Below are 57,671 nucleotides of genomic sequence, written 5' to 3'. Positions count from 1 at the left end.
TCAATCCAATCACGGTCAAAGTTAACCTCATCATTAAACAACTTACCATCCAGAGCTCCAAAAGATCCAAAAGCATCAGCAGAAAATAATGCCCCATTAGTTGTATCATATGTTACCATAGCTTCTGGCCAATGCACCATTGGAGCAGCTACAAACATAACGTCATGTTTTCCAAATGACATTTTATTTCCTTCTTTGACTTCTATTACTTTACCATCAATATCAAAACCAAACTGACGCATAAACATAGAAGCTTTTTCTGTGCATACAATCTTTACATCTGGATAACGAAGCATAATTTCTTCAATGCACGCTGCATGATCTGGTTCCACGTGATTGATTACCATATAATCTAAAGGCCTATCGCCTAAAACCGCTTTAATATTCTCAAGGAACTGACGACAAATTGACCAATCCACCGTATCAAAGAGTACAGTCTTCTCATCTAAAAGTAGATAAGAATTATAGGAAACACCCCGTGAAATTGGATGAATATTTTCAAAAAGAGCAAGGCGACGATCATTGCCACCGACCCAATAAAGATCTTCTGTTATTTTTCTAACACAATACATTAATTTAATCCTCCTTTACACTAAATACATTTTTTTCTGTTTACTTAATTGTGTATATTATACTTCTATAAACATATTTTTTTCTTCACCACAAGCAGGGCAAGTCCAATCTTCAGGTACATTTTCAAAAAGTGTTCCTGGAACTACTTCACCTTCAGAATCACCAACGCTAGGATCATATTCGTACCCGCATCCGTTGCAGACATAATGTTTCCAAGTTGGAACAGCTTTCTTTGGAATTGATCTCTTCATCTTTTTCATTGGAGGCGCTTCCTTCTTAGGTTCTCCATTATCTAAAGCCGCAGTAAGTAATGGCAATATTTCTTTTAAATCTCCAACAATCCCGTAATCTGCATTCTTGAAAATTTTTGCATTAGGATTAATATTTATAGCAACAATTGTCGTAGCATCTTTTATGCCTTTTAAATGTTGACCTGCGCCTGAAATACCGCAAGCAATATAAAGATTTCCCCTGAATTTTTGACCAGACATACCAACATAACGATTTAGTGGTAAATACTTAAGTGTTTCAGCTACTGGACGTGAAGAGCCTATAGCTGCACCTACTTGTGTTGATAAATCTTCTATAAGTTTCATATTTTCTTTTTCCCCTATGCCTAAGCCTGCGCTGACTACTCTTTCAGCCTTACTGATAGGAGTATCTATAGGAATTCCAACTGTAAAATCATAACCTTCTGCTTTAAGCGCTTCCACAAGGTCCTTAACTCTCTCTTCTGGAGTTCCTTTCTTGAAAATCATTTTTTTACGATAACCTGTCTCGGGTTCATGTTGATAAACTTTACCTGGACGCTCTGCCTTTGGCATTTTACCTATTATTTGAGAAGAAATAACAAGACGTTGAATTTCATTGGTTCCTTCATATATTGTACAAATCTTAGCATCTCTGTACGCACGTTCAACTTCCATACCTTTAAGATAACCACTTCCTCCAAATATTTGAAGTGCATCATTAACAATTTCAAGACAAACGTCAGAAGCGTATTGTTTAGCCATTGCTGCTTCCATAATATAGCTCTCATGATTTCCTTTCAATTCTGCTGCACTGTAAACAAGCAATCTGGCTGCTCTAAGCTTTGTAGCCATGTCCGCCAATTTAAAAGCAATAACCTGTTGCTGACAGATAGGTTTTCCAAATTGTACTCTTTCTTTTGAATACTCCAATGCATGCTCATAAGCGCCTTGTGCAATACCAAGTGCTTGAGCTGCAATACCGATACGACCACCATCCAATGTAGACATAGCAATCTTAAAGCCTTCGCCCTCTTTACCAAGCAAATTTTCTTTAGGAACTTTTACATCGTTGAAAATCAGTTCTGCAGTAGCAGAAGATCGAATACCCATTTTGTCGTAATGTTTACTAAAACTAAATCCTTCCCAGCCCTTCTCTATAATGAATGCACTGATACCGCGAATGCCTATATTAGGTGTAGTAATTGCAAAAACCACATAAATATCAGCCTTACCTGCATTAGTTATGAATATCTTTTCTCCATTTAAAATATAATAATCGCCTTCTAAGACAGCAGTAGTCTCTGTACCTCCAGCATCACTACCAGCATTTTCCTCTGTGAGACCGAAAGCACCAATTTTTTCTCCTTTAGCTAAAGGAACTAAATATTTCTTTTTTTGTTCTTCTGTCCCATAGGCAGCAATTGGATATGAACCCAAAGATGTATGAGCAGAAAGAATTACACCTGTACCACCATCCACTCTTGATAATTCCTCAACAGCAATTGCATAACTGATTACATCCAGACCTGCTCCTCCATACTTTTTCGAATATGGTATCCCCATCATTCCCATATCAGCCAACTTATGAATGGCTTCTTCTGGGAATTTATTTTCCTGATCTAACATAAATGCAATAGGTTTAACTTCTTCTTCAGCAAACTCTCTTATTTTTGTCCTCAAATTTTCATGTTGTACCATAGTCTTAAAAAACATATATTTCCCTCCTTTTAATCAATACATTATCATAAATCCTCTTCCATAAAATCTGTAAAACCACAATCTTGAGCTTCTATAAGCAAAATTTCTTAAACTCAGATAACTCATCTACTTCTTTTTTTGTTTTTACAAGCCATTAAATAATATATTGTATATTATTACATATTGTGAAATATATTTATTTAATGTATATATTTACTTTATAAATCTATTATATTACTTAAAATCATTTATTACAACCCTATTTTTATCTTTTAATAATAATTATTATTTATATTTTCTTGAGTAAATCCAAAGTATTCATCATATATATATCCACTCTTAATTTTTTTATATTAATAAATGTACTTTATAGACTGGATACTAAAAAAGCACTGCACTAAATATAAATTTAGTGCAGTGCTTGCATTGGGTAAACTTACATAAAAGAGCTAATCCTTTTGTTATTTTTCCGTTCTAGGAAGACCTCTTGTAGGTTTATGCAGTTTTTCTCCTGTTTCCATATTGCTATCTGATGATTTATTATCATTCCTATTTTTATTAAATTTATTTTTTGCCATTTTTCTCACCTCAATTTCAGTTTTTCCTTCTTATAAAATTTATATTCAACAATCTATCTTAGATTAAATTTAATGTACAATTTAAATAAAGAACAATTATAAAGTCATATATTTTACTTTAACACCATCAATATCAAGTAACTCATTTTCAAGTATTTTTATTTTATCTAAATCAGAATCAATATGTAAAATTATCAATCCTTGCTCAGAACAATAATGATTGATATATTCAATTTTATTACTTAACTATGATATAATAAATCTAACGTATTGGAGGTGTATTTTATGAATGTTTGTGATACATTCAGCTATAAATCAGCTTGCTCCTTGCAAGGACTACAACAAAGTAAGCTATGCTTTGTATGGAGCCTAAGCTGTTAATTTAGCTGAAATGCTCATATATCTTAGGTTCTGTAACACATAGCTTTTTTGTATTCTTTGCTTTAATACTATGATAAATATTAAGGAGTAAAGAAATGAAATATGCAAAAGCACACGATGTGTTACCAGAGGAAATCGTTAAAATAATACAAGAATATGTAGACGGAAAATATCTTTATGTACCTAGAAAAAATGAAAATCATAAAGCCTGGGGAGAAAAGAGTGGTATAAAGAGTAGTCTTAAGCTTAGAAATAATGAAATTTATAAAAAATACCTTAATGGGACTACTATTAATGAACTAACTCAAGAATATTATCTGTCTGAAAAAAGTATAAGAAGAATAATAGGTGAAGAAAAGCGTATTTGCTCATAATTATTACAGAATCATTTATTAGATTGAGTTCCTATTTTAAATAGTGTTATGATTTCATTGTGGCGATCCACTGAAAGTTATCATTTCTAATTTAAAATATGATTCTTAAGTAAAATTATTGTGAGTATGTAATGTATTTTAAATTTCGATGATTATTGTTACTTTTAGTGGAGTAATAATAATCATCTTTTTTATTTAAGCCAAAATAAACTTTAAAGTAATGCCTTATTTACTTAAATGAATAATAAAAATAACAGAAGAGAGGTGCTAAATTTTATGAAAGCCTTTATAAAAAGATATGAATATAATTATATAAAAAAATGTTTATTCGATTTAAATAATACTTTCAGAAATTGTGTAGATCCTAATATCGTTGAAACAAACAAAGCATATATACAGGGAAAGATATTACGTCTTTTTACAGATTTATCTGAGGAAGAAGAAAAGCTACTTGATATCAGTAAAATAACTGACCCATTATACATTGAACAGTATTCAAATAAGCTGAAAGAATATGTATATGAAATGCCAAATATAACAAATGCACAAATTAGTAAATTGTTTAGAAAAGAAAAGAAATTAAAAGTACCAGACTTAACTGAGCATGATTCAACGAGTGTTTATTTAGGTTGGGTTGATGAGTCAATTAGAAAATTATTTATAGCTTATAATATGAATGGTAAACTTATAGGTATGTCATGTAGACTTCAAAATTATGCTTCTAACAACACTCACATATGTGCCCTTTGCAATCATATAGGTCGTGAAAATGAAGTAGCTTTTGTTTCACCTATATGTAAAACAGATAACTCTAGTAAAGGTGCTTATAAATCCATAGGATTTGATATATGTTTAAATAGCGAGAAGTGTAATGAAAGAATTATATCTGTTGAAAAACTAGAGAAAATCTTAAAGACTGTTAACAATATAAAAGAATGATGACTTGTACTTACGTACATTCTGTAAAAGTGAAGAATAAAGAAATAAATTATAAACTAGACTTTTAAGCCTAAAGTACCTTAAATGATACTTTAGGCTATTTTCCAAAAATCATTTATTTCAATATTCCAATCAATGAATATAAATTAAAAATGAATATTCATTAAAAGAAAATTTCTATGCAAATTTATAAATCGTTTTATTTTTTCAATTATAAAGTCATATATTTTACTTTAACACCATCAATCTCAAGCAAATCATTTTCAAGTACTTTTATTTCCTCTAAGCTAGAATGAATATGTAAAATTATCAATCCCTGCTCAGAACAAGAATTTTTACTAACTTCATGAAGTCCAACTCTAGTTTTTATAATGCATCCATGTTTAGTTAAAATGGTTTGTACTTCTGGTGCATGAGCACTTCTAGGATCAATAGTTACTGCCATAATTATAGTTTCCATAAATTACATCTCCTTGTTTTCATGTTTTAAATTATTATATCCAATTAAATTAAATTAACACATCAAACAAGTATTTCTCCGTCTAATTCCCATACAAAACTTATAGGTAAATCAATATTTTAACTACTTGACAGGGAACAGTTAAATTCTATATTTTCGTGGGTTTAATGGTGAAGGTGAATCTCAACCTTTAAAATTTACTATCAAGCCTCAAAAGTGAAATATGATTAATTAAAAATCAAAATTATCTGGATCAGGTCCTACTCTCAAATCTTGATTTAAAGAATTTATCTTCTCTACTTCTTCATTAGTTAATTCAAAATCAAATATCTGTGAATTTTCTATTATTCTGCCTTCGTTTGTGGATTTAGGAATAGTTATCACTCCATTTTGTACATCCCAGCGTAATATAATTTGAGCAATAGATTTATTATGATTGTTGGCAATTTCCTTCAATATTTCATTATCAAACAATTTACCAACCATTAGTGGTGACCATGCTTCAACTTGAATGTCATTTTGTTTACAAAACACTCTAACCTTTTCCTGTGTTAAGCGTGGATGAAATTCTATTTGGTTTATCATTGGCTTAATCTCTGCATTCTTCATTAAATTTTCAAGATGATGTACTTGAAAGTTACTTACTCCTATTGCTTTTACACGACCTTGTTTATATAAATACTCCAATGCTCTCCAAGCATTTTTATATTTACCTTCTACAGGCCAATGTATAAGATATAAATCTAAATACTCAAGTCCAAGTTTCTTTAAACTTGTTTCATAAGCCTTTATTGTGGATTCATATCCCAAATCTGCATTCCAAACCTTAGATGTTATAAATAGATCTTCCCTTGAAATACCTGTTGCCTTTATTCCTTCAGCTACTCCCTTTCCCATACTTACTTCATTATCATAAATAGTTGCTCCATCTATGCTTCTATAACCATTTTTTATTGCATTCTTTACTGAATCAACTAATTTTGGACTATCCTCTACTCTAAAAACCCCAAGTCCTAACACTGGCATTTTTACACCATTGTTTAAAGTTACTGTATTTTTTAAATTGCTTATCATACTATCTTTCTCCTTATAATTTATTATAGTACCCTTAACTTCAAAGCTTATCTTATAAAGTTGGTAAATATTTTATCTTCTCTTTCATTTTCCTTTATATTATTTTTACCAGAATCAATAACCTTCAATAACCATGACATATTCTTTCCTAGAACACTCATAATTTGCATTCCTTCTTCATCTTGCAGAACTTCTCCAGGTTTTGTACCATGAATTACATTCCAATAATTTGATGTTGGCATTATCATCTCAGAATAATTAATATAGTTATTTAGTTGATTAAATACCGGAATACCTCCTGATCTTCTTACTGCAACAACGCTTGCCCCTATCTTATGTCTAAGCATACCCTTATTTACAGATGTAACTAAAAATGCACGATCTAAAAATGACTTCATTGTTCCTCCAATAGCTGAATAATGTACAGGAGAACCTAGAATAATTCCATCAGCGTCCTTCATCTTTTGAATCCAATCATTAACTTCATCATTCTGCATAACGCATCTTTCGTTCATGTTTCTGCTGCATCCTCCACAATCCATGCATCCACGTATTATCTTATTTCCAACATGAATAATCTCTACCTCTATACTGTCTTTCTCTAATTCAGCTGCTACAGCCTTTATTGCCTCATAAGTGTTTCCATTCTTTTTAGGACTTCCATTAAAAGCTACTACTTTCATATATATACCTCCATATAATCTCTGTTCGAACATGACCTTATTATATGCTTCAATACCTCTAGTAACAAGTACGCACTTTTTCGTTAGATTACTTACCTTTAAGTAAGATTTACTGTAATATCTACAGATAGATATAAAAATTTTTTTTATAATAATATATATTTATTTTAATCTCTGGATTTGATATTATGAAGTTACTTGGTATATGCTGTAACTCTTATGCATATATGATCAAGTTTTATTAAAAATAAAGGTAGGTAACCAAATGATAAACTATAATGATAAGCAATATGTATGTTTATTAGATTTTGCAATGGATTTTATCAGAGGTAAATGGAAGGCAGTTTTATTATGTCATTTATATGATGAACCTAGAAGATTTTTAGAGCTTCAACGAATAACTAACGGAATAAGTCAAAAGGTATTAAATGAAAAGCTTAAAGAATTAGAAAATGAAGATTTAATAAATAAGCAGGTTTACCCTGAAATTCCACCAAAGGTTGAATATTATCTTACTGAAAAAGGAAGAGATCTTACTAAAATCATTAAAGAAATTGAGTCTTGAGCTATTAAATATTATTCTCACTTAGACAGTGGATGCAAATAATCTGATGTAATATATTGGACTAAATATATTAATTCATCAACTATTAACAACATAATGTAAACATAATAAAGGTAAGCCTATCTAAATACAAGGTGGGCTTACCTTTAAATTCATCTGAATATCTTTTTGACATTTTTCTCACCTCAATTTTAGTTTTTCCTTCTTATAAAGTTTATATTCAACAACCTATCTTAGATTAAATTTTTTGTTATATTCTTATCATTTTAATTAAACAATTTAAGAAATTCTATTGAATTCCATTAAGTATATATCTTAATATTAGAAAATTTATCCTATAAAATATATAATATTACTATATTTAGTAATTTGAGGTGGAAATATGGGGTTAATAAATACTTTTGATTATAAAGAAGAACTTTTTGATAAAATAAAATCAAATAATTATGATGATAATTGGCCAGTTGTATATATTCTTAGAAATTCAAAAGAAGCATATATTGGTGAAACTACAAGAGTATACAACCGTTGTCAAGAACATTATAAAAATAGAGATAGAAGAAAGCTTACATTGATTGATATTATTTCAGACTTTGATTTTAATAAGTCTGCAACATTAGAAATTGAATCTCTTTTAATTGAATACATGGCTGCTGACGGGAAATATTCTCTTCAAAATGGTAATGGAGGTCTTACGAATCATAATTACTACAATAAAGATAATTATGAAAAAAAGTTTGAATATATATGGGAAGAATTAAAACAAAATAATGTGGTCATTAAAGGGTTATTTGAAATACGTAATAGTGATTTATTTAAGTATTCTCCTTATAAAGCACTTACTACTGAACAATATTCATTAGTAAATACAATTGTGGATAGCATAATAAATACTAAACAAAACAATCACATGATTCAAGGTGAACCTGGTACTGGTAAAACTATTGTAGCTATTTATCTAATAAAATATTTAATGGAATTAACTACAACTAAAGATCTGAAAATTGGATTGGTCATACCTATGACATCTCTTAGAAGCACATTAAAAAAAGTATTCAGAAATGTTAAAAACCTTAAAGCGAATATGGTACTTGGTCCATCTGATGTTGTGGGTAATAAATATGATATTCTTATTGTAGATGAAGCCCACCGTCTAAATAGAAGATTAAATATTACAAATATGAAATCTTTTGATGATTGCAACAAAAAACTTGGTTTAGACATAAAAGAAGGAGATCAATTAGACTGGATTAAACTTTCATGCAAACACATGATACTATGTTACGATAAAAATCAATCTATTAAACCTTCTGATGTAAGGCCTGAAAAGTTTGAAGAAATTAATTTTCAAAAGCACATACTAAAATCTCAAATGAGAGTTTTAGCTGGACAAGATTATATTAAATACATAGAAAATATTTTAAATGAAACTGAAAATTCCATAAATTCATTTGGAAATTATGAATTATTCATTTTTGACAATATAGAGGAAATGCATAAAAAGATAAAAGAACAGGATGAAAAATTCGGTTTATGCCGTATGATCGCTGGATATGCATGGCCTTGGAATTCTAAAAAAGATTCAACAAATTATGATATTATAATTAATAACTCTAAATTTAGATGGAATTCTCAAAACAAAGACTGGATTAATTCACCTAATGCATTAAATGAAATTGGCTGTATTCATACAACTCAAGGCTATGATATTAATTATGCTGGTATAATAATAGGAAATGAAATATCATATGAAAATGGTGAAATTAAAATTAATTCTAATAATTATTATGATCAGAATGGTAAAAAAACTATTAAAGATCCTAAAGAACTGAAAAAATATATTTTAAATATATACAAAACACTTTTAACTAGAGGGATTCGTGGAACTTATATTTATGTTTGTGATGATAACTTACGAAATTACTTTAAAAAATATATTAGAACTTTCAATTCTGATTTTAGTATTAATTACAAAGAAATTGATAATTCTAAATCAACTACTATAAACAAATGAACTTAATAAATTAAAAATGCTACTAGAGCTTAATTAGATTTAAGCGCTAGTAGCATTTTTCTTACTCTTTCGGATGTTTGATTAAATTTATATTAATTTAATCTATTCCACAAACTCTATTCTTTAACTTTTATCACACAATCTTTTCTATAAAATGAAATACCATACTTAATTATGTTTTCATATCCTTCTTCTTTAAGTTCTTCTTCGTAATTTTTTGCATCAATTTGTGCTAATGCTTCATCACATTTCTTAAAAATATCTTTAGGTTTATCACATACTTTAAGTTCTAATATAACGCATGGCTCAAATATTGAAAGTGATTTTATAAATATATCACTTCTGCCATCTCCAGCTTCTCTGTTAGACTTCACTAAAAAGTCATGCATATTAGCTAAAACGCCAAGAGTAAATCCATGATAGAAATTTTCATAAGCATCATTAAAACTTATAGTTTGTCTAAGTATTGCATTTAATTCTTTTTGAAAGATTTCAACATCTTTATTAAATATAGCACTATACATTGTAGATAAATCTTTTACTTTAACTTTATCATGAAACCACTTTAATATTTTATTTTTAAAGATATATTTAACTTCTTTATTAGGTATTTTAAGAGTTATATAGTGATTATCTTCTTCATCCATTCTTTCACTTACTTTTTTGAAGTAACCAGTAAAGAACATAAAATTCCACAAATTATCCATACTATCATACATTTCATTATAAGTTATATCTTCATGAACCTTTTTTTCTATAGTTTTTCCCTCAATTAATGACTCTATTTCACGTTTTGTTACACTATCAGCTCTTTCAATTAAACTTCTCACGATGCTGTTTGAACTTGTATTTGCCCAATAAGATGATGGAAATACGTTATTGTTAATTTTAAAATCTTTTATAAAACGTACAGCACTCCAAGGGTTATAAACTTTAGCCTCACCAAAAATATAACCATTGTACCAATCTTTTATAAGTATTTCTTTATCCATTAAATTGTAATCTTCAAGCATTTTATCTATTTCTTTTTGAGTAAACCCAAAATATTCATCATAAGATTTATTTAAAATTGATATTATTTCTAAATTGTTAAGTCCTGTAAATATACTTTCTCTACTAATTCTTAAACAACCTGTTATTACAGAAAACTCTAAAGAAGAATTTGTTTTTAAAGCTGATTCAAAAAGTGATCTTATAAATTTTATCATTTTATCATAAAATCCTTCAAAAAATGCATTTTCAAGAGGCACATCGTATTCATCAATAAGTATTATTACTTTTTTGTTATGATATTTTTCTAAGCATTGAGATAAAAACTTCAATGAAGTTATATAAAGTCCGTCTTCATCATCACCTTTTACAATTCTCAAATATTGCTCCTTTTCATTATTTAATTTGTCACTTTTTAAAATATATTCATGTCTTCTAAATTCGTTAGTTATTTCTTCTTTCATGCATTTAAATGCAAGTTCAAAATTAGGTTGTTTTGCAGATTTTAAAGAAAGATTAATTACAGGATACTGTCCCATATGAGAAGTATACTCTTCTCCTGCTTTTATTATATTTAGATTTTCAAAAAGATAAGCATTATCTTCTTCCCTCTTTTCAAAATAATATTGAAGCATACTCATATTTAAAGTTTTTCCGAATCTTCTTGGTCTTGTAAATAAATTTACTGATGCCTTATTATCTAATAAATCCTTTATTAATAATGTTTTATCTATATAGTAATAACCTCTAGTTATTAACATTTCAAAATTATCTACTCCTATTGGTAATGGCTTTAAATTCATAACAAACCTCCATTTTTTAACTTATACATTATAGTAATCAATTGTATTATCTCTATTATATCCAAAAGCTTCTTATTATTAAACCTAAAACCATAGAATGTGTTATGTCACAATATTAAAAAATCAAACACCTTAAATATCTCCTCTTTAAAACTGCACTAAAAATGCTAATAAAACTTAAACTTAATTAAGCTCTATTAGCATTTTTCTTAATCTATAAGTAAATTCAAACCTTATTATTGTTTCTTCTGATTTATCCCACCAAATATTATTTTCATCTAGTAAATTACACCTTGCAAATTAAAACTTTTAGTCTAAAACTATTTCTATATCTTTTAATTACATAAATGTTAATTTATACTTATTATACCAACTTATATTCCAATTTCTTTCCTTGCACAAAATTAATAATTCTTCCTCATCATTAATTCCTTTTTGGGATATTATATTATGAATTTCTTTATTCACTATTAACCCATTATCTATTTTGTCCGATATATCTTTGAAAAGAGCATAACTTCTAATATGAGAAAACTCTGATGTCTTTTCAATTAATTCTTCACCTGTTAATTCATCATTTTTTATTCTATATTTTCTAATTCTTTTCTTTTTTAATTTTTTTACATCACCTTGTAATTGATTTTGATATACAGCTCTCATATTTTGAGCAGTATCACAATCCCTTATAGCATTAAATATCATTTCTGAATATTTAAGATACTGTTTTTTAGTCCCTACTCCTGTTTCTTGTATAAACTTGTCTATTATTTTTTTTATTTCATAACCAACAACATAAATCTTTCCACCTATATTTTGCTTTGATTTATCTTCTATTTCATTAGATATAATATATTTAGCATTAGCCTTATTAGTTCTTAATATATCAGCAAGTCTAGTAGACTCTATCCAAATTACTCCATGACTATCAAAATATGTTGTTTGATTATAGGCATTTAGAATTCTAGTTACATGCGTTTTATTAGTATTAGATAATGGATCTGGTCTTTTAAAAATAATATCCTTTAAAGATTTTTCAAAAGGCACTAATGCATTTTCATTATTCATAGGCTGTCATCTCTTCATATAATTGATTCAACTTGCTTATTGCTTTATTAGCTCCTTTTACATTACATATATCAGGATGTATCTTCTTTGCAATATTATCTCTCCATTTTTTTGCTAATTTTTTATTACTATATTGTGTTTTCGTTATATTTAATGCTTTTGCTCTTTTTACTCCATCTATTTCTAAAAGGTAAAATATTAATCTCGCTTGCTCTGATTTAAAAAAAGTTTCGCTGCTTTCTTCCCTTTCATCTTTTTCTACTTTATTCACATCCATATTTAACTTTTTAATGATCTCTTTAAATATACTAATCTTATCTATAATTCCTTTCCAACTTCCACTTGTTATTCTAAACATTTCTATTACGTTTTTATCACTAGAATTATATTGTAAAAGCAACTGTCTACAATCCTTTTTTATTGCCTTTCTTAATTTATCTAATGATCCATACTTTTCTTTTAATATTTTCTCTTTTGTTTCACAGTTTAACCATTCCATAACTAATCTCCTAAATATTATTTCATTTATATATACTAATATTTATATTATTCTATAATCATTTTTCTTTTAACTTATTAATATTAAATAATAAATATGAAGATTAGTATTATATGCTATGCATAAATCAGACTTAAAATCATTATACAAAAAGCTAATTATGGTATAATATGTAATATATTATACCATAAGGGGGTATTAGTAATATGAATAATAATGAAAAAATTTATAGCTATATTGAAAATAAAATGATTGATCCTAATGATAAATCTATAAAGTTTAATCCTAAAAAGCATTCATCATTTACTGTTGGAGATTTACTTAAAAGAATTGTTGCTATTTTATGTATGATATTTGTTGTATATAATATTTTTGCTTATAAAAATAAACATACTCCTATTAATGTAACAAAAGATTTTATTAATGATACTTCAAATCTAATATCTACTTCAAATACTATTCTTAATAAAATAGTAAATGAATATAATAATAATAATTTTTCAACTTCATATAAACAAGAATTAAATAATTATCTATCTGATTTAGACAAGCTTAATATAGGTACTTACTCTGATTCTAAGTTTAATTTACTAAAATCAAACATATCTAATATTTCAAATGAAACTAAAGACTGTATACATTTAATCTTGAACTCAAATTGTGCAGATACTTACACTTCTAATTCTATAAACTCAAAGTTAAGCTCTATAAGAAATAATATAAATTTAAATAGAGAACTATTAACTAAATTTTTTGATGAAAATAACATCATTTATACTATTGATGAAAATAACCAAATACATTATCAATTACCTAGCTAAGTACCTGTCTTTACATAATAGTATATTAAAGATGTTAATAAAACTTAAACTTAATTAAGCTCTATTAGCATTTTTCTTAATTTATTAGATATTTCATTAAATTCTTAAATTATCTTTTTCAATTATTACTCTTACTTTATTTAAAATACGCTTACATTTTGAACAATAAGATTGTGGTTCATATACTTTATCTTCATATATAATACAAAAAATAAGTTTATAATATCTAATTTATCTTTTTTCTTTTACTTTTTAGTTTAATCTTTAGATTATATCCATGATCTTTAAACATATGTAATAGTCTTGCTCCATCTATTAATGTAATTGGCTTCTCTTTTGCAAATTCTATTGAATCTTTTCCAAAATAACTTGTAGTTACTAATATACCTTTATTTGCACCTTCTGCCATCATAGTTCCATATAAATCTCTAACGGCTGATGTAGGAACTACATTGTTATATCTTTTTGCTTGAATAACAAATCTTCCTCCTCTTATGACATCTGGATCAAAAGCTATTGCATCCACTCCACAGTCCCTACTTGCTTGAGTTACCTTTACTTCACAATTTTCACCTGAGAAGATTTTTTCAAATAATTCTCTCACCAAATGTTCAAAATCCTCCCAATCCATTTCTGCTAAATTTGTCCCCTCTTCTAAATTATTTAAAACTTCTATCGATGTTACAAATCTACTATCATTACGATTTAAGTCCAATATTGGTCTTATTGGAGCTAATTCACTTAAAGGTCCTGCACTTATACCTTTAAGATTTTTAAAGCATTCCTTTGGAATTACTCTCTCCAACTTCAACTTTGAAAATTCTTCTCTATTCGCTTGTAAAGACATTATACATGCATGGTAATCATTACCAGTTTTTATATCTATACCTTTTATCCATCCATTAAAAACTACTGTATTTATTTCTTTAATTTTTAAAGATTCAAAAACCTCATATATATTTCGTAAACAAATTTTATATAAAATATCTTCATAATATTGATTGAATTCTTTTTCTTTTATATTAACTATACTAATGCACTTTTTGGTTTTAATAAATTTATGTTCTAATATACTAGGAATTTGTTTTCTTTGTGGCAGTTCATAAGAAATAATTATTACTTTATTAAATGAATCATATTGAATTTCATATTCTCTTTTTATATTTGCTGAATATTTAGATTTTTTTAAAACCAACTTTAAGTATTTTTCTATTGCATACTCTTCCCTATTAAATAAATTTTCTTTAAATTTATCTATACTCTCATTAAATTGTTTAAGTTTAATCTCATGGTTCGATTTAGATTCGTTATATACTTCTTTGGCTTCCTCTAATTGTCTATTATATTCTTCTAATTTTTTATTATATATCTCTAATGCTTTATTCTCTAATTCAATTCTTTTATTCTTCCTAGAATTAAAAATTAATTCCCAAAACAAATCTTTATTTGGTACCCCTATTTCTAATCGTATATCTTCTATATTAGGTACTTCTTTATTAAATGCAAATTCATAAAATATATTTTTCTTTTTTAATGAATCAATATCAATAACATGACTTATATTTAATGATTCAATTAAAATATTTTTATATTTATTTATCTCTAAAATAGCTTTTTGGGTTCGCATCTCTGCATCTATTCTTAGTTTTTCCATTTTTTCTTGGTCAATCCACTTATTTTTTTGTTCAGTAATTTTTAAATTTAATTCCATATACGATTGTGCTAATATTTTCTTGCTTAATCCTAATTTCTTATTATATATAATTTCTGAATACGTATATTTACTTGCCATAAATACCTCCTTTACTCTCAGATAAGTAGAGAAAAATACTTTTACACTTAAATTATTTCCAAATCTTATAAAACAATTCCATTTATATTAAAATCTATTATAAATAATAAATGTATTATAAAAAAACAGTGATAACACCAAATCTATTTTGACGCTATCACCTTTAAACTATTCGGAACATTTATTATATGAATCAATCTTATAAAATCATCTTTTATACTTAATTAATTTATGATACTGATGTTTAACAAACTTCATATATCTCAAAATTTTATATTTGCAAATTTCTTATTAATAAAGTACTCTTCTGTAAGTAAATCATCTCTAACAGAATTAGTAAATCTAATATGATTTTTATAACTTTCACTTTTGTCTTTTCTTATCCAAAATATATCTAAAAAACACATTCCCTTTGCTGCTAAAAATATTTCCCATTCATCCCAATATTCTAAATTATAGTATTCTAAATAGCAATCTAAATTCATTCTATTGTATGGTATTATTCTATCAACTATAAATTCTCGTATTACTTCACTTGGAACTTTTCTAATTTTTCTAGTAAATAGTCCATAAAATTCAGCAGGATACAAGCTAAGATCCTCAATCTCTTCATTTTTCTTAAAACTATATTCATCACATACTAAATCATAAGATAGGTCTCCTAAATAATGTTCTTCATTCATTAATTCTACAGTCTCTAATTTTGATTTTGGAATAAGCATCTCTTCGCCTCCTCAATTCTATGTTTAAGTAGTTCTAATATAGAAGATTTGCTTTTTCCATCACCTCTACCTGACTTAACTAAATATTTCTGCCCATCTACAATCTTTATATATTTTGTATATACCCCAAGAGAAGAACTATTTATAAAATTTCTTATATTGCTCTCTTCCATATCGTAACTCCTTAAATTTTTATTTGATCAACCTTACAATAATCAATTATATTACCTCTATTATATCCAAAAGCTTCTTATTATTAAACCTAAAACCATAGAATGTGCTATGTCACAATATTAAAAAATCAAACACCTTAAATATCTCCTCTTTAAAACTGCACTAAAAATGCTAATAAAACTTAAAATTGATTAAGCTCTATTAACATTTTTCTTAATTTATATGAAAATTTAATCTTTATTTAATTAACCCAATAGCTACTCCAAGAATACTACATTGATCTTCTTCAAGCATAATTGGTTCATAATAATCATTTTCAGGCATTAAGAGGATTTTTCCTCCAATTGTTTTATAAGTTTTTAATGTACAATTACCCTCAATATCAACTGCAACTATCTCTCCAATATCAGCTGAATTTTGTTTATTTATAACAACATAATCTCCATCATTTATATTCTTATTTATCATTGAATCACCTTTAATCTTAAGAATATATACATCTTTAAAATTACCAAGCCATTCTGTTGGTAAATAATATTTTCCTTGTATACTATCATTAATTAATATAGGCACTCCAGCTGCTATCTCATTAAATATTGGAATAGCTCGTACATTATCTACCTTTATTTCACATCCGTTTTCCTCTATATATAATTCACCTATTGCTGAAGAATCTTTTATAAATTTATGACTTGTATCTCTTTTAAAATCTATATATTCAATAGTTTCTAATTCTAATGGAAGCATTGAAGAATCAAACTTAGGTATGTCATCAACTTCTTCTAACTCCTTATTTATTATAACTATCTCATTTCCATCAGTTGCTATTCCATATTTAGTACTTGGAGTATTCGCCATATAACTCTTTAGTTGTGATAATGCATCTTTTATACCACTTCCCCAGCTTTTTACTTCTATCAATATATATGGACCTTTAATGTTATTCCTATAAACATCAACTGCAATGTCTGCAAATTTAATTTGAGATCCTATATTTACTTTTTGCTCTATAGCAAATAAGTTTGTAGGATACCCATAAGTATCTCTCAATTCTCTAAGTACCCATTGTCTTATTTTTTCTTCTCTAGAATATATATCTGAAATTTCTTCTTTAAACAAATAGTCTTCTAAACTTATTGAAGAAATTCTTTTCATATAACAGTTGCTTTTTATTCTTAAATATTTATAATCTATATCTTTAATAAATTTAGACGGCGTACCATCTGATGTTATAAATAATTTTTCTGTAGCTCTTGTCATGCCAACATAAAGTAACTTTCTTTCTCTAGACTCTAACATGTCCATATCCTCTTCTTCATTCTTAACTGGACATAAAGGCATTACTTTAGAGTTTAAACCAGCAATTATAACAACTTTAAATTCAAGACCTTTAATAGAATGCATAGTTACAAGCTTTACACTTTCATTTGAAAAATCAAATTCATTGTTTTTATCAAATATAGAACATGGAATATTGTGCTTTTCTAAATTTTCTTTAATTACCTTTAATTGGTTTTTTACTCTTGAAATTATAACAATGTCTTTAAGGTTATACCTTTTCATTAAAGTTCTAGTTATTAAATTAGATATATATGTTACTTCTTCATTTGAATTTTTAAAGTTTCTGTATACTGGATATTCTCCCTGCTTGTCTATTAAATTCGGTTTAACAAAATTATCATCTTGAATCAAATCTTCATCACTATTAATCAAACTAAAGGCAGCTTGTGCTATCTGTGTAGTTGTCCTATAATTTTTACTTAAAGAATTAGACTTTCCTTTCATATCATATCCCAAACTTGTAAATGAACGATTTTTAACAAGCCAAGCTTGAGGATATATGCTTTGAGCTACATCTGAAATAAATGTTATACTTGAATATTCTTTTTCATTATATAATGCTTTTAAGAATTGTAATTGAACTCTTGTTAAATCTTGACTTTCATCTATTAATATATGGGTATATTTTTCAATAGGATATTTCTTAGCTTGAGCTAATGCAATCAAAGCCATATCTTGAAAATCTACTTTATTTATCTTCTTTAAATTTTTATCATATCTTAATAAGACTTCAAATATGGTATTTCGTTGCTTAGAATTTTTTCTAAGTTTTTGTGGCCCTTCATTATTAATTTTTCTAACTCTACCTATTCTATCAACAGATTGATATTCTTCAAGCTCCATATAATTGCAAGATTTTATCCACATAATTTCTTCTTTTATAAATTGAAAATACTTCTGATTAATAATTTTAATGTCCTGAAAACTCTTGCTAACAAAGTTTATTGCATCAATTAATTGATCTTGACATTCTTTTTGAAATGCAAGTTCTAAACTAACATTATTATGTTTTTTATATTGATTAAAATACTTAAACATTATTGAATCTATTGTTTTAATATATAACTTATTACTATTATCTTCATCAAATATATTAATCTGATCATTAATATCGTCTTTAACGTTATCATATATAAATGAGACATATTTTTGAAGTGATTTATTATAAGTTGCCATAAGAACTCTATCATCTTCAGAAGGACAATAGTGCCTTAATAGCAATGGCATTTTATTTACAGCAACAGTAGTTTTACCTGAACCTGCTACACCTTTTATTAAAGAATGTCCATTAGGTTTACTCTGAATTATTCTTTTCTGCTCTACATTAAGTTGCATTTCACCCTCCATTACATAATTTATCATATTTTATGCTTTTATAATAATTGTACTATATTATGTAATTATATGTAAAGTTTTGGAGTATTATGAATAGAAATTAATTTAAATAAAAAACAAGGATACCTGCGTAATTTCATACATAGTATCCTTGTTTAATTTACTCTAACTCATTTTCAAGAGATAGTATTTTTTCTTGTCTCATTTCATGCAAAGTTTTATCGCTACCTTTAATCATAGCCCAGCAATAAATTCTAATACTAGACCATCCAGTAACGTTTTGTACCCATTTATTAAATGTAAGTTTTTCACCATTGAAATCAACATATTTAGCATCAATAACTGTAGCTTCTGAGTTATCTGCATTCTTAATTACAACAATATCTCCTGCTTTAATAATTCCCCAATCAAATAACTTATCAACTAGATTGTCAGATGTTTTTGCATTTCTTCACAAGTACTCAACCTCTTTGTGAGGACATGCTTTGCTGGACTTACTTGCTAATGGTCGAAGAATTTCTCATTTTAATAAAACACAAAAAAATTACTATATCTGAGCTTGCAGATTTAATTGGAACTACTAATCAAAACTTACTCGTGATAATTTTACATACAAGAGCTACAACAAATTGCTGAAGCTCTTGTATATAAATTTAAAGGATTTTTTGTTTTTGAGGATGGGGATAAAATCTAGGATAAAAAAACTATGAGTTTATTTAAATTTAAAAACTCATAGTTTTATATTACTTATACTAAATTATTATTCAGATTTAAACTCATTCTTTGATAAATCAATTAATCCTTTTAAGCCTTCTCCTGGATTTACCCTTCTAAAAACAAATTCTTTGCATGGTTTATTTATTTTAGGAGGCGTATTATCTATAATAAATATTTGATTATTATCAGAAAGTTCAACTAAATATTTATATAATTCATTATAAGTTTCAGGGTCGATGCTATCTTTTGAATCACTATTTGTTCCTATATTATTGCTTACAGTATCCAAAAACAATATCCCTGGATGACAATTATTATCTTCTTCAATATTCAACTCTAAAATAGCTCCTAAATATGCTACCTGCATACATAATAATAAACATCCACTCGTATGTCTTAATACACTAATACCATTATAATAAGGTAAATAAGTATCCTTACTAATATAACATTTATCCTCTTGAATATCTGTAAAGTTAAATCTCTCCATTGAATTTCTGTACTTTGTATTTAATCTCTCAAGTACCAAATCTTCTCTTTTTGCCAATTTTAATAATTCATTCTTTTTCTTATTGAAATTATTAATTTCTTTAGACAATCTATCTAAACCACTTAAATTTTCTTTAACTTCGTTATGAATATCAATTAAAGAATTAATCTTGTTTTTTTCTAAAATATAATCTTTAATCATTGAATTCATAGCTTCAATTTCTGCCAAATATGGTGTATCTAAGTTGTCTTGATATTCATTTAAAGCATTAATATATATTTGTCTCTTTCGATGAAGTTTTTCTAATTCACTTGAATCTCTTAATATTTTATCACTATCAACAGAAATTAAATTTTTTAAAGTCTCAATTTTATCTCGAATTTGATTAAGTGCTTTTTCAATATCTTCATTATTATCCTCTATCTCATTTTTTACTGATACCACAGTGTGACAAAGAGGGCATCTCTCACTATGATCAATTATTTTAATCTTTTTCATAGCTTCTAATGTTGCCATTAATTTTGATTGTTCATCATAGTAATCCAATAATAGTATTTCTTTATTTTTTATTGATAGTTTGATAGTATTTAGATTATTATTCTTTTCAAAAATAAACTCATCTATTTCTTTAATATCCTTTTTCAAATCAGAATATACTTCCGATTTACTATTCTTGTTTTTTCTTATCACTCCCTTTTTTTCATCATTTAGAATATTGATTTTATTCTGAATTGTATCCTTAATAGCTATTAATTCTTCTAAGACCAATGCTTCTCTTTTATCTAAGTATTCTTCTAAGCCATCATTAATTTTTCCAAGCTTATTGTATTCATTTTGGTTTATTTGTATTGATTTGTTTATCTCCTCTAAATCTGGAATAACTAAATCATTTATTATCTTAAATATCTCCTTATTTTTCCCTGATACAAATGTATTATTATGCTGCAAAAATTGATTAGTACCAAGTTCCCCTTGATGTACAAATACAAATCGCATAAAATCTCTAAAAGATAATTTTTCTTGATTTAAATCTTTACTGCCAGATTTTTTACGTAAAATAAAATGTAAAGGGATTTGAAATTCTTCAGCAAAAAAATCATTTGCATCATCCACTTTTTTTCTCCAAGGTGAATACTCTTTATATTCGTCGTATCTACACAAATAAATATTAATAATATTTCTATCTATCTTTAAATGCCTATTTATTGTATAACTTTTCTCCCCTGCTTTTATCTCTAAAAATACTTCATCACAATAACTGGATAATTCTTTTTGTACCGATAAGTCTATTACTAATGATTTGCTGCCTAAACAATAAGCTATTAAATTTAATACTAATGATTTTCCTGAAAATCCATCTCCTCTAATTATTATAAGTGATTCGTCGATATTTAAAGTTCTTTTATATGTTTCCCCACTAATAATTAATTTCTTTAACCTTAATTTAGTTTTCATTTCCACTCAAAACCCCTTTTTGATTTTTAGCACTAAATTTTCTAAATTGAATTAGATATTCGCATTTTTTTAATTCTTGTGCATAATATCTATTTTCAAGTGTTTCAACAGTCTTCTTTCCAGCTTCACTTAATTTAATGTACATTTCATTCTTTTTATTTAGTTTCTCTACATTAATATCTATTAGCATTTGATTAGATAAAATTATTAAATTATCCCTAATCTTTCCTTCAGAAGATAAATAATTATTTTGAATGTACTTTTCATCAATATAATAGTTATCATAATTATCTACAGTAATTGATGAAATTAATGTAAAATAATAAAGGACTTCTTCAAATACAACACCTTTTCGCCTTTTACTATTTAAAAATAAAATTATTAGTACCTGCATACACTCTATATACTTATTTTCAAATAAAAATTTTAAATCCATTGGTAATTTACTATTCCTCAAGTCTCTTCTCCCCCCACCATACTTCTTTTTCTGTATCAGAATTATCTGCCAGAACATGTATAAATCCTTGTTTGTTTATATCATTAGGCATATTCTCATCATTTATTTTGTTTTTAAGTTTAGAATACTCGAGCCTACTTAATGAGGCATGTACAGATTTTAAAAAAGTATCACTGTCTTTATTTTCACCAAATTCATTTATGAGAAGTTCCTTATATTTCATGTAAGACAAATCCAATAGATGATTTGCAATTTTATCATTGTTTTTTATACCTGATTTCTTTAACCATCTAAAATACTGTTCTGCCGTAAAGAAACATTCTTTACTATAATCAACTTTAAGTTCTCCTATTTCCTCAACTCTTAGCTTTTTACAAAATAAATTTTTCTCTAATTCCTTTTTCTTCTCATTATTTGGTAGTATATCAAGTAACTCTTCATCAAATTCATTTGTTTGTAACATTGATATCATTCCACTACTGTCCTCATTCTTTAAACATATATAACTTAATATTTTTCTTATTTCTTCATGATGAGAAGAATTACCTGGATCGTATGTTATTGTTTCAATATTGTAATTTTGTTTAAGCCATATAATATTCTCTTTAGAAGGATTAGGTAAAATAATATAATGCTTAGACTTAAAAAAATCATTGTTATCCTTAATTATTCTTTGAATAAAAATATCGTTAAACGAAAAACCAAGGAATAAAAATGTCTTAACTCCTGTAAATAATGAAAAGAGTGTTTTATACTTATCATTACTATATAATTCCATATATTTTTCTTCACTAATAACTATACTGCTACTGTCACTTATATGGCCATGTAAATGAAAAATTCTTTTATTCCCTTTTTGTGTTATTAAACTTTGCATATTAGAATTAACATCTTTTAAGTTTATGGGCATATAATTAGTGTCTAAATATTTCTGTAAAATATGATCATAGTTAGTTGTCAAAAAAATATCAAATCCATATTTAGATATATCTGAATAATTGTTATTCTCATCCTTCACATCTTTTAAGATATTTGAGTTTATTGTATTTACAATATATTCTTGAATATCTTCTTCTGTACGATTTAAATATTTTTTAATTATTCTTACAGCTTCCCAATAATCATATTGTTTTAAACTAAAATCTAACATATGAATAAATGAAGTACCCTCTATATTTTCAATACCCATATGTATTGCACAGTCTCGTATTAACTTACCCCAGTCTGGTATATTAAAAGGGATTGATAATCCAGCTCCCATAAATGGTACTATGTTTCCTTCATTATATATTTTTTGTAATTGTCTTATAAAATTATCGTTACTCATTCTATCCCATCCCCAAATAAATATAATATAAGAAAATTATAGCATTTATATAAATTTTCATCAATTTATATATACACATCGAAAAAAGCTATGAATACTTAATTCACAGCTTTTTTACTCAAGAATATAATTTTTTAATATACTTAATATATCCCCTCACACCATATTAAATACCAGCTCTTACCTTTACACCCTTATTACCATAGTATTTATACCATAAAATGTATAACACCTGATAAAATTATAGTATTGAACATCTATATAATTTTATTAGGTGTTATTATAACCTTAAGTTCAAACGGTTTCCACCCACCACTTGAATATAATAACTTACCATTATGTGCTAATACCACTTTAAATATTTACATACATCTATTTTTCATATCCTAGATTAATTAGTATATATTCCTTAGTTTTATTTATTGTTGCTCTACTATTCACAATATTACCATCTGCAGTAACTATTCCTGACTCTTTAAAAATATGATTATTTCTACTCCAATCGTATTCAATTAATCTCTGTAATTCTCTTCTATATTCATTTCTATTGTAATTTTCCAATATATGGTTCGCTATGTATGCGGCTATCAATAATCCTATACCCGTTGTTAAAATAGATTTTGCTCTAATTTCCGGAGTCTTTGTTCTATTTTTAATACAATCATCTATATAGTAATTATCTCTTATAGCTTTGAAAAATATCTCTATCTTTTTTTCTACATGTTCTTTAAGATTATTATCTTTCAACAATTCATTAGCTTTTGTTTCAACTGCTTTACCACCTTGAGAATCAATACCTGATAATTCTATTACAACATTCTTAATATTATTTAATGTATAAACATCAATACTATTTTTAGAAATACTAGTGCCTATAAGATCTGTAATATTTTCTAAATATTCAACCTTATTTAATGCTTTAGATACTAAATTAGGAATTGGATCTCTTGTATTAAATAATGTATTTATTGATGGTGTTGTTTGTTTTGCATTCTTGTTAACATCAACAAAGTCTTGACGAATTTTTAATATATCGCTTTCACAAACGATGTTCAAAAGCAAATTGCTTCCTTGTGTAATTTCTGGTAATTCTTCTGCTAATTCTTTTATAGCAACAGTACGATGATTCCCATCTAAACATTCAAATTGATAATCCAAAGGTAATTGAATTAGACCACCTAAAGATCCAACCCTTTCCAATACGGTATATAAAGCTTCTCTTGTTTTAATATCCTCAGAAACTCCTCCTAAAATAATTGGCTCAAATGGCAATAAATCTAACGAAACAAGAGTTACTGGTGGTATAGTATACTTTTTTTCAACCTTCATATACTTTTTAATATCATCTTTATGAGCCTTATCTAAAAATCTATTTTTGATTTCAGATTTTATAATCTCTTGCCCTTTTTTCTTAACTGATGCTGTTTTTACAATACCACTTTTTAAGGCTCCAAAAGGTATAGTTATTGCATACCATACTCGTCCCCCACTATAATAAGCAATTGCAGGTACAGTTATTGATGGTGTAGCAAATCCTACTTGTTTTCTCTCAACTACATGAATTTTAATTTCATCTTTTGTCATATTATTTCTCCCATACTAGTAAAATTCCTTATAAGAATAACACAGCATATTTTCTACGTCAATATACAAACGTATTTTTATTAATACAAACGTATTTACTTCATATTTATTTAAGCGCATATAGTTCCGCTAAATTGTGCACACCCCAACCTAAAAAATGCACACACCTTACTAAAATACATAAGGTGTGTGCATTTTTTTAATTACATTTCCAAATTTTATCTTCAAAACTTGTTTTTCAAGCAATTCATTTTATCTGAAAAAACACGAAAAGCCCTTTCATCAATGACTTTCTATTGTATCAATATTATAGTTTATGTATGGTAGAGGCGAGGCGGCCACACTATATTATTTTATAAAATCATTCTTTAATATCTTAAAATTACTAATTTAAACTAACCCTTCCATAACCCCAAACCCCTGATTCACAGCAATATTATAAACTGGCATGACTTCTTTCTTTATCATCTTATAGAATTCTTCAATAGTCTTTTCTTCTTTAAATTTCTTAGCATCTTCTATTCTTAATAATTCTCTATACTCTTCAATTTGGTTATTTCTTTTTTTATCTACTACAAATGAAAAGGCCTTATATTGTAAATCACAGAACTTGTCTATATATTTATCATAATTTAATAAGTTATCATTTTTCTTACTATTTATATTCTTAAATGTAGGTACTAAGTTCCATATTTGATCATGAAGTACAAAACTCCAAGGTATAAAATGATCCATGCTTAAAACACCATACTCATTATAATTTTCTTTTGTAAATTCTAGTCCTGTATAAATATCATTAATATGATTAGTTTCTATTATCTCTTTCCAAATCTTTGTTTGAGCTGTAAGATTTCTTTTCTTTGGAGCTTCTAGTTTCATTGCTATTCCTGGTACATTAAGATTTCTTTTTTGAAGGAAAATTACAAGCTTATAATATGCCCATCCTTGAAGAATTCTATAATTATTCTTTAAATAATTACACCAATTTTCTCTGATTTTGATTCGTTTTCTCTTATTTTCATCTATATAAATTTCATAAACACACTTTTCATCTTTTCTTGAAAGTTCTTCAATTATCTTTTCAACCTTTGATCTTTCTCCACGGGTATGTTCTCTAAAAAATGGTGATAAAAATCTATATGGCACATTATAAGTTAAATCCTTAAGCATCTTATTTAATATCTTATCTTCACAATTATATATAAAATCTAATAATTTCTTTTCATCATAATTACTTCCTAAATTATATGTATCCTCAATATAATTAACTACTTTAACTAAATTGTCACACAAACCAAAACTAAGCTTGTACTTAAATATTGGATACCAAGCCAAAGTTACCATTCTACTTATAAGTTTTTTAAAATCTATATCAAAATTATCAAGTTGTATTTCTTCTAATAAAGCTAAAAGCCAATACATTTTATATGTAGCAGACATTTTATTATCATCTAACACTGCTGAAAACATTCTATAATCAACTTCATTACTATAAGGTATAAAGCTTATTTCTTTAGGTAATATTATGCCTTCTTTTTCTATGTAAATCTTATTCATTAAAATTCTCCCTATGTACATTTTACTTTCATGAATATTTTACCATAAATATCAAATTTAATTATAAAAAAATAAGAGCCTGAAATTAATCAAGCTCTTTCATATTCTTAATAAGCTAACAGTTTGTTCCTAATTCACATATTTTAATACCTCCTTAAAATCTTCTTCACTCTTAATTTCGCCATTGTCATATTTTTCTCTTAATCACACTAAAAACGCTATTCAATATTCCAATTCAAACTTTAATTACATACCTTTTTATTTACTAACACCTTTTAGTAAAATTCCTTTTTCAAAGCCTCCACGTTCAACTTTCTTTTTATGTCTAGCCTTTAAAAGATCTTCTTCACTATATCCTAAAGAATTAGCAAGTCCGAATATTACTTCTATTACATCTGCTAATTCCTCTAAATTTTTATCTTCAATAAATTCATTAACTTCTTCTTGAAGCTTCATTTCTAAAAGTTTATATTTTTCTTCTTTAGATGCAATTTCTATTTTGCATTTTTTATTATCTCTTTCTATAATTTCAGGTATTCTATCTCTTACAAGTTTATTATATTCTTTATAATTTTTCCCCATATATAAAACTTTCCTCTCCAAATGTACTTTTATGAATATTTTACCATAAATATCACATTTAATTACAAAAAATAAGAGCCTACATTACATAGACTCCTTTTCATAAATAATAAAAGTTATGTGCAATTTTATAATTAATTATGTTTGTTGATAATTAATTCCAACCACCTTACAATCTTCACATATGTAGAAATACATTGTTCCATCATAAAAATTAATTGAATCGCTCTGAATCTGAGCTAAATATTTCATTTTCTTCTTGCAGCATGGGCATTCTAAATGAATACAGTCATTAACAAAATTTCCTCTTCCACCTATTGTAATTAAATCTTCACTAAAAGAACCATAATATTTACTTACTTTCTCTTTTGATAAAGTAAAATGCTTTGAACTCACTTCTTCTATTTCATCATCGTCATCACATTCATAGCCTTCAAATGGCATAAGTTCACTTCCACCATCCAAATCAAATTTACAGAATTCATCTTCATATGGAAGACAGTTTAAACATACCTTTATATTTATCTTTCCTTTTAAATTAATAAATTTTAACCTTTCATCATTTCCATCAATAGAGAAAATATCTACAAGCCTTGAATTGCATTCAGAACATCTTTCATCACTTATCATTCCTACAATAACAGCTTCATCACTAATTTCTTCATCTTCAAACATAACATAACAATCATCATAAGCTAAGTTTATTTTTTTCTTGTTTTCATCAAATGTCCATCCTCCACATTCTGCATATACAGATGGATTAACATATAATTTTTCTCTCCACTTTGGAGGATTATTTTCAAATTCATAGAAAGCATTTAAAACAACATCATCACATATTATCGCAAGGCATTCTAATAATTTATTAGCAGTTAATGACTGTTCCGTATTCTTTAATCTTTCAATAAGCTTGCCTCTAACTTTTTCTGATGCATCCTTATACAGTTCCTTTGGATAATATACTTCATTATTACAAGCAGCCTCTGCAATTTCAGAGGTATCTGCATTTGTATAGCTAATTATATTTTTAGCTTTATCAATATACTCATCATCTTTAATACTATTAATTATTTCTTTAATTTGAATATTAATTTCTTCATTTGATAATGATTCATAAGCTTCTCTTTCCAATTTTGACTGACAATCTAGACATACACCTTGAACATATTTTTCTCTTCCACATATAGGACATTCATACATTCCTATTCCCCCACCTATCTTTATAATTAACATATCTATTTTACCATATTCTATGTAATACTTATTATTTAAGACTTGAAAATATAGATTATGCTTAACTTTAAAAAAATAAGAGCCCATATTACATAGACTCTTTCATATTTACTCATTATAACCCTGTAATTCTATCCAATTTTAGATAATGTTAACATCCAGGAAGAATTACTTTAAAACTATGCTCAATTCTTGAATTTACAAACTTAACTTTCCCTCTATTTTTAAAGGCATTTGTTATTCGTTTAAACCCTTGCCCATTATTTAAAAATCTCTTTTCGTCATCTAAAGTTGTGAGTTTTTCATAAAGCCATATATTTCTTTTATTATAATGTATTCTTTCACTTTTACTATTTTCATCTATAAGTTCTCCAGGGCTTGAAACAATAACATTATTCTTTTCTATGGTAACTTCAATGATTCTATTTAAATCAAAATATTCTCTGTAAAGGACAGCATTTTTTATTGCTTCTGTTATAGCTGAACATGGATAATCACATTTAATTATTTCTGATAGTTTCTTTTCTGCCTTATCTATCATAGTCAAAAGATTCCCTTGAATAATATAAACATCACCATAATCATTGTTTAAGTTGTCCACAATTTTTATCATATTATTAGGAATACAAAGATAATTATCATCTGAAAAAACAAGAAGTCCTCCATATGTGCATATAAGCTCACTTCCATCCCTTTCTTGTGCCGCTATCCCAGATGAAAGAAGCAAAAACGCTTTGTTTTCATCATTCATTTCAATTCCTTTATGCCTAAAATATTTTTTTACAAGCTCCATATTAAGCATATCTATTTTGCTATTAATAAGAGGACATGTTTCAATTGTCAAACTCAAGTTTTGCTCTAAAAGCGTTATAATTTCCTGCTTCCTCATAACATCAGTTGTTGAACCTCTTCTTATATAAAAAGCTCCATTTTCTCTAATCTGATAAGGCTTTTGTCCACCATCATAAATTGTTATTATTCCAATTTTTTTATTGTCTATATAAATGAAATCAACTTTCAAAGGTATAGGAGGCTCACACCTTGAAGTTATAATCTGCTGAATCTGTTCTTCTGTGAACAAATCTTCTTTTCCAACGCCCATTATCTTCTTTGTTTTATCCTGTATTCCAACTATGATATATCCACGTCCATATCCAGTATTGGCAATTGCACATATATCTTTTGACATTTCCTTCTTTCCACTATCGCTCACAAGATCAAGTTTCAATTTATAATCTAATTTTATTCCTTCTTCTCTCTTTAACAATGACATGAATTTTCTTTTATCCATAAACCCCTCCACCTAAATATTAAAATCCCCATTAATAAAATATATTTTTTTTAAGGTCTTTAATATTTTACACCCCTGGGGTCCATAAAATTCCAACTACATTATAATTATATTTTTATCTACTATATATTTCTATACCATACTTATCAATTTGTTCTTTTACTTCTAAATTCAAAGAATCACTAAACAAAATGTCTGAAGAATAAATTCCAATAATATCATCTATATTCTTCACTAGATATATTTAACAGTAACTTTTCTATAGCATAAACATAATTATATGTTAAGTTAATTGATTCTCCATACTTATTTAGTATTCCACTCATTACATATCTCCTTACATGATAGGTTATCTTATATTTAATTGTACATATTATTTAATGTTAATTCAATATTTACACACCACAGTATACAAAAAATTAGCTGAATGACTTAAACTTATTCTAATATACATATATAGTGATAGATTAAATAAGGAGGCTTTACCATGCAAAACGTAACTTTGAATAACGGCGTTGAAATGCCTATCCTGGGATTTGGTGTTTATCAAATTGAAGATACTGCTCAATGTGAGCAAGCTGTCTATGATGCACTTATGACTGGCTATCGTTCCATTGATACTGCATCAGTTTATATGAATGAGAAAGCTGTAGGTCGCGCCATCAAGCGTAGTCACATCCCTCGTAAAGAACTTTTTATCACTACGAAACTCTGGATTCAAGATGCCGGTTATAATAATACAAAAAAAGCATTTTCACAATCCCTAAAACGCCTGCAGCTAGACTATATTGATTTATATCTTATACATCAGCCATTTGGAGATATATATGGTTCATGGCGTGCTATGGAAGAACTATATCAAGAAGGTAAGATTCGTGCCATCGGTGTAAGTAACTTTCAGCCAGATCGTTTGGTCGATTTAATTATTCATAATAGGATTATTCCAGCTGTTAATCAAGTGGAAACAAACCCCTTCTGTCAGCAGGTTGAAAGTGCCATGCTAATGAAAGAAAACGGAGTGCAAATCGAATCTTGGGCTCCATTTGCAGAAGGACACAACAATATATTTAAGAATGATGTTCTAGTAACACTTGCTGAAAAATACAACAAATCAGTAGCGCAAATTGTTCTTCGTTGGCTAATACAACGTGGTGTAGTTGCTATTCCTAAATCTGTTCATAAAGAACGAATTATTGAGAATTTCAATATCTTCGATTTTGAATTAAGCAGCAATGATATGGAGAAAATTGCAATGCTGGATACAAAAGAAAGTTGTTTTTTCTCTCATAGTGATCCGAAAATGGTGAAATTGTTTAGTGAAGTTAAATATGACGTCTAACTTGCTTATCTAAAAAGAGTGTATCTACTTTTTAAAATTTATTTATAAAGATGAATAACGTAAACTTCTTCCGTGAATAATAAAAAATAAAGTAAGGTGGTGATGTTAATGGGTAATTCTCAATACAACAAGAACAAGAACGATAAGAGTAATACTGACAAAAATAAAAATAACAATAACAAAGATAAAGGCAACAATAAAGTAAAATAAAATATTGCATATATACTTTGTAAGTAGAAAAAATCTACTTATAACAGTAATAAAAGTGACAACAAATCTATTTTTCAAATGAAATGGGCTGTATCAAAATAAATTTGATACAGCCCATTTCTGATATTACTCCATTATTGATATTGTGCAAAATTACCATTCTTATTAAACGTAAGAGTTATAATAATTTTCTATTACATTGTTTGATTTCTTGTATATCTTTATGGAACTTAAACATCAAACCAGCAGTAGTAGCTTGAGCCATTGTTAAAACCTTTGAAGTAATTATATGAAACCTAACTTGCCTATTTTGCACATGGATATTCTTTCTGTATATATTTATGGCTTCTTTGCTATTAAAATCAATATACTGTTTTAAGGAATTAAAATATATTCCCCCTTCTTCTATTTTAAACTCATCATGATGTGTATGGGTTCTAATTACCCAATTCTCATAACTTTTATGATTATTTAATAAGTGAACATTAGCATGCTGAGGAACTGTCAAGTCTTGAATCAAATGACAAGCAGCACCTAAATAGAACATTGAATCTTTAATGTTGCCATGAGTATATTCATTTAATGATCTAGTATAGTAAGATATACATTCTCTTTTTGCATCACTACTACCGTATAATCCCTTGTTCCTATGTGGATTATAAAAATGATTACTGCTTTTTAAATCCTGATCAGCCCAAACTACTCCAGCATTAATATCACTTATATATGATTTCATAAGTTTATAAGCTTTCATATGTCCATCATTTTTTAATACTATTAAAGACTGAGTATTTATAAATTTATGAACTATACACTCAGCTTTCATTATTCTCTTCTTTACAGGATTTACAGTTTTCAGCATTTTTTTAAATATGTATGAATATAATTTTTCTAAAATTTTCATAATCATCATCCCTATAAATATATATTTATAATCTTAATTATTATAAACATATATTTAACTATTATTCATGTGGCATGTGATTAAATATTTTTTTATATTTTATAAATTAAAGTCTTATCTTTCCTCCATATTTTATTAATATATCTTTAATAGAATCATTTTGGCACAGATATAATGGAGTATGTCCTGCATTATTTTTTGAATTTATATTCAAGCCAAGGGAGATAAGAATTTTTAGAAAATCTTCGAAAGTTTCAGTATTACAATTTAAATAATCATTATGTAAAAGAGTATTTTTATATTTATCAGTATGTTTGATGTCTGCTCCATATTTAACAAGAAGGTTCAAAAGTTCTATAGAATAACTAAAGCTACAGCAAAAAATTGGAGTTTTACCTGCTATATTTTCAGCATTAACTTCAGCTCCTCTATCTAATAATAATTTAACAATTTCAATTTTAGGTGTTGTTCTTGCACATATTCTATGCAAAGGTGTTTCTTTAAAGTAACTTTGATGACTGTTGATATCTGCACCATTATTAATTAAAAATTCTATTACTTCGAAATAATTATTTTCACAATTATCTATGGCAAAATTAAGTAGGCTCTTATCATCACATTTTGCATTAACATTACCTACATTCTTTATAAAAGCTTTAAGTTCATCCAAATTTCCCTCTTCTATTATTGTTGAAATAGGTTTTGGCCTTGAACCAAATAAAATATCATAAATTTTCATTGAAAATTTCCTCCTAATATTTAATATTATAAATTAATTATAATATGTTTTTATCGGTCTTTTTATATTTTTCTTCATTTATTATATACAAATTTTTATATTAATATGATTTACCATTATTATTCTTATTAAAACAACACTATATTTTAACTGAATGTTGATATTGTAGTATAAAGCTCATGGACAGAGGAATCTACTTATCTCATAAATTAAAAATTCCCAACAATACTTACATTAAAAGTATTGTTGAGAATTTTAATGATGAAAGATTAACAACCCTCCATATAGTTTACCAATCTATTATAGTCTTCAGCTGTATCTGCATCTAATGTGCATCCAATGTCTTTAACAGGAACTGTTGCTATCTGATTTTTAAATTTTTTCCATATTTCTCTAAGACCACCTTGTGCATTAAACTTAAGTATATAATCTATACATTTTGATGAAATCAAAGGAGGATGTTTTTTATATCCATCAATAGTTGGGAAGGAAACCAGAGCATGTGTTCTGCACATGGTTTCTTTTACTGCAAGAAAAGTTTTGATATTAATAGCTGGCATATCCCCTGGAAGAAGATAAAATGCATCACAATTATCTAATGCTGATATTCCAATTTTAACAGATGTTAGCATGTCAGTTTCTGCATATTTTTCATTGTGTATAAATAGTAATCGTGAAGAATCATATTTATTATGAAGTAAAGATTCAACCTCTTTAGCTCTATGTCCTAATACCACAACCACTTTATTTACACCAGCATTAAACATACTATCAATACTATTTTCAATAATAGTTTTTCCCTTCAATTTCAAGAGTGGTTTAAACGCTTTCATTCGACTAGATAAACCCGCAGCTAGTATTACTCCATTTATATTCATTCAACTATCTCACTTTCATTAATAAATATAGTATTACAATGATTATAATATATATTGCAAATTTAAATGTGCAACAAAAGGATACACAGTTATTGGATTTATTAAAATAATTGTTATTGCAACATATATATTTTTTACTTTTTATAAAATGTATCTCTTAATGGGAAATGAGTACGGAATTTACCATCTAATCTATAATAAGCATGTGCACAAGCAGGCGCTGTTGGAATTAAACATAATTCTCCACAACCTTTTGCCCCATAAGTTTCAGGAATTTTCCCTTTAGCTTGTACCAGAATAACTTCAAGTTCAGGAGCATCCTTTGCTCTTATAAGTCCTAATGTACCTAGTTTTGTCTTAGGATATCCTCCTTCAACTTTAAATTCTTCTGTCAAAGCATAGCCTAATCCCATAACCATACCACCTTCAATTTGTCCTTCAACAGACTGAATATTAACTGCTGTTCCAACATCAAATCCTGCAACTGCTTTTACAACTTTTCCTTCTTCATTAAGAACCACAACCTGAGCTCCATAACTATAACTTACATGACTAATGGGATTATCTTTTATAGCTCCCATTGGGTCTGTCTTTGCAGAATACTCTCCAAAAAATTCTCTACCTTCTAAATCTTCTAATGTTAATCCCTTATCTAGTTCTGCTTTTAATTTTTCAGATACTCTTCTTACAGCTTCACCTGTTACTACAGTTTGTCTTGAAGCAGTACTAGTTCCTGAATTAGGTGTACGAACAGTATCTGGTCTTTCATGTATAGTAAGAGCAGGATCTAATCCCGTTGTTTCACACAACACAGTAGTACACATTTGTGCAATTCCTTGTCCCATACAAGCTGCAGAAGTTCTAATATGAACTTTACCATTTTCTATAGATAAAATACAACGACCAATATCCTTATGTCCTACACCAGTTCCACTGTTTTTCCATCCTATAGCAATACCTGCATATGGATTTGATTCATATACATCCTTAACAGCTTCCAAGCATTCTGCAATTGCAACGCTTTCATCAGCTATCTGACCATTTGGTAATACTTGACCTGGACGAATTGCATTACGATAACGGATTTCCCATGGTGAAATACCTACCATTTCTGCTAAAAGGTTAATATTACTTTCAGTAGCAAAACAACTTTGTGCTGCTCCAAAACCTCTGAATGCTCCACTAACAACATTGTTAGTATAAACTGACATTCCAAGTATATCCATATTTTGATAATTGTATGGTCCGCCTGCATGAGTACATGCTCTTTCTAATACTGGTCCACCAAGAGATGCATATGCACCTGTATCAGCAATAATAACAGCTTTCATGGCAGTTAAATAACCATTTTCATCACAAGCAGTTGTCATTTCTATTCCCATTGGATGACGTTTAGTATGATAATTTAAGCTTTCTTGTCTTGAGAATTTTACTTTTACTGGTTTTTTAGTATACCATGCCATTAATGCTGCGTGGTGTTGAACACTCATATCTTCTTTACCACCAAAGCCTCCTCCAACAAGTTGAGCATGAGAATGTACTTTTTCCATTGGAATTTGAAGCATAGTTGAAATTTCACGTTGTTCATCATAAACAGATTGTGAACTAGTATATAACAAAAGACCATCTTCTCCTTCAGGCATAGCAATTGCACATTCTGGCTCCATAAACCCATGCTCCTGACATGGTGTCTGATACTTTCTTGTTACAACATATTTAGAATTTTTAATTGCCTCAGCTGCATTACCACGTTGAAGCATAGCTCGACTCATAATATTTCCATCAGAATGAATTAAAGGTGCATCTGACCTTAAAGCATCTGTTGGAGAAGTAACAGGTTCCAGTTCTGTGTAATCGACTTCAATAAGTGCGCAAACTTCTTCAAGTTTGTCTTTATGATAAGTTGCTACTAATGCTAGTGCATCTCCTATATATCTAGTTGTTTCACCTTCAGCAATCAGTACATCCCAATCTTGCTTTATATGTCCAATACGTTTGTTTGGAACATCCTTTGCTAATAAAATTTTCACACAATCTGGATGAGCTTCAGCTTTACTTATATCAATTTTATTTATAATAGCCCTTGGATATTTAGAATGAACTGCTTTTGCATAAATCATTCCAGGCAATTCAATATCATCTACAAAAATTCCTGTTCCATTTACTTTTTCAGTTGCATCAACACGTTTAAATCTTTGTGCCATCTTTAATTCAGTTGGGTTAGGTGCAATTTGAATATTATTTCTAAAATATTCTGCTGCCATTAAAATCGCTTCTTCAATTTTCTTATAGCCTGTACAACGACAAATATTACCATTAATTGCTTTCTTCACATCTAATCTTGTTGGATTAAGATTAACATCTAATAGAGCTTTTGCACAAATCACCATTCCTGGAATACAGAAACCACATTGAACTGCGCCTGCTTCTGCAAAACAATGCTCATAAACTTCTTTTTCTCTAGGACTTAATCCTTCTACAGTTAAGATCTTTTTTCCTTCAAATTTTGATACTTTTTGTATACAAGCTTTTACTGCTTTTCCATCAACTAATACAGTACATGTCCCACATGCACCTTCACTACAACCATCTTTTGCAGAAGTGATTCTCAAATCATCTCTTAAAAAAGATAGTAATGGCTTGTCTATTTGAGAAAATACATCTTTACCATTAATATTTAATTTAAACATAAATACCCTCCTATTTAGAATAATTTAGCAAATTATCTTACAATTATTATAAAACGGAGGATATTTTCCTTCAAATTCTTTGTGAAAAGAACTCGTTTATATAAGATTTTAAAATAGTCGTTCAAATTCGTCCTTTGCATACTGGCGAACATTCTCTTCAAACTGCTGATATTTTTTTAAAAATTCTAAACCTTCTTTTGTTAAACAAGTTTTTCCACCTTTACTGCCACCATGTTTTCTTTCAACCACTGCATAACCTAGTTCTTCTTCCAACTGGTTTAGCATATTCCATGCTTTACTATAAGACAATGCCATGTGCCTACATGCACCTCGTACAGAATTCTTATCATTAATCAAGATTAAGAGTAATTTTGCTCTTGAATCAAAGAATGAGGATTCTTTTTCTATACTAATTTTAACAAAAGGATGTAGTATACGTTGATTATGTTTTATTAAAAGTTGGTCTAATTGATCAATATAATCTGTATCATAGATAATACCTTCATCTTCTACATCTATCCATTCTCTTGTAACCCCAATATTTTTAATAGCTCCTCGCATTCCTATATTTCCATCATATTTTAGAATTCTAGGAATCAATTCAGAAGATATCAAAAGTGGATGTCCAGATTTCCCATGATACGATGGTGAAACCAATCCTTTACCACATTCTATCATAGTTTGAAGGGTCTCTGTTGTAAACATTGGAATACTTACTGGAGTAAATATTACCTGATCACATTTATTCTGTAAAAAATCTAATCCTATCTTTGCAGAATCAAATTTCCTTGAATTTTCATACTGATTGTTTTTCAAAAATATAACACCATAATTAGCTAAATCACGTTCAATTTCCTCAGCTTTATATCCGGTGATTATCACAATTGGTGAAATAGAAGCCCCCTGAAGAGTTAAAACAATCCTTTTTATTATAGTAATAGAACCAATTTTTAATAGTGGATCAGAACTAATTCTTTTTGATGATTTTCCAGCAGCAACAATTATTCCACCTGTTGTTTTCTTCTCATTTTTTCTCATATCTACTATACCTCTTACTCTACTTAAGTAATATTATCTTATTTGTAAACTACTCTTTACTTACTTCATTAAAAATCTGACTTATAATGCTTAATATTAGCACTTTAGATTCCATATTAATTTTATACATTATTTCCTTAGTTTTCAACCAACTTCCATCTTTAATAGTTCTATATACTCTTCAATCTAGTTATTTATTTTACTATCTATTAGAAATATGAATTTAATGAATTTTAATTTAACTTCCAATTACCTGCTTTCTCTCTTACTTCCCAAAACTTTTTATATACCCCTTTTTCTTTAATTAACTCATCATGTATTCCTTTTTGCACAATCTGTCCATTTTCCATGACTAAAATTTGATTTGCTTCTTTAATTGTAGATAATCTATGAGCTATAACAATAAGAGTTTTGTTTCTGACTAATTCACTAATAGCTTGTTGTATATAAAATTCATTTTCAGGATCAATGCTAGATGTTGCTTCATCTAATAAAACAATAGACGCATCCTTTAATATAGCACGCGCAATTGATATTCTTTGTTTTTCTCCACCAGAAAGAGATGAACCACCTTCTCCAATAATAGTATCAAATCCATCAGGCAAATTTTTTATAAATTCATAGCACCTTGCCTTTTTAGCAGCTTCTTCTATTTCTTGCATTGAGGCATTATATTTTCCAAGCCTTATATTATTAGCAATAGTATCATTAAATAAATATACGTTTTGAAAAACTATAGTGATATGTTTTAATATAGAATCACAAGTCATATTCTTTATATTAACTCTACCAATTTTAATACTACCTTTTTCTACATCCCAAAATCTTGCAATTAGTCTTGTTATAGTAGTTTTTCCGCAACCTGAATGTCCAACAATAGCTGTCATGCTTTTTTCTGGAATATGAAAAGATACATTATTTATTACTGTTTCATTATCGTTGTACCCAAAGCTTACATTTTTGAAATCTATGTTAAAAGAACTTAAATTTATGTCTTTTGTATTTTCATCAATAAGAGGAAATTTTTTTATATTTTCTATTTTATTTAAAGAAATCTCTAACATTCTAGTTAATCCTGTAATACTACCTAATGCTTCAACTGGTGTATAAATACTAAAAATAGCCACTAAAATAACAATCATTTTAATAATAGATAATTTTCCATTTAAAACTAAATAAGGTGATAAAAATAGAATTATTCCACAGGCTATTTTTAGTGATAAAGAAAATAAAGTATTTAATGGAATAAATTTTAATTCTAGATTGCAATTAGCCCTGCTATATTCATCAAAAGATGATTTTATTCTGCTATTACTATTATTGGAAAGGTTAAATAATTTAAATATTGAAATGCCTTGTATATATTCAAGAACAGAAGATACGACTTTTACTTGTGCTTCTTTTTGAGTTTTTGTAAGCTCTAGAGCCTTCTTTTGCATTAGGTTTAAGATCAAGATTGCTAAAAATAATCCTGTTAAAAATACAAATCCTATTTTCCAATCAAATATTATCATGGCTATACATGTAACAAATACATTAATTATTGAATTAACCATTTTATCTAAGATAAATGGAGCCTGCTTTTCAACAAATTGCATATCTGATGTGACAGTATTAGTTAATTCTCCTAGATTGTTTTGATTAAAGAATCCCATAGGAACTCTTTTTAATTTTTCTCCCATATCTAGACGTTCTTTTGCAATCATTTGATATCCTGTATGTCCTTGTAATCTATAAGTTGTAAATTTACAAATTATCCTACCAACAATTCCAACTAATAAAATAATAGTACATTTTATTATCACATTTATTTCAATCATTGGTTCTATAGAATTCTTTATATTAATTCCTTTAAAAAAGTAGAATATTGCAATCAATGGAAATGATTCAAATATCCCATCAATAAAGCTATAGATAAAACTTTTCTTAATATTTGAAGACATATTCCCAGATAACTTTATAATTTGTTTTAATGTTGTAAACATTGTTTGCCCTCCTTTACACTCCAAGATTTTGAACCTATATGAGCTTCCCACATATCCCTATAAAGAACAGAAGTTTTTAACAATTCATTATGATTGCCTTCACTTACAATTCTTCCTTTATCAAATAAAATAATTTTATTTGCATTTACTATTGTTGATAATCTATGAGCGATTACAATAAGGGTTTTGTTTTTTGTTAAATTATTTATAGATTTTTGGATTATTTCTTCATTCTCTGGATCTGTAAATGCTGTTGCTTCATCTAAAATTACAATTGGAGCATCTTTTATCATCGCTCTTGCAATTGCAATTCTTTGACGTTCTCCACCTGAAAGTAATTCACCAGCATCACCAACTTTAGTTTCAAATCCTTTAGGTAATTTTGATATAAAATCTAAGCATCCAGCATTTTTAGCAGCAGATTCTATTTCATCATCTGTTGCAATTTTATTACCAATTCTTATATTTTCTCTTATGGTCATATCAAATAAGAAATTTTCTTGAGAAACAAAGCTTATTTTATCCATTAATTGTTTAAGTGGAATATTTTTTATATTCTCTCCCCCAACCATAATGTTGCCTTCATTCACATCCCAAAATCTTGCAATCAATTTTGCAATAGTTGATTTTCCAGCTCCAGATGGACCAACAAAAGCTGTCATTGTCTTTGGTTTTATTTTAAAAGAAATATCATGTAATACTACTTCTTCTTCATATCCAAAATTCACATGATTAAATTCAATACTCTCATCTTTAAAGTCTATATTTTCTAAATTTTGTTGTAACTCTTTTGTAGAAAGTATTTCTTTTAATTTACTGTCAGTAAAAATAATTGTTGGAATATTATCTGTAAACTCAATTAATTTCATGATTGGCGGAGCAATTCCTAATGATAAAATCATACCTATTATAAAAGTTGAAAGTTCAATCTTATTATATCTTAGAAGAGTAGCTCCTATAGGTAAGACAAAAGCAATACTAGCTGGCATTATTATATTATATGCACTTAAATAAGGCCAACAATGAGAAAACCATTTTGTCATTACATCTCTAAAATGTATTACAGAATTGCTGAATTTTTCTATAGAAGATAAAGTTTGATTAAATGCTTTTATAACTTCCATACCATTAATGTATTCAACTGTACTTGAATTTAAAAGAGCTTTTCCCTGATTAAATTCCTTAAATATTTCCATGGCACCACCTTTCATCATAATAGCATAGATTATAAAACTAATAATTATTGGTACTAAACTTGCTAAAGCTAAACGCCAATCTACAATAAATAGATAAGTGATTATAGCAATAAACCCTAATAAATTTGAGCTTATTTCTGGAATTGCATGGGCTAATGGATATTCAAGTTGCTCCATATCATCAATAATAAGTTGCTTGTACTCACCAACTTTTTTCTTTTTTAATTCTCCCATAGACATAAAAGCTAATTTATCAACAATCTCATATCTAACAGCATTGATTGTGTTGTATGCTAATTTATGTGATATAGCAGTTGATAAGTTAAATAATATAATTTTTAAACAAAATCCAACTCCCCCTATTATTGATAAATAAATGATATTAGAAACCGTACCAGTTTTTAATATTATTACTGTAAGTATTTTTGTCACAATAAAATATGGGATTATTCCAAATATTACACTAAAAATAGATAATACAATTGAAAGTGCCATTTTTCCATTATACTTTTGTACAAATGAAAGAATCCCAGAATATTTTGTTTCTTCCATGTTTGTCCTCCTTTTTAATGACTATATTTATATTTTTGGTCATTTAACAATTTAACTATACCTCTAAATAATATTTTTATCAATAAAAATATTGAGAATAATTCTTAATTTTATATTTAGACACATTCAAAAAAATAATAAACCAGTATGCTCGTCTCTTTGATCTATTATTTTATTTCATGTGCCTTAATTGACATGTAAAACATACTATGATAACGTATTAAATGACTAATTTTAATTATATATTCATATATTCTAAGGAGTGAAAAAGTTATGCCATTAATTTTTGATGAAGAAACAAAAAAACATTTAAGGAAGCAAATGTTAGAGAATGGCTTTCAATTAATTAAACTTTATGGTTTAAAAAGAACAACTGTTGAAGATATAACAAAGAAATCAGGAGTCGCAAAAGGAACTTTTTATAATTTTTTTAAAAATAAAGAAGATTTTGTATATGAAATAATAATTTTTAAGAGAGATAAAGCAAAAGAGGAATTTCAAAATTTATTAGATGAATCTAAACAATTAAACAGAGCACAATTAAAAAAATATTTAGAAATATTAGTATTCGGTGATTATAACCTTTTTGTATATCTTAATGATGCTGAAATTGCTATGTTAAAAGCTCGCTGGCCACAAGAATACCTTATAAATGAAAAAAATGATGAGAATACTTCATTATGGATTTTAAAACACATTAATAATATTTCAGAAAATTGTAATTGGAAAGTTTTTTCAAATTATATTAAATCTATTGCCATAATCCAAGTTAATAAAGAGCAATTACATAAAGATGCATATAAAGAAACCTTAGAACATTTTATTAATAATATTTTAGATTATGTTTTTATATAAATTAAACCTTAAATCACATAAACTTCACATAATTTCATAAGAGTTTCTTTTAACAACCATCCTAAAATACCATGAAACTAATGTATACTAAATAAATTACCTTTTATTTTTATATATATATTATATAATAATATACATAATATATTTCTTGGGAGGTTTATTTTTATGAATAATCAATTAACAGAAGAAAATATGAAAAAATTAAGGGAAGAATTAGACTATAGGCTAACAGTAAAAAGAGCTGAAATAGCGAAGGAAAAATTAGTAGCTGCTGCACATGGAGATAGATCAGAAAATGCGGAATATAAAGAAGCTTGTGCTAATTATAGAGAAAATGATAATAGAATACAGTATTTAATGACTATGATTTCAACTGCAACTATAATAGATAGTGAAACTGTAGATAAATCAGTACTTGGAATTAATAGTAAAGCTAAAATAAAATTTATAGAGGATGAAGATGACGCTATTGTAACATTAGTAACTACTATGGATTTAGACCCTGAAGCTATGCGTATAAGCATAGAATCTGATTTAGGAAAAGCATTAACAGGTAAAAAGCAAGGAGATATAGTTGAAGTAAATGCTCCTGGAGAAAATTACAGAGTAGAAATTTTGGAAATCTTATAATAATTAATTGTTTTAGAATACTGTAAATAAAATAACATTATAATCTTTATTTAAATGAAATCTAAGTCCACTTACTTAGTTAATGTTAATTCTATATTTTATAGGTATAAGTGAACAAACTAAAAATAGTTGTAATATAACAACAAAAGAATAGAAATTTTATATTAAAATTATTTTTTGTAGAACTTTTATATCTATTTTCATATTATAAACTATAAACAAAATAATATGAATAAAAAAGGAGATACTAATGAAAATTATGGAAGAAAATTTAATGTCAGATTATAATTGTTATCCTAAAAAACAAAAACCATGTATATGTCAATGTGAATGTGTTCATCATGAAGGACAAGAACCTGGAAGAGCTATTTTAAAATGTGGTTGTAGCGGTTCAGCTCCAATTCCAGTAGTGAGTGCTAATACTTTAGGTACTGTTAAACCACTTCCTCTTGCTAATGTTAGCATCGATACTACTAATTTAAAAAATCCAACAACAGTTTTAACTTTTACTTGTGAAATACAATCTGTTCTTGACGTTTCTTTAAGATTAAACTTTTTAATTAAAAAAACTACTAAGAATGGATATTGTGAATATATTTGTGGAACTCATAGTTTCTCAGATGTTATAGAATTTGTTGGAATTCAAACTTTCTCATTCCAAGTTTGTGATAATTCACTATGTAACGACTGCGTAACTTATACTGTAGAATATGTTCCAATTGATTTCATTTTAAATCTTGGTGGTTCAATTAATAACGCTACTTTAACAGCACTTGCAGTAGAAAATTTATGCTAAATTTAATTTAAATCTAGTTCAAATAGTATATGTGGTTTGTCTCAAAATTAAAATAAATCACAATGAATATTATTAGATAGTTCTCTATCCTTACTATGTATTGTGTAAAAAGTATTTTGAGACAAACCCTATCATATATGTTTTATATCAATTTTTAAAAGAGGTATTAAATGAAAAATTGTGATTATATCAATTATGATTACTACGTACCTATGGGGAAACCAGGTTCGTTAATTGCTAAAATTCCAATAGTCTTAACTTATTTTGAATTTTCTTTCCCATTATATTTTAAACTTGAGCCTAATAATTATATTAACTTAAATGATAATAGTCGTAATAGTAATAGAGTTATTATAGATAAGATTTCATTAAATAAGAATAAACAGTTAATAATTAATGGTATTTTTATCAAAAAAATTAAATGCTCAGATATGTGTGACGCTGAATCATCAAATAAATGTACTACTATAAAAATATCTATAAACAAAGTCTTAAATATAAAATTTTTGCATAAACCTAATTTATCTACTAATAAAACAAATATTTTTAATAAACATAATATTAATCCTATAAAATATACTATAGAACATGTTAAAATATCTGATAGTTCTTATTCATCCCAAAATAACAATTCTATAAATAAAATTATTTTATCTATAAAACTTTACTTATCTCAAGTTCAAAGTGTATTCATTCCAGAGCCTGATGGTAATTTTGTACTACTAAATAAAAACTCTCCAAGCTTTAAATGTACTAATCCTAATTGTTCAGATCTGTATGTTGTAGGATTCAACAAAGATAAAGGCTTAATTGCCGATTATAATTATAATTTTTATAAATAAAGCTGCTGCAAAATTACAGTAGCTTTATTTATTGCAAAAAATTTATAATAATGTTTTTGCAAATTCTAAATTATCAAATTCTTTTCGTTTTATATGATTTAGTGTATCATCTAAATATGTCTTATGATGTTCTGTTGTTTTAGTGAATACTTGAATAAATTTAACTACATCATCTGGTGAATCAATTTTATTATTTAGATATCTACCTACTAAATAGAATCTTAAAAATGAATATCTTATTAACAGCATTATATATCCATCAAATACACTTTCTGTTTCTGAAAATGGGAATAAATTTTTATATATAAAATTAACTAAGTAATTTTCAAAAATATAACTATTAATATTTACGAATTTTTCAACATAAATCTTGAATGCATTTATATAAAACTCTGGATTATTCGTTGCATCTTTTATTTCATCAAATTTAAATCCAGCTATAAGTTCTTTAGTATACTCCTTAAAAGTCTTACTATCAATTTCTTTAAATACATTTAAATCATCTACCATCTTCTTAAAAAATGAAATTTGAATAATATAGTTCATATCATTTTTTTCATATGAATCATCAATTGAATTTATATTATATCCTTTTATAAATTTATGTACATTACTAAAATTATAATCAAGTTCTTCTTCTAACTTTTCTAAAAATTCTCCTAAAATATATAGTCTTTCACTTAAATCAAACTTTCTATTTTTTATTATCTTAATACTTAAATCTCTAATTTCCTTAAAATATTTTACAGGTGAATCCTTAAATTCTTTAGATTTTGTATCAATATCGCTTGATAAAATGTGTTTTCCTAAAGTTTCTTGACTCTCTTTAAATTCGATTCCCTCTTTTTTTAACAAAAGAATTCTTGCAGCTTCAGGACATGCCACATCAAGGGACATTTCATAATATCCATCTATTCTATTTGTAATTCTAGGGAACGATGTACATACATTTGAAAGATATTCTTCACCCAACTTAGAATGAATTACACAGTAATTTTCATCATCTAAAAATGGACATCTTTTTCCTTTTTTTAATTTTACTTTTCCATAATCTATATCATCACAACAATAACCAGTATTATTATGAACATTCTTTTGAAACATTTTTCTCATTTCTTGATCTTGAACTTTATAATATTGTTTAAATGTAGTTTTATCTATATCTACATCCCAGCCAATACAACAGCTATCTTCGCAGCTTCCACCTATGCACTTAAACTCTTTAAGATACATTGGATATCTCATCTTTATCTTTCTTTCCATTACTTTCTTCCTTATCTAATTTATTATTTAACTTTAATATTATATAATTTTATTGCCATACTTAATGTTTTATTCAGTTGCTTTACTTCCTTTAAAACTGGATCTAAAGAATCATAAACATTCTCTACAAATAAATCTATATGAAATCTTAATGTATTTCCAAGTTGTCTTCCATTTGGTGTTTGTGGTGGCAAAGCAAATGGTGTTAGTTGTATTTTAGTTTTATCTCTTGCATAATCTCTAACAAACCAAGCAATAAATTCTAATGCCTCTAAACCATCTTTTGACTTATCAATTGTGAATCTAAATTGTACAAGTAGTTCATTTTCAAATCCACCATTTGTTCTTAAAAGAGCTGCAATTGGCAAATGTGCATAATCTGCTGTTAATACTAAATCAGAATCTACACCTTCTAAGTCACAAACTCCACTTTCAATTGAATCAATTCCCGCAATATTATAGATAGTATCTTGAAAATTCTTAACATCTATTGGGTATTTCATAAAATTAACGCACCTCCCAACATGTATTACTTTTATAGCATAAGTATAGCATAAATATAAAAAGAAGCACTAATACTTCTAAATATTAATGCTACTCTACTATCTGTATTGTTTTAATTCTTCATTAATTATGAAATCGTCTTTTGCATTTATTGTAAATGGTACTGCATGTACAACACATTTATATTTATCACTCCATAAATGCGATGATATTTCCATCTATCATTATATAAATTTTCTCTTTTGTATATTTAAATATTTATATAGCCAAAATAACATTGAAAGGTGGTTTTACTAATGAAAAAATTTATTTCTATGCTTTTAATTTGTTTATCTTTATCATTTTGTATTTTTGCTCAATCAGCCTATGCCGTAAATATCTTTGATGAAGGAGTTTATAAAGCAGCTGATTTTAATTTTTCGTCTGAAAATAAGTATGTTGTTCAAAACATATCTGATAAAAGTAGTGTTTATATCGAAGTTTTTGATGAAAATCAGAATTTATTACAATCAATTCATTTATTACCCAAATCTGATAAATATAATTTAATTCCTTTAAAACCTGACTATAGAATTGTACTAGTGGGTAAAGGTAATGTCTTTATTTCTTAAAACTAAATTGTTCTTTTTTAATATTATGCTATAGAGTGGATTACCTATATAGTCCACTCATTTATTGTTTCCATGTGTTATGTATTAATCCAATATAAAAAATAAAATGTATCAACTAAGTGTGTGTTGCTACATTTTATCTTCCTTTTATATATTAAATTATTTATTATATATTTTAGCTACTTTTTTCGTATTGCTTTAATCTATTCATATTCAATTTCTACTATTCTAGGCAAATCAAGAGCTACAAAAAACTTTATTCTTCAATAAATTGTGCCAATTCTTCATTAAATTTATCACGTTGATCATAGAACAATCCATGGCCACTGTGTTCAAATGCTATAAGCTTGGAATTTTTAATACGTTGTCTTTGTGATTCAGCTAATGGGAATAGACAAACTTTGTCATGAATACCATGAAGAATTAAAGTTGGAACACTTATTTTCTCTAGATCAAAAAATAAGCTTTCTTCATCTAACCAAGAATTTGCAGTTGCAGCAGTAGCCCAGCCTGCTGCTTGTAGTCCTAATTGGAAGAACCATTCTGAAAAAGGCTTAGTTATATGCTGGAAGAAAAACATGTCTCCAAATCCTTGCAACATTTTAGGACGATCATTATACGTTCCTTGAATAATTTCATTTACAGCTTCTTTTTCTAAACCATATGGAAAATATGAACGTTTTATAAGACTAGGAGCTGCTGCTGCAAAAAGTGCAAGTTTAGACACTCCATATTCATTATGTCTGGCCATGTATCTAATAGCAATGGCTCCCCCAGTAGAATGTCCTGCTAATATAAAATTTTTTAAATTAAGTACTTCAACTACAGCTCGAACATCATCTGATAACCTATCGTAGCAATATCCTGTAAAAGGCTTGTCTGATTGTCCAAATCCTCTCTGATCTATGCCAATACATCGATATCCCATTTTAGGTAGCTGATTAAACTGATACTCAAACAGTTTATGACTTCCAGGCCACCCATGTAGAAATATGATTGTCTTTTTGCCCTCTGGATTAAGATCCTCTACATAAACTTTTACATCTGATTCTACTCTAACATAATATCCCATTCAAATACCTCTTTTAATAAAATTTCTTCATTATCAGCTTATTCTCTGTAGAACAAATAGGTGAATCACATATTTGATTTTAATATAATTTCGTTCAAGCATTTACTAACACAGTGATACATATCTCCATAATTTTCACTTCCACTTGGTGGATTATGAAGCAGTTAGCAATCATACACTCAAATTCCTGTGAATCTTTTTGTATTATATTATCAAACGAATATCCTACAATAATAACTAAGTTTTTTTATTTTCCAAACTACTTAAAATATGTTTCAAATCCATTATTTAAGACATAAGCTCCATTTGGGACTTGTGCTGTTATCAAACACATATTTAAGCAATCTACACATGAACCCATTGCATTCAATAAGCAAAGAAAAATTGTATACCCATTTAACCACCCAAGTGCATTTAAAACAAATGGTAATACAATAGATAAAAGTAAAAGTGGCATAATTGAAATAAGCAAAAATCTGCTTTTCTTTATTTTTTCAGAAGTGGCAACAAATCCGCAAATGCCATTTATTCCCCAATATGTTTTATCTGATTTTAAAACATTTGGAATAAAACAAGCATGTAAGAATTCATGTATTGTCATAAAAATAAAGATAACAGGGATAAATAATAATGTTACTAAATGTAATTCCAATGTAATATTGAATCCTTCATTGCTTTTTAAGAAATCTTGTAGTGGTGTATATAAGTTATAGAAAATAAACATTTCAATTGCGCCATTTATCAACATAAATGGTGTAGATAATAAAATAGTCCATGTAAAATTAGATGGTTCTTTTATTTTTTTCCAATTGTTTAATATAAGTTTTTCACTTAACGCCTTATCTGTATCTGGAAGTTTTTTTATGTATTTCATTTAAAGTAATTCCTTTCATTAACAGCTTGTCTATAATTCACTAAGTTATCTGTAATCTTTATTTAATTATATCATGTATTTAATACCAAATTATTCAATTCACAAAGAACATTTTTATCACTTATAATATCATGTATTTTGCCTCTATATTATGTAAATTGTTTATTTAGGATAATTATAACATATTATAAATATCACATTATTATATTGTTTTATCAACTCATTATTATAATAAAAGTATTCTGTAATAAACGTTCTATTCATATTGGATTTATGTCTAAATATATAAACATAAATCCAAACTAAATAGTGGATAATTTGTTTTTATATAAAATTATCTAAACTCTCATAAAAAAGCCATCATGCTATAAATTTTATACAGCCATACGTTTTATATCATCTGGAATAATTAAATTTGCTTCTGTTAAAGATTTAATTTCATCGATTGTTGTATAATCACTAATCTCCCTTAAAAATAATCCCTTATCTGTTACTTCAATTACACAAAATTCTGTAATAATTAAGTTTACTTGTGATTTTGCAGTTAATGGTAATCTACATTTTTTAAGAATTTTAGGTTTTCCCTTTCCAGTATGCTGCATGGCCACAATTACTTTTTTAGCACCTGTTACTAAATCCATAGCGCCCCCCATACCTGGTACCATTTTACCTGGAATAATCCAATTAGCTAGACTACCTTCCTCATCCACTTCTAAAGCTCCAAGTACAGTAACATCAACATGTCCACCTCTAATTAATGCAAAGGACATAGAACTATCAAAAAATGCTGCTTCTGGTAATGCTGTTACACATTGTCCACCTGCATTTATTATATTTGCATCTTCATGTCCTAATGTTGGTACTGCCCCCATTCCAATCATTCCATTTTCAGATTGAAAAAATACATTTTTGTCCTTTGGTACATAATTTGCAACCAATGTTGGAAGTCCTATTCCAAGATTTACAAGTTGTCCTTCCTTTAATTCCTTTGCAACTCTTTTTGCAATTATTTGTCTTGCCAATTTACTATCTGTAATCATTTAAATTGCCTCCTTTATTATATAATTTACTAATACACCTGGAGTCATTATATCTTCCCTATTTAATTCTTCAAATTTAACTAAATTTTCAGCTTCCATTATTACAGTATCAGCTGCCATTGCAATATAAGGATTAAAGTTTTTTGTAGTTCCTTTATAACAAGTGTTTCCGAATTCATCTACTATACTTCCCTTTACTAGTGAAACATCTGCTTTTAATGGAAGTTCTAATAAATATTCTTTATCATCAATTAAAATCTTACGTTTTCCCTTTTCTACAATTGTTCCTATTCCTGTTGATGTTAGTACTCCACCTAAACCAGAACCTGCCGCACGTATTCTTTCAATTAATGTTCCTTGTGGAGAAAGTTCCACTTCCATTTCACCACTATTCATTCTTCTCCCAGTCTCAGGATTTGTCCCTATATGAGAAGCTATTACCTTTTTTACCTGACCATTTACAACTAATTTACCTATGCCTTTATCTGGATATCCGGTATCGTTTCCTATTATAGTTAAATCTTTTACATTTAAATTTACCAACATATCAATTATGGTTTCAGGACTTCCACAATCTAAGAAACCACCAATCATAATTGTCATTCCATCTTTAAAAATAGACTTTAGATCTTCAAGCTTAACTATTTTATTCATGTTAATATCTCCTTCTTTTTTTTAGAATATATAATACTTCATATAAAACTGCTAAATATATTGAAATGATTGTATTGATCTATCATCTAACCTGCAAGTACACATCTTCTTTGTTTTGTAAAATTCCTTGCAGAAGTTATAACTTCACCTGTAGGTCCTGCAATAGTAAAAGTTGTAAAGCCTTCTGTACCTGGAGTATATTTATCTACCAATTCATGCTTTAATATTTTATCTTCATATCTTCCCATGTGTGTTTCATCTACAATCATTTTTGCTAATATTTCTTTATTCTCCAATGTAGCCTTTCTTATACCTTTTATAATTCTTTCCCTATCTTCTTTTGTACATAAATTGCCTTTGTAATAGGATTTTCAACTTTTTTAAATACTCCTAAATATGATTCTTTATTATTAGATTTGTCACCTTCAGTTCTTTTTGTAATTTTTAAATCTTTTGTTTGCGATAATACTGATAAGTTTCTTTCCATATTGCTCCTCCTCATAGTTATAAAATTTTCACACAAAAACCCATAAGAGCTTTTGATTTCTATCTTTTATTAATTAGACTATATTTTTAAACCATGTAATACTGTATTATAATGGCGAGTTGGCATTTGAATTTAATTAAAACAAATCATTAATTAAAGCTTTTATTAATTTTCACTATATTGAACGACTTTAGTAAAAATTTCTATAAGATTAAAAAATTTAAGTTATTTGGATGTAGGGTACTACTTGCAAATGGTAAGATATTATAAAAAAGTTTTATTAACTCTAAAAATACGGTAGTTGTTTTATTTAATTATCACTCTGTAAATTTATTGAAATATTTGTATAAATAGTATATTATCACTAAATTATCCAAAATCAATATTTAAATTCCATAAAATTACTCACAGCTAGATAAAACGTTAACAAAACGAGAGTTGGTTATATATTTTGATATCATAAATTCTAAAGAACAATTATAAGAAAATTAAAAATAATATCGAATTTTTCTATTTTTTCTGAAAGCCTTTTAATAGATATTAATAATTTTAAGAATTCGTAGTATAAATTGTAGTTTGATAATTCTTTATTATTGTTTTCAAAAATGGCTATGTTTTAAACATTTATTAAAATTTCTCTAATTTTGTAAATACTAAAAAAAGAATATGATCTCTATACTAAATAGAAATCATATTCTTAACTTAGATTTTTTAATTATTTATAACAGTTTGTAATTTATTTTATTTATTAATATATTAAACTACTTTTTAAGATAATCATATATAACATCGGGAGATGGAAGTGTTAAGTCTGTGAGAATATGAGAACTTGAAACTATTTCTTTTACAGGTAAGTCATTAAATGGTGCCATAGCATGATCAAATAATTGTAATCTTGCAGGACCAGTCCATGCCTCATGTACAGTAATGTCTTTAATTTGTGCAGATATTAGCTCACATATTCTTGGAGTTCCATCATAGTTAGGTATAATTTTTAACATAAAATTAGGACGACAAATTTGTTCCTTTGCTTCATTTAAATCTAATTGTTTATGCTTATATCCCATAGTTGCTATTGCTACTCTTAATTTTCCATAGTCTAATGTACCAACTAGTGTGTCTGAATCAACAAATAGCTTAGGATAACCAAGTTTTTTAGGATACGCACTAAGTTCTCTTCCAACGGCAATAGCTGGCTGATTATCTAAATACATCATATGCAAATAGTCACCCTTTTTACCATTATAGCTTACTGGTATAGCCTGTCCACATTCTGTATAAGATCCTAATCCACTTGTGTCAGGCATAGCCATCATTTCAAATCTAACTAAAGGATCATCTCCTAATTCTAAAGGTTCTGGTACAATTTTACGTAAAGCATCAGCATCAGTACGGTATATAATATTAAAATATTCACGGTTATGGAACCTGTAAGGTCCTCTTGGGAATGCTGGAGCTGTTAGTGGTGTTGTAATTTGTTTAGATACTTCACTTTTTAACATAACTATTCATCTTCTTACCTTAAATATTTGACATTCTCATTTTAACTTAATTGTATTTTTAAATTATAATGTCATTATAGTATAAATGCTATAGATAGATACTAAATCTTAATACTACAATTTCATATTACTCTAAAACACAGCTTATAATTAAAATTGAGATTTAAGATTTATTAAATGGAAATGAATCTTTGGATATGTCATTACCCTTTAAAAGGATTAATACGTAATGTAGAAATAACTGAATTATAAATAAACCAATTATTTTTACATTATGAATAACCTAAAATATTAGTCTTAATAAAATATACCATACTATCCATTTAAAGTAAAATAATAAATAAATTTACAAATAAAATATCTATATTTTAAGTTAATAAACTTTATTATTCCATTCCCATAGTTTCCAAATCTGTATTCTTTCCAAAAGTGCAATAATTCAGATTATAATTATTCTATTTCCACTGCTAATTCTTCTAAAGAATATTTTTTATTGCATTTTGGACAATAATAAAAAATTTTAACTTTATACGTTTCTACATCTGATACATACCCATCTATATTTGTATTCCTTACTATACCTTTATACTCTTCACTAGTATTTTTTTTCATTTTTGCTCCACAAACTTTACAATTTTTCTTATATACTAAAAAATATTTTAATTCTCCAAATCCAAATGACCATTCTTTTCCTTTTACTTTTGGTACATTACACCTTGCATAAAACATATTGCAAACCCTAACTCCAATAAATATTAAAGTTCCCATAAGTGCAGTTGCCCCTAATATCGTCAAAAGCAGCAAACCATATTGACTAAGCGTTAATCTACGTGTATTTTCAAACAACACTTTCTTTATATAGTTGATTCGAAAAATATAGAGTATAAATGTGAATTTCAAGATTTTCTTATATTCTTTATTGTTTATTATCTTCTTTATTAAATTATTCATAATTATTTTGTTCTCCCTGTTACTTCTTATAACTTTACTTAAATTGTAAGCCTTTCTCTTTTAACTGTTTATTTAATTTATAACACTCAATCTTAACTTAAAACTTATTTTTCTAATCCACATTTCTTATATATTTCTAAAATTATTGGTTGTTTTCCTTTAATATAAGAATCTATATCTTCAGGATATTTTAATACCATCTTTTTTTTAATAACACTATACCTATCTTTATCTTCTTTATGCTTTCTTAGATAATCTCTAAAAGTAACATGACGATATAATTCTTTATTGTCTTTACCACATACATATAAATGATGTACCATCAAATGTGGTTTATTTGAATATTTAAACGCTTCTCTACCATATATTCCCAAGTCGCCTTCATGAATATAACCAAGGGTTTCCAATGCTTTTTTAACTTCATCAAAATTTCTATCAATCACAATATCAATATCTATAATTGGCTTTGCTGATAATCCTTCAACTGATGTACTACCAATATGCTCAATTGAAATAATTTTTCCAGATAAAACTGCTAATAATTCATCTTTTATACTTTTAAAACTCTCTTTCCATTTTGGATTATAATCTTCTACTATTACATGTTTAGTTATCATCAAAAATTTTCCTTCCAAATTAGAATTTATATAAATCTACTAATTTAATCCAATATCTTTGAGTTATAGTATTATCATTTGGGTCAAATACTTCGTTTTCTAATACTCCACCATTTGAAATAATAGTCTTAGCAGATGCAATATTCTCTTTATCACAAGTAATTAGAACTTCTTTTATGTTCAATTCAATGGATTTTTTTAATGCCAATTTTAACATTTCTGTTGCATATCCTTTTCTTCTTTCTAATTTTCTAACACTATATCCGATATGCCCTCCAAAATTTAATAAATATTCATTTAACCTATGTCTAATATCAATCATTCCAATTAATTTTCCACTTTCATCTAAAGCGAGATATGTTGTCGCTGGTACCAAACCATCTCTAACAGTTTCCTCATTTAAATTGTCCTTAAAAGCCTTATACCACTCTTCAAATGATTTTGAATTTGCCAATCCTGCTGAACCATCTATACTATCTCCATTTTTAATAAACTCTTTTTTATAGTCCATTAAAATTTCTTTATATTCGACATTTGGCAAAACTAATTTCAGTCTATTCATTTTATTACCTCCAAATCCATTATTACTTGTAACACTTTAAAATAATTATTGTTCGTACTTAATTAAACTATTCTACAAATTTACTATTTATATACTCAACCTAAAACTATTGTTTTAATTAGTGTCTATGGCTAACTTATCAAAAACTTTCATCACATATGGGTTTCCATCTTTTTGCTTTGAATAAAAAATAAAAGTTTCCCAAAAATCTAAATTTATAATAAACTGATACTCTCCTATTGAAAATTCCTGCAAATACTCATCTTGCATAGCCAGATTCATATCAATTGATCCTTCTAAAACTTTATTTTTATATAAAAATTGTAATACTTCTATTAATTTATTTATATCCTGATGATTTGCACTGTACTTTACAATGGAAATCGTATCACTTCCTGCAACTTTATGTACTTCCCAACCATTATTAGCTTTTTTAATTATCTTATACATGCTATATCACCTACAACTTACTGTTTGTATTTTAATAAATTATATCATATATTGTAAATTAAGGAATTAGATCTCTGTACAAAAATAAAAAGTCATAACAATTAAAAATCATTACAACTTTTTATATTTCTAATCAACTTATTTAACTTTGATAGTATCCCAACTTATGAAACCTATACCATTCATTAATTTTATCTTCAGGTTTAGCATTTAAATATAACATAATTTCTTTAGCAAATTCTAATGTATTGCTTGAATGTTTTCTATTATTCATATAACCAAATCTACAATACAATCTAAAGCACTAACTTGGAATATTATATATTCCACTTGTATACTTAGGAAATATTCCTTGATTTGGAGCAAATAATCCACCTATCCCAGGAATTCTAACTTGTCCTCCATGCCCTTGAAATATAGCACTCACCATCTATTTCTTCTATTTTGTCCATATCACTTAACATAAGGTTTCTATAATATACTCTATACCTCTCCTTCTCTATTTATAAAGTTTTGACAGATTTAAATTAAAATCTATCTCATCATTTTGAGTGTTTGTTCCAGAGGAATACATTCTGCATATCTACCATTCCAAATAAATTCATTATAATATCTGTATGTTTGCTGTGCTGACATAAACTTATTGTCAACTGTTGTATTTGAATAAGCTGGAACTATCATGTGAAATCCATGTTCAAATCCACACTTTATAGTAGCATCAATACAATAATCTATTTGAAGTCCTACAATAATTATATCCTTTTCGCCTTTACTTATTAAATATTCTAACAAACCAGTATCTTTAAAAGCACTATTTACTTTTTTATCAAATATTTTTTCTTCTTTAGATGGTATAAATTTTTCATATATTTCAAAACCTTCAGTTCCTTTTGTTAATTCATTTTTAGCACCATCATCATGGCGTACATATATTATTTCTATATTATTTTGCCTCGCTGTAGCAATTATTTTTTCTACATTTGACACAAATTCATTGAATTTATATAAATTTTCATTTGTTATTAATTTCTGTGTATCAACAACTAATAAGACCATTTATTTATCCCCCTTACAAATTGGAATTTGTATAACTATTATTTATTTATAACTTAACATAAAAATTAATAATAATTTTCTATCCAACCATTTTATATTTCAGCATACTCAAACTCGCCATTAATATTGCCAGATATATGTATACAGTGTCCACAAAACATATCTCCATCTAGGCATTCTATATAAAATTCTCCATTTGACTCAATACTTATATAAACAATCTTCATAAGATTCATAAATCTTTCTTTTGTGATTTCATCATATTTATAATACTCATCTTCTTCATCAAATTCTTCGTCAAAAGATTCATAATACTCTTCCTTACCTTCTTTAAACCAGTCATTTACAAGATCCAAGAGTTCATCAGCAGCATAACTATGGATTTTTGCATCCCACTCTTTCTGGTTATTATAAAGTGTATGAGCAGTTGAAAGATAGTCCTTTATAACATTTTCATCTTTATCATAATTAAATGATAAACTAACCCCTGAATTCATCCAGTTAATTGTTGTATCAAAACTATTAGTTGCTTTTTCAAATGTAAATTTTCCAAGAACTTCATCTTTATAAAATACAGGTTTTAATTCTTCGCGTAAAATATTTTCTAATTCAGAATCTTTATAACATGTATCAATAATTTGAATAAGCATAAAATCATGTTTAGAATTATCTTTAGACATACGTACCTTTAACCTTATAATAGAATTTCTATTTACTGTTTTTTGAAGAATCTTTAACTGTTCATAATCAACTAAAGCTTCAAGACAGTATTTTTCTTGTACTACAGGTTTATTGCTGTCATATATTTTCCAAGCTATCACATACATAGATGCGCTCCACATAATATTATCGCATCCTTGTCCTCCTCCAAAGCCTGATGGACCTGTTACAACAGCTATTTCAATAATTTCTTCTGAAAATCTACTTTCAAATCTTTCAATTTCAGATTGTTTACTCATTATAATTCCTCCATAAATTCTGAATAATAAATATAATATCACGTAGATAAATCACTATTTATCTGTTGATTATATAAATCAAGTTTTATTAAAGATAATTTTATATTAGCTTAATAAATTTAAATTTAAAAATTATTTTTTCTTTTTTACCTTTGGAGTAGGAAGTTCTTCATACATCTCCGTAATCAATCTACATAAGAATTCTTTGTTATCAACATTATCAATCAAAAGCATTGGTTTTGCACCATCATAAGGCAATTCCTCAGTTGCCTCTGTCATCAACTGTCTACTCACTTTGGTTATCTTAACCAAAAAACGATCATCATATATTCCTCCAAAAATCTTTCCTTGAAAATATAAAATATATTCTCCCATCATTTTTCTATAAGAAATATTGTTCAATATATCTAATTGTTCAATAATGAAATCTAAATATTCTTGACTAGAAGCCATATCTTATTTCCTCCACAAATTACTATTTGTCTGTGAATTATATAAAAAATATTTTATTCACACTTTATTTAAATCTACTATTCCGAATTAATTATAACATATATTGTAATTTAAATATTATTCATATATTGATTAAT

At 27.1% G+C, this 57,671-nt stretch carries 55 protein-coding genes and 1 pseudogene (1 of these 56 running past the window's edge); 11 read left to right on the top strand and 45 right to left on the bottom strand.

From position 1 onward, the window contains the following. Positions 1–572: the start of an FprA family A-type flavoprotein gene (locus NG918_RS00465; RefSeq protein ID WP_252223940.1), read on the bottom strand. 628 nt of this gene lie to the left of the window's left edge; only the first 572 of its 1,200 coding nucleotides appear in the window; it begins with the start codon at positions 570–572; its stop codon lies off the left edge, out of view. Between the two features lie 57 nt (positions 573–629). After that, entirely contained in the window at positions 630–2,537 is a 1,908-nt protein-coding gene (locus NG918_RS00460; protein WP_252223938.1) for an acyl-CoA dehydrogenase family protein, read from the bottom strand. Positions 2,538–3,576: 1,039 nt separating this feature from the next. Between NG918_RS00460 and NG918_RS00455 the strand changes: the two genes are divergently transcribed. Together NG918_RS00455 and NG918_RS00450 are read left to right on the top strand one after the other, a co-directional pair. Continuing rightward, positions 3,577–3,855 carry a CD3324 family protein gene (locus NG918_RS00455; RefSeq protein WP_003368855.1) on the top strand — a complete coding sequence of 93 codons (279 nt, stop codon included), beginning with the start codon at positions 3,577–3,579 and terminating at the stop codon, positions 3,853–3,855. Between the two features lie 276 nt (positions 3,856–4,131). Next, the gene (locus tag NG918_RS00450) at positions 4,132–4,794 is read left to right on the top strand and encodes a FusB/FusC family EF-G-binding protein (protein WP_252223936.1); all 663 of its coding nucleotides are present in this window, start codon (positions 4,132–4,134) and stop codon (positions 4,792–4,794) included. Between the two features lie 211 nt (positions 4,795–5,005). Here the strand turns inward: NG918_RS00450 and NG918_RS00445 are convergent, their stop codons facing one another. From NG918_RS00445 to NG918_RS00435, 3 genes are all read right to left on the bottom strand, one after another. Then, the gene (locus NG918_RS00445) at positions 5,006–5,254 is read right to left on the bottom strand and encodes a CPF_0552 family protein (RefSeq protein WP_252223934.1); all 249 of its coding nucleotides are present in this window, start codon (positions 5,252–5,254) and stop codon (positions 5,006–5,008) included. A gap of 231 nt (positions 5,255–5,485) precedes the next feature. Then, entirely contained in the window at positions 5,486–6,328 is an 843-nt protein-coding gene (locus NG918_RS00440; protein ID WP_252223932.1) for an aldo/keto reductase, read from the bottom strand. A gap of 47 nt (positions 6,329–6,375) precedes the next feature. Continuing rightward, on the bottom strand, positions 6,376–7,011 hold the full coding sequence (locus NG918_RS00435) for a flavodoxin family protein (RefSeq protein WP_252223930.1): 636 nt from the start codon (positions 7,009–7,011) through the stop codon (positions 6,376–6,378). A 265-nt stretch (positions 7,012–7,276) separates the two neighbouring features. Between NG918_RS00435 and NG918_RS00430 the strand changes: the two genes are divergently transcribed. Together NG918_RS00430 and NG918_RS00425 are read left to right on the top strand one after the other, a co-directional pair. Beyond that, positions 7,277–7,576, top strand: a complete 300-nt coding sequence (locus tag NG918_RS00430) for a winged helix-turn-helix transcriptional regulator (protein WP_252223928.1) — start codon at positions 7,277–7,279, stop codon at positions 7,574–7,576. Between the two features lie 382 nt (positions 7,577–7,958). After that, positions 7,959–9,590, top strand: a complete 1,632-nt coding sequence (locus NG918_RS00425; protein ID WP_252223926.1) for a DUF2075 domain-containing protein — start codon at positions 7,959–7,961, stop codon at positions 9,588–9,590. Between the two features lie 116 nt (positions 9,591–9,706). Here NG918_RS00425 and NG918_RS00420 read toward each other — a convergent pair whose 3' ends face one another. From NG918_RS00420 to NG918_RS00410, 3 genes are all read right to left on the bottom strand, one after another. Next, positions 9,707–11,383, bottom strand: a complete 1,677-nt coding sequence (locus tag NG918_RS00420; RefSeq protein ID WP_252223924.1) for an AAA family ATPase — start codon at positions 11,381–11,383, stop codon at positions 9,707–9,709. A gap of 339 nt (positions 11,384–11,722) precedes the next feature. Beyond that, positions 11,723–12,448 carry a hypothetical protein gene (locus tag NG918_RS00415; protein WP_252215616.1) on the bottom strand — a complete coding sequence of 242 codons (726 nt, stop codon included), beginning with the start codon at positions 12,446–12,448 and terminating at the stop codon, positions 11,723–11,725. Continuing rightward, positions 12,441–12,947: a hypothetical protein gene (locus NG918_RS00410; protein ID WP_252223922.1), complete on the bottom strand. Its 507-nt coding sequence runs from the start codon at positions 12,945–12,947 to the stop codon at positions 12,441–12,443. Before NG918_RS00410 ends, NG918_RS00415 begins: the two co-directional genes overlap by 8 nt. A 206-nt stretch (positions 12,948–13,153) precedes the next feature. Between NG918_RS00410 and NG918_RS00405 the strand changes: the two genes are divergently transcribed. After that, positions 13,154–13,768, top strand: coding sequence for an RNA-dependent RNA polymerase (locus NG918_RS00405; RefSeq protein WP_252223920.1), 615 nt, complete (start codon positions 13,154–13,156; stop codon positions 13,766–13,768). A 226-nt stretch (positions 13,769–13,994) separates the two neighbouring features. Here NG918_RS00405 and NG918_RS00400 read toward each other — a convergent pair whose 3' ends face one another. The 12 genes from NG918_RS00400 to NG918_RS00345 form a co-directional block, all read right to left on the bottom strand. Beyond that, positions 13,995–15,560 (bottom strand): restriction endonuclease, encoded by a 1,566-nt coding sequence (locus NG918_RS00400; protein ID WP_252223918.1) that lies wholly within the window; start codon positions 15,558–15,560, stop codon positions 13,995–13,997. A gap of 263 nt (positions 15,561–15,823) precedes the next feature. Next, positions 15,824–16,282 (bottom strand): hypothetical protein, encoded by a 459-nt coding sequence (locus NG918_RS00395; RefSeq protein WP_252223916.1) that lies wholly within the window; start codon positions 16,280–16,282, stop codon positions 15,824–15,826. Then, on the bottom strand, positions 16,258–16,455 hold the full coding sequence (locus tag NG918_RS00390) for a hypothetical protein (RefSeq protein ID WP_061313560.1): 198 nt from the start codon (positions 16,453–16,455) through the stop codon (positions 16,258–16,260). The genes NG918_RS00395 and NG918_RS00390 overlap by 25 nt, the downstream gene beginning before the upstream one ends. A 238-nt stretch (positions 16,456–16,693) precedes the next feature. Further along, positions 16,694–19,132: a S24 family peptidase gene (locus NG918_RS00385; protein WP_252223913.1), complete on the bottom strand. Its 2,439-nt coding sequence runs from the start codon at positions 19,130–19,132 to the stop codon at positions 16,694–16,696. A 760-nt stretch (positions 19,133–19,892) separates the two neighbouring features. After that, the gene (locus NG918_RS00380; RefSeq protein ID WP_252223911.1) at positions 19,893–21,794 is read right to left on the bottom strand and encodes a coiled-coil domain-containing protein; all 1,902 of its coding nucleotides are present in this window, start codon (positions 21,792–21,794) and stop codon (positions 19,893–19,895) included. Beyond that, on the bottom strand, positions 21,784–22,251 hold the full coding sequence (locus NG918_RS00375; RefSeq protein ID WP_252223909.1) for a hypothetical protein: 468 nt from the start codon (positions 22,249–22,251) through the stop codon (positions 21,784–21,786). Before NG918_RS00375 ends, NG918_RS00380 begins: the two co-directional genes overlap by 11 nt. Further along, positions 22,241–23,578, bottom strand: coding sequence for an SIR2 family NAD-dependent protein deacylase (locus NG918_RS00370; RefSeq protein ID WP_252223907.1), 1,338 nt, complete (start codon positions 23,576–23,578; stop codon positions 22,241–22,243). Before NG918_RS00370 ends, NG918_RS00375 begins: the two co-directional genes overlap by 11 nt. A gap of 372 nt (positions 23,579–23,950) precedes the next feature. Next, complete coding sequence (locus NG918_RS00365) at positions 23,951–25,162, bottom strand: DNA sulfur modification protein DndB (protein WP_252223905.1); 1,212 nt, start codon at positions 25,160–25,162, stop codon at positions 23,951–23,953. A 390-nt stretch (positions 25,163–25,552) separates the two neighbouring features. Further along, entirely contained in the window at positions 25,553–26,719 is a 1,167-nt protein-coding gene (locus NG918_RS00360; protein ID WP_252223903.1) for an HNH endonuclease domain-containing protein, read from the bottom strand. A gap of 258 nt (positions 26,720–26,977) precedes the next feature. Then, a complete protein-coding gene (locus tag NG918_RS00355) occupies positions 26,978–27,301 on the bottom strand; it encodes a nucleoside triphosphate pyrophosphohydrolase (protein WP_252223901.1) in 324 nt (107 codons plus the stop codon). A 138-nt stretch (positions 27,302–27,439) separates the two neighbouring features. Beyond that, a complete protein-coding gene (locus NG918_RS00350) occupies positions 27,440–28,501 on the bottom strand; it encodes a hypothetical protein (RefSeq protein WP_252223899.1) in 1,062 nt (353 codons plus the stop codon). A 184-nt stretch (positions 28,502–28,685) separates the two neighbouring features. Beyond that, positions 28,686–29,825, bottom strand: coding sequence for an AlbA family DNA-binding domain-containing protein (locus NG918_RS00345; protein ID WP_252223897.1), 1,140 nt, complete (start codon positions 29,823–29,825; stop codon positions 28,686–28,688). A gap of 487 nt (positions 29,826–30,312) precedes the next feature. On the opposite strand from NG918_RS00345, the gene NG918_RS00340 reads away from it, so the two are divergent. Next, positions 30,313–31,164: an aldo/keto reductase gene (locus tag NG918_RS00340; RefSeq protein ID WP_252215564.1), complete on the top strand. Its 852-nt coding sequence runs from the start codon at positions 30,313–30,315 to the stop codon at positions 31,162–31,164. A gap of 388 nt (positions 31,165–31,552) precedes the next feature. On the opposite strand, the gene NG918_RS00335 is transcribed toward NG918_RS00340, so the two are convergent. From NG918_RS00335 to NG918_RS00305, 7 genes are all read right to left on the bottom strand, one after another. Further along, complete coding sequence (locus NG918_RS00335; protein WP_252223894.1) at positions 31,553–32,278, bottom strand: zinc dependent phospholipase C family protein; 726 nt, start codon at positions 32,276–32,278, stop codon at positions 31,553–31,555. Between the two features lie 106 nt (positions 32,279–32,384). Continuing rightward, a complete protein-coding gene (locus tag NG918_RS00330) occupies positions 32,385–33,017 on the bottom strand; it encodes an ankyrin repeat domain-containing protein (RefSeq protein WP_252223893.1) in 633 nt (210 codons plus the stop codon). Between the two features lie 269 nt (positions 33,018–33,286). Beyond that, positions 33,287–33,895: a nucleotidyltransferase family protein gene (locus tag NG918_RS00325; RefSeq protein ID WP_252223891.1), complete on the bottom strand. Its 609-nt coding sequence runs from the start codon at positions 33,893–33,895 to the stop codon at positions 33,287–33,289. 134 nt (positions 33,896–34,029) lie between these two features. Continuing rightward, positions 34,030–36,585: a selenium-dependent xanthine dehydrogenase gene (gene xdh / locus NG918_RS00320; protein WP_252223890.1), complete on the bottom strand. Its 2,556-nt coding sequence runs from the start codon at positions 36,583–36,585 to the stop codon at positions 34,030–34,032. Positions 36,586–36,693: 108 nt separating this feature from the next. Further along, complete coding sequence (locus NG918_RS00315; protein WP_252215549.1) at positions 36,694–37,623, bottom strand: NTP transferase domain-containing protein; 930 nt, start codon at positions 37,621–37,623, stop codon at positions 36,694–36,696. 233 nt (positions 37,624–37,856) lie between these two features. Further along, positions 37,857–39,608: an ABC transporter ATP-binding protein gene (locus NG918_RS00310; RefSeq protein ID WP_252223889.1), complete on the bottom strand. Its 1,752-nt coding sequence runs from the start codon at positions 39,606–39,608 to the stop codon at positions 37,857–37,859. After that, positions 39,593–41,356 (bottom strand): ABC transporter ATP-binding protein, encoded by a 1,764-nt coding sequence (locus NG918_RS00305; protein WP_252223888.1) that lies wholly within the window; start codon positions 41,354–41,356, stop codon positions 39,593–39,595. Before NG918_RS00305 ends, NG918_RS00310 begins: the two co-directional genes overlap by 16 nt. Before the next feature lie 273 nt (positions 41,357–41,629). Between NG918_RS00305 and NG918_RS00300 the strand changes: the two genes are divergently transcribed. The 4 genes from NG918_RS00300 to NG918_RS00285 all read left to right on the top strand — a co-directional run bounded on the left by NG918_RS00300 (position 41,630) and on the right by NG918_RS00285 (position 44,479). Beyond that, positions 41,630–42,211, top strand: a complete 582-nt coding sequence (locus tag NG918_RS00300; protein WP_252215542.1) for a TetR/AcrR family transcriptional regulator — start codon at positions 41,630–41,632, stop codon at positions 42,209–42,211. A gap of 165 nt (positions 42,212–42,376) precedes the next feature. Further along, the gene (gene greA, locus NG918_RS00295) at positions 42,377–42,841 is read left to right on the top strand and encodes a transcription elongation factor GreA (protein WP_252215540.1); all 465 of its coding nucleotides are present in this window, start codon (positions 42,377–42,379) and stop codon (positions 42,839–42,841) included. Positions 42,842–43,091: 250 nt separating this feature from the next. After that, positions 43,092–43,637, top strand: coding sequence for a DUF4489 domain-containing protein (locus NG918_RS00290; protein WP_252215538.1), 546 nt, complete (start codon positions 43,092–43,094; stop codon positions 43,635–43,637). Between the two features lie 170 nt (positions 43,638–43,807). Continuing rightward, positions 43,808–44,479 carry a hypothetical protein gene (locus NG918_RS00285; protein ID WP_252215536.1) on the top strand — a complete coding sequence of 224 codons (672 nt, stop codon included), beginning with the start codon at positions 43,808–43,810 and terminating at the stop codon, positions 44,477–44,479. 42 nt (positions 44,480–44,521) lie between these two features. Here the strand turns inward: NG918_RS00285 and fliB are convergent, their stop codons facing one another. Together fliB and NG918_RS00275 are read right to left on the bottom strand one after the other, a co-directional pair. Beyond that, entirely contained in the window at positions 44,522–45,742 is a 1,221-nt protein-coding gene (fliB, locus tag NG918_RS00280) for a flagellin lysine-N-methylase (protein WP_252223886.1), read from the bottom strand. Positions 45,743–45,765: 23 nt separating this feature from the next. Continuing rightward, positions 45,766–46,245: a hypothetical protein gene (locus NG918_RS00275; RefSeq protein WP_252223884.1), complete on the bottom strand. Its 480-nt coding sequence runs from the start codon at positions 46,243–46,245 to the stop codon at positions 45,766–45,768. Positions 46,246–46,542: 297 nt separating this feature from the next. On the opposite strand from NG918_RS00275, the gene NG918_RS00270 reads away from it, so the two are divergent. After that, complete coding sequence (locus NG918_RS00270; protein ID WP_252215527.1) at positions 46,543–46,857, top strand: hypothetical protein; 315 nt, start codon at positions 46,543–46,545, stop codon at positions 46,855–46,857. 256 nt (positions 46,858–47,113) lie between these two features. Here the strand turns inward: NG918_RS00270 and NG918_RS00265 are convergent, their stop codons facing one another. From NG918_RS00265 to NG918_RS00195, 16 genes and pseudogenes are all read right to left on the bottom strand, one after another. Next, a complete protein-coding gene (locus tag NG918_RS00265; RefSeq protein ID WP_252215524.1) occupies positions 47,114–47,929 on the bottom strand; it encodes an alpha/beta fold hydrolase in 816 nt (271 codons plus the stop codon). Between the two features lie 259 nt (positions 47,930–48,188). Then, positions 48,189–48,803, bottom strand: coding sequence for a DUF3267 domain-containing protein (locus NG918_RS00260; RefSeq protein WP_252223880.1), 615 nt, complete (start codon positions 48,801–48,803; stop codon positions 48,189–48,191). Positions 48,804–49,177: 374 nt separating this feature from the next. Continuing rightward, the gene (locus NG918_RS00255; protein WP_252223877.1) at positions 49,178–49,843 is read right to left on the bottom strand and encodes a 3-oxoacid CoA-transferase subunit B; all 666 of its coding nucleotides are present in this window, start codon (positions 49,841–49,843) and stop codon (positions 49,178–49,180) included. After that, on the bottom strand, positions 49,844–50,497 hold the full coding sequence (gene ctfA / locus NG918_RS00250; RefSeq protein ID WP_252223874.1) for a butyrate--acetoacetate CoA-transferase subunit A: 654 nt from the start codon (positions 50,495–50,497) through the stop codon (positions 49,844–49,846). It abuts the gene before it with no gap. An 86-nt stretch (positions 50,498–50,583) separates the two neighbouring features. Next, positions 50,584–50,793 carry a hypothetical protein gene (locus NG918_RS00245; protein ID WP_252223955.1) on the bottom strand — a complete coding sequence of 70 codons (210 nt, stop codon included), beginning with the start codon at positions 50,791–50,793 and terminating at the stop codon, positions 50,584–50,586. Positions 50,794–50,813: 20 nt separating this feature from the next. Beyond that, a complete protein-coding gene (locus tag NG918_RS00240) occupies positions 50,814–50,984 on the bottom strand; it encodes a hypothetical protein (protein ID WP_252223871.1) in 171 nt (56 codons plus the stop codon). A 761-nt stretch (positions 50,985–51,745) separates the two neighbouring features. Then, positions 51,746–52,486, bottom strand: coding sequence for an acetoacetate decarboxylase (gene adc, locus NG918_RS00235; RefSeq protein WP_252223868.1), 741 nt, complete (start codon positions 52,484–52,486; stop codon positions 51,746–51,748). A gap of 450 nt (positions 52,487–52,936) precedes the next feature. Continuing rightward, positions 52,937–53,437 (bottom strand): hypothetical protein, encoded by a 501-nt coding sequence (locus NG918_RS00230; protein WP_252223865.1) that lies wholly within the window; start codon positions 53,435–53,437, stop codon positions 52,937–52,939. Between the two features lie 104 nt (positions 53,438–53,541). After that, a complete protein-coding gene (locus tag NG918_RS00225; protein WP_252223949.1) occupies positions 53,542–54,054 on the bottom strand; it encodes a GrpB family protein in 513 nt (170 codons plus the stop codon). 19 nt (positions 54,055–54,073) lie between these two features. Next, positions 54,074–54,616, bottom strand: coding sequence for a GNAT family N-acetyltransferase (locus tag NG918_RS00220; RefSeq protein WP_252215511.1), 543 nt, complete (start codon positions 54,614–54,616; stop codon positions 54,074–54,076). A 114-nt stretch (positions 54,617–54,730) separates the two neighbouring features. After that, entirely contained in the window at positions 54,731–55,066 is a 336-nt protein-coding gene (locus NG918_RS00215) for a hypothetical protein (protein ID WP_252215507.1), read from the bottom strand. Positions 55,067–55,208: 142 nt separating this feature from the next. Beyond that, the gene (locus NG918_RS16920) at positions 55,209–55,340 is read right to left on the bottom strand and encodes a hypothetical protein (protein WP_286673915.1); all 132 of its coding nucleotides are present in this window, start codon (positions 55,338–55,340) and stop codon (positions 55,209–55,211) included. A 42-nt stretch (positions 55,341–55,382) separates the two neighbouring features. Then, a pseudogene (locus NG918_RS00210) lies at positions 55,383–55,484 on the bottom strand (metallophosphoesterase); the annotation flags it as partial. 116 nt (positions 55,485–55,600) lie between these two features. Then, positions 55,601–56,122, bottom strand: coding sequence for a cysteine hydrolase family protein (locus NG918_RS00205; protein WP_252215505.1), 522 nt, complete (start codon positions 56,120–56,122; stop codon positions 55,601–55,603). A 92-nt stretch (positions 56,123–56,214) separates the two neighbouring features. Further along, positions 56,215–57,081, bottom strand: a complete 867-nt coding sequence (locus tag NG918_RS00200; RefSeq protein WP_252215503.1) for a DUF2262 domain-containing protein — start codon at positions 57,079–57,081, stop codon at positions 56,215–56,217. A gap of 132 nt (positions 57,082–57,213) precedes the next feature. Next, complete coding sequence (locus NG918_RS00195; RefSeq protein WP_252215501.1) at positions 57,214–57,534, bottom strand: TfoX/Sxy family protein; 321 nt, start codon at positions 57,532–57,534, stop codon at positions 57,214–57,216. Between the last annotated feature and the right edge of the window lie 137 nt (positions 57,535–57,671).

This window comes from Clostridium sp. ZBS2, from assembly GCF_023845855.1.
In the GTDB taxonomy this organism is placed as follows: domain Bacteria; phylum Bacillota; class Clostridia; order Clostridiales; family Clostridiaceae; genus Clostridium; species Clostridium aquiflavi.
The sequence above is the reverse complement of the archived record's forward strand: the minus strand, read 5'-3'. Positions and strand labels throughout refer to the sequence as shown.

Bases quoted from the DNA above. Each gene is read 5' to 3' on its own strand.
- NG918_RS00460 (WP_252223938.1), bottom strand. From the start codon at position 2,537: ATGTTTTTTAAGACTATGGTACAACATGAAAATTTGAGGACAAAAATA.
- NG918_RS00455 (WP_003368855.1), top strand. From the start codon at position 3,577: ATGAAATATGCAAAAGCACACGATGTGTTACCAGAGGAAATCGTTAAA.
- NG918_RS00450 (WP_252223936.1), top strand. From the start codon at position 4,132: ATGAAAGCCTTTATAAAAAGATATGAATATAATTATATAAAAAAATGT.
- NG918_RS00445 (WP_252223934.1), bottom strand. From the start codon at position 5,254: ATGGAAACTATAATTATGGCAGTAACTATTGATCCTAGAAGTGCTCAT.
- NG918_RS00440 (WP_252223932.1), bottom strand. From the start codon at position 6,328: ATGATAAGCAATTTAAAAAATACAGTAACTTTAAACAATGGTGTAAAA.
- NG918_RS00435 (WP_252223930.1), bottom strand. From the start codon at position 7,011: ATGAAAGTAGTAGCTTTTAATGGAAGTCCTAAAAAGAATGGAAACACT.
- NG918_RS00430 (WP_252223928.1), top strand. From the start codon at position 7,277: ATGATAAACTATAATGATAAGCAATATGTATGTTTATTAGATTTTGCA.
- NG918_RS00425 (WP_252223926.1), top strand. From the start codon at position 7,959: ATGGGGTTAATAAATACTTTTGATTATAAAGAAGAACTTTTTGATAAA.
- NG918_RS00420 (WP_252223924.1), bottom strand. From the start codon at position 11,383: ATGAATTTAAAGCCATTACCAATAGGAGTAGATAATTTTGAAATGTTA.
- NG918_RS00415 (WP_252215616.1), bottom strand. From the start codon at position 12,448: ATGAATAATGAAAATGCATTAGTGCCTTTTGAAAAATCTTTAAAGGAT.
- NG918_RS00410 (WP_252223922.1), bottom strand. From the start codon at position 12,947: ATGGAATGGTTAAACTGTGAAACAAAAGAGAAAATATTAAAAGAAAAG.
- NG918_RS00405 (WP_252223920.1), top strand. From the start codon at position 13,154: ATGAATAATAATGAAAAAATTTATAGCTATATTGAAAATAAAATGATT.
- NG918_RS00400 (WP_252223918.1), bottom strand. From the start codon at position 15,560: ATGGCAAGTAAATATACGTATTCAGAAATTATATATAATAAGAAATTA.
- NG918_RS00395 (WP_252223916.1), bottom strand. From the start codon at position 16,282: ATGCTTATTCCAAAATCAAAATTAGAGACTGTAGAATTAATGAATGAA.
- NG918_RS00390 (WP_061313560.1), bottom strand. From the start codon at position 16,455: ATGGAAGAGAGCAATATAAGAAATTTTATAAATAGTTCTTCTCTTGGG.
- NG918_RS00385 (WP_252223913.1), bottom strand. From the start codon at position 19,132: ATGCAACTTAATGTAGAGCAGAAAAGAATAATTCAGAGTAAACCTAAT.
- NG918_RS00380 (WP_252223911.1), bottom strand. From the start codon at position 21,794: ATGAAAACTAAATTAAGGTTAAAGAAATTAATTATTAGTGGGGAAACA.
- NG918_RS00370 (WP_252223907.1), bottom strand. From the start codon at position 23,578: ATGAGTAACGATAATTTTATAAGACAATTACAAAAAATATATAATGAA.
- NG918_RS00365 (WP_252223905.1), bottom strand. From the start codon at position 25,162: ATGACAAAAGATGAAATTAAAATTCATGTAGTTGAGAGAAAACAAGTA.
- NG918_RS00360 (WP_252223903.1), bottom strand. From the start codon at position 26,719: ATGAATAAGATTTACATAGAAAAAGAAGGCATAATATTACCTAAAGAA.
- NG918_RS00355 (WP_252223901.1), bottom strand. From the start codon at position 27,301: ATGGGGAAAAATTATAAAGAATATAATAAACTTGTAAGAGATAGAATA.
- NG918_RS00350 (WP_252223899.1), bottom strand. From the start codon at position 28,501: ATGTATGAATGTCCTATATGTGGAAGAGAAAAATATGTTCAAGGTGTA.
- NG918_RS00345 (WP_252223897.1), bottom strand. From the start codon at position 29,825: ATGGATAAAAGAAAATTCATGTCATTGTTAAAGAGAGAAGAAGGAATA.
- NG918_RS00340 (WP_252215564.1), top strand. From the start codon at position 30,313: ATGCAAAACGTAACTTTGAATAACGGCGTTGAAATGCCTATCCTGGGA.
- NG918_RS00335 (WP_252223894.1), bottom strand. From the start codon at position 32,278: ATGAAAATTTTAGAAAAATTATATTCATACATATTTAAAAAAATGCTG.
- NG918_RS00330 (WP_252223893.1), bottom strand. From the start codon at position 33,017: ATGAAAATTTATGATATTTTATTTGGTTCAAGGCCAAAACCTATTTCA.
- NG918_RS00325 (WP_252223891.1), bottom strand. From the start codon at position 33,895: ATGAATATAAATGGAGTAATACTAGCTGCGGGTTTATCTAGTCGAATG.
- xdh (WP_252223890.1), bottom strand. From the start codon at position 36,585: ATGTTTAAATTAAATATTAATGGTAAAGATGTATTTTCTCAAATAGAC.
- NG918_RS00315 (WP_252215549.1), bottom strand. From the start codon at position 37,623: ATGAGAAAAAATGAGAAGAAAACAACAGGTGGAATAATTGTTGCTGCT.
- NG918_RS00310 (WP_252223889.1), bottom strand. From the start codon at position 39,608: ATGTTTACAACATTAAAACAAATTATAAAGTTATCTGGGAATATGTCT.
- NG918_RS00305 (WP_252223888.1), bottom strand. From the start codon at position 41,356: ATGGAAGAAACAAAATATTCTGGGATTCTTTCATTTGTACAAAAGTAT.
- NG918_RS00300 (WP_252215542.1), top strand. From the start codon at position 41,630: ATGCCATTAATTTTTGATGAAGAAACAAAAAAACATTTAAGGAAGCAA.
- greA (WP_252215540.1), top strand. From the start codon at position 42,377: ATGAATAATCAATTAACAGAAGAAAATATGAAAAAATTAAGGGAAGAA.
- NG918_RS00290 (WP_252215538.1), top strand. From the start codon at position 43,092: ATGAAAATTATGGAAGAAAATTTAATGTCAGATTATAATTGTTATCCT.
- NG918_RS00285 (WP_252215536.1), top strand. From the start codon at position 43,808: ATGAAAAATTGTGATTATATCAATTATGATTACTACGTACCTATGGGG.
- fliB (WP_252223886.1), bottom strand. From the start codon at position 45,742: ATGGAAAGAAAGATAAAGATGAGATATCCAATGTATCTTAAAGAGTTT.
- NG918_RS00275 (WP_252223884.1), bottom strand. From the start codon at position 46,245: ATGAAATACCCAATAGATGTTAAGAATTTTCAAGATACTATCTATAAT.
- NG918_RS00270 (WP_252215527.1), top strand. From the start codon at position 46,543: ATGAAAAAATTTATTTCTATGCTTTTAATTTGTTTATCTTTATCATTT.
- NG918_RS00265 (WP_252215524.1), bottom strand. From the start codon at position 47,929: ATGGGATATTATGTTAGAGTAGAATCAGATGTAAAAGTTTATGTAGAG.
- NG918_RS00260 (WP_252223880.1), bottom strand. From the start codon at position 48,803: ATGAAATACATAAAAAAACTTCCAGATACAGATAAGGCGTTAAGTGAA.
- NG918_RS00255 (WP_252223877.1), bottom strand. From the start codon at position 49,843: ATGATTACAGATAGTAAATTGGCAAGACAAATAATTGCAAAAAGAGTT.
- ctfA (WP_252223874.1), bottom strand. From the start codon at position 50,497: ATGAATAAAATAGTTAAGCTTGAAGATCTAAAGTCTATTTTTAAAGAT.
- NG918_RS00240 (WP_252223871.1), bottom strand. From the start codon at position 50,984: ATGGAAAGAAACTTATCAGTATTATCGCAAACAAAAGATTTAAAAATT.
- adc (WP_252223868.1), bottom strand. From the start codon at position 52,486: ATGTTAAAAAGTGAAGTATCTAAACAAATTACAACACCACTAACAGCT.
- NG918_RS00230 (WP_252223865.1), bottom strand. From the start codon at position 53,437: ATGAATAATTTAATAAAGAAGATAATAAACAATAAAGAATATAAGAAA.
- NG918_RS00225 (WP_252223949.1), bottom strand. From the start codon at position 54,054: ATGATAACTAAACATGTAATAGTAGAAGATTATAATCCAAAATGGAAA.
- NG918_RS00220 (WP_252215511.1), bottom strand. From the start codon at position 54,616: ATGAATAGACTGAAATTAGTTTTGCCAAATGTCGAATATAAAGAAATT.
- NG918_RS00215 (WP_252215507.1), bottom strand. From the start codon at position 55,066: ATGTATAAGATAATTAAAAAAGCTAATAATGGTTGGGAAGTACATAAA.
- NG918_RS16920 (WP_286673915.1), bottom strand. From the start codon at position 55,340: ATGAATAATAGAAAACATTCAAGCAATACATTAGAATTTGCTAAAGAA.
- NG918_RS00205 (WP_252215505.1), bottom strand. From the start codon at position 56,122: ATGGTCTTATTAGTTGTTGATACACAGAAATTAATAACAAATGAAAAT.
- NG918_RS00200 (WP_252215503.1), bottom strand. From the start codon at position 57,081: ATGAGTAAACAATCTGAAATTGAAAGATTTGAAAGTAGATTTTCAGAA.
- NG918_RS00195 (WP_252215501.1), bottom strand. From the start codon at position 57,534: ATGGCTTCTAGTCAAGAATATTTAGATTTCATTATTGAACAATTAGAT.